General features: G+C 55.3%; 48 protein-coding genes (1 of these 48 running past the window's edge). 18 read left to right on the forward strand and 30 right to left on the reverse strand.

Annotation, left to right across the window (positions count from 1 at the left end):
- Positions 1–135: 135 nt before the first annotated feature.
- Positions 136–2,214 carry a GxGYxYP domain-containing protein gene (locus tag ACTHPM_RS20235; protein ID WP_440396974.1) on the reverse strand — a complete coding sequence of 693 codons (2,079 nt, stop codon included), beginning with the start codon at positions 2,212–2,214 and terminating at the stop codon, positions 136–138.
- Positions 2,215–2,743: 529 nt separating this feature from the next.
- Here ACTHPM_RS20235 and ACTHPM_RS20240 point away from each other — a divergent pair.
- Entirely contained in the window at positions 2,744–3,190 is a 447-nt protein-coding gene (locus tag ACTHPM_RS20240; protein ID WP_440396973.1) for a DinB family protein, read from the forward strand.
- A gap of 239 nt (positions 3,191–3,429) precedes the next feature.
- Positions 3,430–3,945, forward strand: a complete 516-nt coding sequence (locus ACTHPM_RS20245; protein WP_440396972.1) for an SRPBCC domain-containing protein — start codon at positions 3,430–3,432, stop codon at positions 3,943–3,945.
- A gap of 68 nt (positions 3,946–4,013) precedes the next feature.
- Here ACTHPM_RS20245 and ACTHPM_RS20250 read toward each other — a convergent pair whose 3' ends face one another.
- Entirely contained in the window at positions 4,014–4,925 is a 912-nt protein-coding gene (locus ACTHPM_RS20250) for a hypothetical protein (RefSeq protein ID WP_440396971.1), read from the reverse strand.
- A gap of 330 nt (positions 4,926–5,255) precedes the next feature.
- Here ACTHPM_RS20250 and ACTHPM_RS20255 point away from each other — a divergent pair, with 330 nt between their 5' ends.
- The 5 genes from ACTHPM_RS20255 to ACTHPM_RS20275 all read left to right on the forward strand — a co-directional run bounded on the left by ACTHPM_RS20255 (position 5,256) and on the right by ACTHPM_RS20275 (position 9,020).
- Positions 5,256–5,606, forward strand: a complete 351-nt coding sequence (locus ACTHPM_RS20255; protein WP_440396970.1) for a PadR family transcriptional regulator — start codon at positions 5,256–5,258, stop codon at positions 5,604–5,606.
- Positions 5,603–6,283, forward strand: coding sequence for a permease prefix domain 1-containing protein (locus tag ACTHPM_RS20260; protein WP_440396969.1), 681 nt, complete (start codon positions 5,603–5,605; stop codon positions 6,281–6,283). The genes ACTHPM_RS20255 and ACTHPM_RS20260 overlap by 4 nt, the downstream gene beginning before the upstream one ends.
- Complete coding sequence (locus ACTHPM_RS20265) at positions 6,273–6,842, forward strand: DUF4825 domain-containing protein (RefSeq protein WP_440396968.1); 570 nt, start codon at positions 6,273–6,275, stop codon at positions 6,840–6,842. Before ACTHPM_RS20260 ends, ACTHPM_RS20265 begins: the two co-directional genes overlap by 11 nt.
- A gap of 146 nt (positions 6,843–6,988) precedes the next feature.
- Positions 6,989–7,936 carry a phospho-N-acetylmuramoyl-pentapeptide-transferase gene (mraY, locus tag ACTHPM_RS20270; protein ID WP_440397288.1) on the forward strand — a complete coding sequence of 316 codons (948 nt, stop codon included), beginning with the start codon at positions 6,989–6,991 and terminating at the stop codon, positions 7,934–7,936.
- A gap of 145 nt (positions 7,937–8,081) precedes the next feature.
- Positions 8,082–9,020: an exosporium glycoprotein BclB-related protein gene (locus ACTHPM_RS20275; RefSeq protein WP_440421647.1), complete on the forward strand. Its 939-nt coding sequence runs from the start codon at positions 8,082–8,084 to the stop codon at positions 9,018–9,020.
- Positions 9,021–9,428: 408 nt separating this feature from the next.
- On the opposite strand, the gene ACTHPM_RS20280 is transcribed toward ACTHPM_RS20275, so the two are convergent.
- The 17 genes from ACTHPM_RS20280 to ACTHPM_RS20360 form a co-directional block, all read right to left on the reverse strand.
- A complete protein-coding gene (locus ACTHPM_RS20280; RefSeq protein ID WP_440396967.1) occupies positions 9,429–10,658 on the reverse strand; it encodes a glycosyl hydrolase family 8 in 1,230 nt (409 codons plus the stop codon).
- 500 nt (positions 10,659–11,158) lie between these two features.
- A complete protein-coding gene (locus ACTHPM_RS20285) occupies positions 11,159–11,395 on the reverse strand; it encodes a DUF6953 family protein (protein ID WP_440396966.1) in 237 nt (78 codons plus the stop codon).
- A gap of 206 nt (positions 11,396–11,601) precedes the next feature.
- Positions 11,602–13,428, reverse strand: a complete 1,827-nt coding sequence (locus ACTHPM_RS20290; RefSeq protein WP_440396965.1) for an alpha-L-fucosidase — start codon at positions 13,426–13,428, stop codon at positions 11,602–11,604.
- Between the two features lie 70 nt (positions 13,429–13,498).
- Positions 13,499–14,671, reverse strand: a complete 1,173-nt coding sequence (locus ACTHPM_RS20295) for a glycoside hydrolase family 88 protein (RefSeq protein WP_440396964.1) — start codon at positions 14,669–14,671, stop codon at positions 13,499–13,501.
- A 37-nt stretch (positions 14,672–14,708) separates the two neighbouring features.
- Complete coding sequence (locus ACTHPM_RS20300; protein ID WP_440396963.1) at positions 14,709–16,859, reverse strand: TIM-barrel domain-containing protein; 2,151 nt, start codon at positions 16,857–16,859, stop codon at positions 14,709–14,711.
- 3 nt (positions 16,860–16,862) lie between these two features.
- Positions 16,863–17,909, reverse strand: a complete 1,047-nt coding sequence (locus tag ACTHPM_RS20305; protein ID WP_440396962.1) for a glycoside hydrolase family protein — start codon at positions 17,907–17,909, stop codon at positions 16,863–16,865.
- Entirely contained in the window at positions 17,909–19,105 is a 1,197-nt protein-coding gene (locus ACTHPM_RS20310) for a glucuronate isomerase (protein WP_440396961.1), read from the reverse strand. Before ACTHPM_RS20310 ends, ACTHPM_RS20305 begins: the two co-directional genes overlap by 1 nt.
- 103 nt (positions 19,106–19,208) lie before the next feature.
- A complete protein-coding gene (locus ACTHPM_RS20315) occupies positions 19,209–21,620 on the reverse strand; it encodes a glycosyl hydrolase family 95 catalytic domain-containing protein (RefSeq protein ID WP_440396960.1) in 2,412 nt (803 codons plus the stop codon).
- A gap of 48 nt (positions 21,621–21,668) precedes the next feature.
- Complete coding sequence (locus ACTHPM_RS20320; protein ID WP_440396959.1) at positions 21,669–23,231, reverse strand: extracellular solute-binding protein; 1,563 nt, start codon at positions 23,229–23,231, stop codon at positions 21,669–21,671.
- Between the two features lie 215 nt (positions 23,232–23,446).
- Positions 23,447–25,351: a cache domain-containing sensor histidine kinase gene (locus ACTHPM_RS20325; RefSeq protein WP_440421649.1), complete on the reverse strand. Its 1,905-nt coding sequence runs from the start codon at positions 25,349–25,351 to the stop codon at positions 23,447–23,449.
- Positions 25,352–25,359: 8 nt separating this feature from the next.
- The gene (locus tag ACTHPM_RS20330; RefSeq protein WP_440396957.1) at positions 25,360–26,382 is read right to left on the reverse strand and encodes a response regulator transcription factor; all 1,023 of its coding nucleotides are present in this window, start codon (positions 26,380–26,382) and stop codon (positions 25,360–25,362) included.
- Positions 26,383–26,451: 69 nt separating this feature from the next.
- Complete coding sequence (locus ACTHPM_RS20335; RefSeq protein ID WP_440396956.1) at positions 26,452–28,032, reverse strand: extracellular solute-binding protein; 1,581 nt, start codon at positions 28,030–28,032, stop codon at positions 26,452–26,454.
- 147 nt (positions 28,033–28,179) lie between these two features.
- Complete coding sequence (locus ACTHPM_RS20340; protein ID WP_440396955.1) at positions 28,180–29,043, reverse strand: carbohydrate ABC transporter permease; 864 nt, start codon at positions 29,041–29,043, stop codon at positions 28,180–28,182.
- Between the two features lie 19 nt (positions 29,044–29,062).
- A complete protein-coding gene (locus ACTHPM_RS20345) occupies positions 29,063–29,986 on the reverse strand; it encodes an ABC transporter permease (RefSeq protein ID WP_440397286.1) in 924 nt (307 codons plus the stop codon).
- Between the two features lie 234 nt (positions 29,987–30,220).
- Positions 30,221–32,716, reverse strand: a complete 2,496-nt coding sequence (locus ACTHPM_RS20350) for a glycoside hydrolase family 95 protein (protein ID WP_440396954.1) — start codon at positions 32,714–32,716, stop codon at positions 30,221–30,223.
- A 50-nt stretch (positions 32,717–32,766) separates the two neighbouring features.
- A complete protein-coding gene (locus ACTHPM_RS20355; protein ID WP_440396953.1) occupies positions 32,767–34,056 on the reverse strand; it encodes a cupin domain-containing protein in 1,290 nt (429 codons plus the stop codon).
- A 207-nt stretch (positions 34,057–34,263) separates the two neighbouring features.
- A complete protein-coding gene (locus ACTHPM_RS20360; RefSeq protein WP_440396952.1) occupies positions 34,264–35,562 on the reverse strand; it encodes an alpha-glucosidase/alpha-galactosidase in 1,299 nt (432 codons plus the stop codon).
- A gap of 192 nt (positions 35,563–35,754) precedes the next feature.
- On the opposite strand from ACTHPM_RS20360, the gene ACTHPM_RS20365 reads away from it, so the two are divergent.
- Positions 35,755–36,591, forward strand: coding sequence for an AraC family transcriptional regulator (locus ACTHPM_RS20365; RefSeq protein ID WP_440396951.1), 837 nt, complete (start codon positions 35,755–35,757; stop codon positions 36,589–36,591).
- Between the two features lie 83 nt (positions 36,592–36,674).
- Positions 36,675–37,757 carry a helix-turn-helix transcriptional regulator gene (locus tag ACTHPM_RS20370; protein WP_440396950.1) on the forward strand — a complete coding sequence of 361 codons (1,083 nt, stop codon included), beginning with the start codon at positions 36,675–36,677 and terminating at the stop codon, positions 37,755–37,757.
- A gap of 27 nt (positions 37,758–37,784) precedes the next feature.
- On the opposite strand, the gene ACTHPM_RS20375 is transcribed toward ACTHPM_RS20370, so the two are convergent.
- The 3 genes from ACTHPM_RS20375 to ACTHPM_RS20385 form a co-directional block, all read right to left on the reverse strand.
- Positions 37,785–38,123 (reverse strand): hypothetical protein, encoded by a 339-nt coding sequence (locus ACTHPM_RS20375; protein WP_440396949.1) that lies wholly within the window; start codon positions 38,121–38,123, stop codon positions 37,785–37,787.
- Entirely contained in the window at positions 38,120–38,548 is a 429-nt protein-coding gene (locus tag ACTHPM_RS20380; protein ID WP_440396948.1) for a DUF4257 domain-containing protein, read from the reverse strand. Before ACTHPM_RS20380 ends, ACTHPM_RS20375 begins: the two co-directional genes overlap by 4 nt.
- A gap of 243 nt (positions 38,549–38,791) precedes the next feature.
- Complete coding sequence (locus ACTHPM_RS20385; RefSeq protein ID WP_440396947.1) at positions 38,792–39,247, reverse strand: SRPBCC family protein; 456 nt, start codon at positions 39,245–39,247, stop codon at positions 38,792–38,794.
- Positions 39,248–39,445: 198 nt separating this feature from the next.
- Between ACTHPM_RS20385 and ACTHPM_RS20390 the strand changes: the two genes are divergently transcribed.
- The gene (locus tag ACTHPM_RS20390; RefSeq protein ID WP_440396946.1) at positions 39,446–40,255 is read left to right on the forward strand and encodes a DUF6597 domain-containing transcriptional factor; all 810 of its coding nucleotides are present in this window, start codon (positions 39,446–39,448) and stop codon (positions 40,253–40,255) included.
- A 22-nt stretch (positions 40,256–40,277) separates the two neighbouring features.
- Here ACTHPM_RS20390 and ACTHPM_RS20395 read toward each other — a convergent pair whose 3' ends face one another.
- Positions 40,278–41,141, reverse strand: a complete 864-nt coding sequence (locus ACTHPM_RS20395) for a hypothetical protein (protein WP_440396945.1) — start codon at positions 41,139–41,141, stop codon at positions 40,278–40,280.
- 28 nt (positions 41,142–41,169) lie between these two features.
- Positions 41,170–41,469: a hypothetical protein gene (locus tag ACTHPM_RS20400; RefSeq protein ID WP_440396944.1), complete on the reverse strand. Its 300-nt coding sequence runs from the start codon at positions 41,467–41,469 to the stop codon at positions 41,170–41,172.
- Positions 41,470–41,640: 171 nt separating this feature from the next.
- Here ACTHPM_RS20400 and ACTHPM_RS20405 point away from each other — a divergent pair, with 171 nt between their 5' ends.
- The 5 genes from ACTHPM_RS20405 to ACTHPM_RS20425 all read left to right on the forward strand — a co-directional run bounded on the left by ACTHPM_RS20405 (position 41,641) and on the right by ACTHPM_RS20425 (position 46,436).
- Complete coding sequence (locus ACTHPM_RS20405) at positions 41,641–42,315, forward strand: response regulator transcription factor (protein ID WP_440396943.1); 675 nt, start codon at positions 41,641–41,643, stop codon at positions 42,313–42,315.
- Positions 42,303–43,532: a HAMP domain-containing sensor histidine kinase gene (locus ACTHPM_RS20410; protein WP_440396942.1), complete on the forward strand. Its 1,230-nt coding sequence runs from the start codon at positions 42,303–42,305 to the stop codon at positions 43,530–43,532. The genes ACTHPM_RS20405 and ACTHPM_RS20410 overlap by 13 nt, the downstream gene beginning before the upstream one ends.
- Positions 43,533–43,623: 91 nt before the next feature.
- Positions 43,624–44,517 (forward strand): ABC transporter ATP-binding protein, encoded by an 894-nt coding sequence (locus tag ACTHPM_RS20415; RefSeq protein WP_440396941.1) that lies wholly within the window; start codon positions 43,624–43,626, stop codon positions 44,515–44,517.
- Positions 44,495–45,865: an ABC transporter permease gene (locus tag ACTHPM_RS20420; protein WP_440396940.1), complete on the forward strand. Its 1,371-nt coding sequence runs from the start codon at positions 44,495–44,497 to the stop codon at positions 45,863–45,865. Before ACTHPM_RS20415 ends, ACTHPM_RS20420 begins: the two co-directional genes overlap by 23 nt.
- A gap of 7 nt (positions 45,866–45,872) precedes the next feature.
- A complete protein-coding gene (locus tag ACTHPM_RS20425; RefSeq protein WP_440421650.1) occupies positions 45,873–46,436 on the forward strand; it encodes a hypothetical protein in 564 nt (187 codons plus the stop codon).
- 73 nt (positions 46,437–46,509) lie between these two features.
- Here ACTHPM_RS20425 and ACTHPM_RS20430 read toward each other — a convergent pair whose 3' ends face one another.
- The gene (locus tag ACTHPM_RS20430) at positions 46,510–48,108 is read right to left on the reverse strand and encodes an ATP-binding protein (RefSeq protein WP_440396938.1); all 1,599 of its coding nucleotides are present in this window, start codon (positions 48,106–48,108) and stop codon (positions 46,510–46,512) included.
- A 235-nt stretch (positions 48,109–48,343) separates the two neighbouring features.
- Between ACTHPM_RS20430 and ACTHPM_RS20435 the strand changes: the two genes are divergently transcribed.
- Positions 48,344–48,643 (forward strand): MGMT family protein, encoded by a 300-nt coding sequence (locus tag ACTHPM_RS20435; protein ID WP_440396937.1) that lies wholly within the window; start codon positions 48,344–48,346, stop codon positions 48,641–48,643.
- Between the two features lie 81 nt (positions 48,644–48,724).
- Here the strand turns inward: ACTHPM_RS20435 and ACTHPM_RS20440 are convergent, their stop codons facing one another.
- From ACTHPM_RS20440 to ACTHPM_RS20450, 3 genes are all read right to left on the reverse strand, one after another.
- On the reverse strand, positions 48,725–52,804 hold the full coding sequence (locus tag ACTHPM_RS20440) for a glycosyl hydrolase family 18 protein (RefSeq protein ID WP_440421652.1): 4,080 nt from the start codon (positions 52,802–52,804) through the stop codon (positions 48,725–48,727).
- Positions 52,805–53,217: 413 nt separating this feature from the next.
- Positions 53,218–53,853 (reverse strand): peptide-methionine (S)-S-oxide reductase MsrA, encoded by a 636-nt coding sequence (locus ACTHPM_RS20445; protein ID WP_440396935.1) that lies wholly within the window; start codon positions 53,851–53,853, stop codon positions 53,218–53,220.
- 72 nt (positions 53,854–53,925) lie between these two features.
- Entirely contained in the window at positions 53,926–55,020 is a 1,095-nt protein-coding gene (locus tag ACTHPM_RS20450) for a threonine aldolase family protein (RefSeq protein WP_440396934.1), read from the reverse strand.
- A 180-nt stretch (positions 55,021–55,200) separates the two neighbouring features.
- Between ACTHPM_RS20450 and ACTHPM_RS20455 the strand changes: the two genes are divergently transcribed.
- Together ACTHPM_RS20455 and ACTHPM_RS20460 are read left to right on the forward strand one after the other, a co-directional pair.
- Complete coding sequence (locus tag ACTHPM_RS20455; protein ID WP_440396933.1) at positions 55,201–55,503, forward strand: hypothetical protein; 303 nt, start codon at positions 55,201–55,203, stop codon at positions 55,501–55,503.
- Between the two features lie 61 nt (positions 55,504–55,564).
- Complete coding sequence (locus tag ACTHPM_RS20460; RefSeq protein WP_440421654.1) at positions 55,565–55,855, forward strand: transporter; 291 nt, start codon at positions 55,565–55,567, stop codon at positions 55,853–55,855.
- 136 nt (positions 55,856–55,991) lie between these two features.
- On the opposite strand, the gene ACTHPM_RS20465 is transcribed toward ACTHPM_RS20460, so the two are convergent.
- On the reverse strand, positions 55,992–56,903 hold the full coding sequence (locus tag ACTHPM_RS20465) for a polysaccharide deacetylase family protein (RefSeq protein ID WP_440396931.1): 912 nt from the start codon (positions 56,901–56,903) through the stop codon (positions 55,992–55,994).
- Positions 56,875–57,671 carry the 3' portion of an MFS transporter gene (locus ACTHPM_RS20470; protein ID WP_440396930.1) on the reverse strand. It continues 526 nt past the right edge of the window, so only the last 797 of its 1,323 coding nucleotides appear in the window; its start codon lies beyond the right edge, outside the window — the gene reads right to left on this strand; it ends in the stop codon at positions 56,875–56,877. Before ACTHPM_RS20470 ends, ACTHPM_RS20465 begins: the two co-directional genes overlap by 29 nt.

Here is a 57,671-nt window from a genome sequence, read left to right on the forward strand (position 1 = left end):
ACAGACCGCATCAAGATGTTGTTTTTCTTGCGATATCAGGAAGATCTAGCTTCGAATCTTATACTTTCTGATATCTTGACTAAAAAACGGCCAACGCCTTTGGCATTGACCGCTCTTTGTTAACTTTTCATAATTTTACGGCTTGGCTGGCAGATGGTTTGCCTCCCGGATGAGGGAGAAATATTGGTCTGCCAACACAGGCTGGTATTCCGGCCCGAGCGAATCCGTCAGCTTCAGCACATCGGTCGGCGTCATATTCCAGGCGAGCAGCCCGAGGGATACGAACAGTGGGGATTTGCCGTCCCACTTCGCTTTGGCATCCGCCAGAATCTTTTGTCCGTCCGCTACGGTACTAATGCCCTGAATCGTCGATACCGGCAGGTTCCCATTCAGTATATCCACGCCGAAATGGTCTTCCCAGCTCAAGAACAGACCGTTCGGACGGTAGTTGTCCTCATACGCTTTGATGACCGAATCGCTGAGAGGTACGTTCTGGTTCGCGATGCGATTCAGTACGTAAGGTACGGTCATGCCAGTCTTTTTCAGGTACGAGGAGGTCTCCTTCAGAAATGCGGGAAGCGTCTTCTCCGGCCAAGCATTCGGATAGAAGTATCCGCCGCCGGAAGGTCCGGCGATCAGCTGGTCATTCGCGGTTACCGTGCTTCTGTAGTAGTTCAGCATCGCTGGCGCCCCATCGTACAGCATAGGACTCGACGTCCAGTTGATCGGGACGCTGCCTCGGTTCGGATCATCCCACAATTGCCGCATCCGGTGCTGGTTGTACTGGAAGTTGTCACCCTCGCTGAAGGTGTACGTTACATAAATTTTATTTTCGAGCTTCGGCGTCTTGACCTTATCCGACGGCAGCGGCCCCTGGCCCTTGTTCTCCGTACCGGAAAATACCGTCAGATTGCTGAACCAGTCAGCAGCAAGCACGTAGACGCTGTGGTTCGACAACAGCTCTACCCCGTTGAACTCGCCTTCCGTATCGTTGCTGAACCAGCCGAGGTATGGCGTGCCTGCAGGAACATCGGCCAGAATCTTATCAAACAGTGCTTTTTGCTCAGGCGTATTGGTGCCCAGCCAGAATACCATCGCCTTGTTGGCGACCGCATAATCACGGAGATAGCCGTACGGCTCTTTCTGTTCCGATGAAGGCGGAGCTTCATTGCCCGCAAACACCTTGAATTGGTTCCACATGTCCACCGAAGCGGTCAACGACTTCGTGCCGGCAGGTACTTTAAATTCGTAGACAAAGTACCGCCCGTTGTCTGCGAACCGGTGTCCGCCGCTGCCTTCCGAAAGCTGCGAGCTTTGAGCATCGTACAGGAAAGGCTTCTCGTCGTCGGTTCCGGGCACGAACCGGGCGATGGTCTGGCCATCAGCCTTTACGGTCACTTCGTGAACGGCCGCCCCCCATCCGTCCTGCTGGAACGCATCCTCAAAGCGGAGGTATACCGCCTCCGAACCCAGGAAAGACGTCAATTCCAGATCGTAGGTCTGGCGATTCTTCGCATCCCGCTCCTGCGTTTTCTCCTCGGCCACCACTTTGAACGACTGCGGAAGTCCCGGAGGCAGCTTCACCGACGTATCCGGGCTGAGCCCGATCAGCATCCGGTGCGTTGTCTGCTTCCACAAATGATCATACTGCCAGGTATAAGCATCCATCTTATCCTTAAACTTGCCCTGCAAATCATCGAGCACCTTCAGGTTGTATGGAGCCGATGCCAGCTTGGCGCTGAGCTCGGGACTTGCCACCACCGCATCCTTGATCCCGGCAAGGGTTGTCGCCACATTGATACTGTCCGGCACTTTCGGATCGTAAACGATGATTCCCTTCACTTCTTTCTTGAATTCGGTCACCAATTCCCAAGGATCGTTATGCACCGTATAAGGTACCTTGAGATCGTTCAACCAGGTCATCTTGCCTTCCTCCTGGTTTTCAAGCAGATAAATCCGGGGCTGGCTCCTGTTGGCGATACCCTGCAGGGTCGCAAGCATGAGCTTGACGTCGCCTGGGGCGTCATAAATGTCCGCTACCTCCAGACGCTTTACCTTCGCAAAGGCTGGAAGCGCCTGCGATTGCGGCCATTTGATGCCGCTCTTGCCGCTGGACGAGAATGACTGGCTAGGCGCGGGATCGGCGGATGCACCCATTGAAATGGACAGCATGCAGACGGCAGCAAGACAAACCGCGGTGAACTTACGAAGCATAAACGATACACCTCAACTTTACGATGATTTGGTTGGCAGATGAAAGAAGCGACGTTCCTTCCGGCCCGAACCTGAAATCTTCCGCATGCTGAACGCCGGATGAATCGAGGATCTCCTTCACAGCTAATATATATAATCTATATTTAATATATATAATATAATTTTACAATATCCTGGAAAATAAACCGTACTATAGGTTCATCCATTTAGGCCTTTGTTCCGAATGAACCGGCTTCATTTCGACAAATTATACCGTGTCCGTCCGGGGCCACAGACATGCCGTACGATGCCTCCGTATGCCGGTATGCTTTTTACCCTTCTTTTTTTATTGCCTATGTTAAATTCTAATGTTGATATTGAATCATAAGAAAACCGCCTCAGTTGAAAGGCGGTTCATTAAGCTGCACAATTACTGTGTTATTTTGTCTTTGAATTGACACCCATGAAAAAAAACCTTAGCGTAATAACCAATTATTGATCCACAACATTAGTGTGGGTACAATCTATAAAACAAATTGGAGGAAATAACATGGAAGCGATCTTACAACATCTTAATTTTAGGATTACGGATGTTCCATCCAGAATCCATACTTATTCTGAACTCGATTTTTCGATTCGGACCCGACCAAACGGTTGGTCAAAAAAGGAAATACTCGGGCATCTGTGTGACTCCGCACTTACTAATTTACAACGATTTGTGCGTTCTCAATATGAATCTGAGCCTTACTCAGTGTTAAAATACGCCCAGAATCATTGGGTGGAACTCATGAATTACCAAAACCTAAGCATTGATCATATTTTGGCTCTTTGGGTTATGTTGAATAAGCAAGTGGCTGAAGTCATTGCAAACATTCCCGAAGACAAGTTGCTGTATTTATGCGACATTGGTGAAGAAAAACTTGTTACGTTAGAGTGGCTTATAAAAGACTATGTTGATCACTTGGATCACCATCTCGAACAAATATTTAGTACATAACTGTCACTAGCTTAACAAGAATAAGCAGAAATCCGAAGCCTTTTTATTAAGGCCGCTTTTATATATTCCTTGACAGGAATATTCCGTATCGGGTATATTATTTTCAACAACAAGAGAATGGATTATCGGCTCCCCCCTCCCGGCCCAGTTTGTAAGAACACGGCAATCCGGGAGGCGACTCACAGGAATCGCAGTTCATGAAACGTGAATAGGATCATTCAAGTCGAGGAGGAATTATGATGTCAAGCAGCACAATGGTTTCTAGAGTTGAGAACGAGCGAGTGTTGATTTTGGAGCGCGTTTTCGAGGCACCGCGCGATCTCGTGTACAAGATGTTCAAGGAGCCTGAACATCTTAAGCATTGGTGGGGCCCTAGAGGCTGGGAACTCACGGTATGCAACGTGGATTTCCGGCCGGGCGGCGTTTGGCACTACTGCATGAAATGCATGGATCAGCGCCAGGGGGATTTTTATGGCATGGAATCTTGGGGCAAAGGCGTCTATAAGGAAATTGCTGAGCCAGAGTCGATCAGCTACACCGATTACTTCTCGAATGCTGAAGGCACCACGGACGAAAGCTTGCCGTCGACCGAGATCCGGCTGGAATTCATGGATCTGGGTGGCAAGACGAAGCTCGTCAACCGTGCTGAATATGTGTCCGCGGAAGCCCTCAAGACTGTGATGGACATGGGTATGATTCAGGGTATCACCGAAACCTGGGATCGCTTGGATGAGCGTCTGAATGAGGTCAAGTAAGGAAAATAGGGAACAGCCGCCTGACTCTCTTGGAGCCAGGCGGCTGTTTTTATTTCGGACGTGCTCGTTTACAGCACAGAGCTAAGCTTGGCGTACGAGAGCGTCTTTTTAATATAGCTCGCATTGCTGTAATACTTGGCACCCGACTCGAAGTTAATGTACAGATTGCCTTTGATGATAGCCAGGTCCTCGGACATGTTCGGAATCTTCATCGTTTTTTTCAGTTTCGGTGAGGCGGCCTTCGTATAGATGCGAAGGTACCCGGGATTATTCCGCCCGTAAGAAGTAGAGAAAATCAGATGGTTGCCCGTAACGGCGACGCCTTGAACTTGTGCCGGCGTTTTGTACGTCGTTTTTGGACTCGATGAAGGATTCTCGGAGCTGCTCAGATCATACCGGTACAAGGAAGAATTGTTCTTCTCGTTGAACTTGCCGACATATAAATCTCCATCCGCCACCGTGGCGTAGGAGGAAGCCTTCAGCTTGAAGCCCTTGTTCAACTTCAGATGGCTGTTGTTCTTGGCTGCAGCCACGTCGCTCAGCTTATAGCGCAGCATGTTGTACTTGGAATCCTTGGCGTTAGTGGAAGACGCGATCCAGAGGTAACTCCTGGACACGCCCATCCCGCCGACATGGCCGGTGTGGGATTTTTTCTCGTCCGACAGATACACGTTTTTGACGATCTTGCCGGTCCCTGCATTGACGACGGCGATCAAGCTGTCCTTCACGAGAGACTCGTTGCTTTTGTTATGGTAGTAGTAAGAGATCAGAATCCAGTTCTTGGACGGGATGTACGTCATGCCCTGCGGCACGTAATGCGTATCCAGATTGGGGATCTTCGGGCCCTTCTTGAACACCTTGTGATACGCGGCAAAAGGGTCCGAGGCGGCAGCGGCCTGGCCGGGCAATGTTCCCAGCAGGAAAGCAGCGGCGATGATGGCGACGGACAAAACGGTAACCAGCTTGCGAAGCAGCGTCATAGCTGCACCTCCTGTTTATGTTTGTGCTGCAGGATGATTTCATGCTGCAGTTGTGGGCATTCCCGGGGAGCATAAGGATGCATGCCGGGAATTCATCTCGTAACACTTATTAAACGAGAGCGACACCTTTATAATCTTAAACAGCAGCCATGCTCAGAAGAAGAGAACCGCTCCCTATTTTTCGGTGATGAAAGTCCCATTTTCGGGAACGGCAAAAAGGACCCATGGTCATACCATAGGGCCGTGATCTTATGCGTAGTGATTGGCAGCGTATATTACATTGCCACACATAGTATTATGTGATACATTATTTGCACGAGGTGAACGCGCGTGGGAGAAAGCAGCATCAGCAGTGACTTGATCCGCGGCCATATTGATACGATCATCCTCCGCATTTTGGATGAGGGCGACAATTATGGCTATGAAATTATGAAATCCATCTTCAAATACAGCCAAGGCCAGTACGAGCTTAAGGAGCCGTCGCTGTATACCAGCCTCAAGAGGCTCGAATCCCAAGGGTTTATCACGTCTTATTGGGGGAATGAAAGCCAGGGCGGCCGCCGAAAATATTACACAGTGACGCCCCTCGGGGCAGAAAACTACCATCGCAGCGTCGAGGCTTGGAAAATCGCCAAGAGGCTGATTGATCAGCTGATTGAATCCGGGGAGGGATCGAATTGAATTCATTACAGAAGCACGTGAATCATTTATTCGCGGGGTACGCGCCCACCCGGCAGGTCCGGGAGTTGAAGGCGGAAATCCTCAGCAATCTGGAAGCCAAAGTCGCGGATTTAACCGCAGAGGGCATGGATTACGGTCAAGCCGTGGAAGCCGCCAAGGCCAATATGACAAGCGTGGCGGGATTGCTTGAGGAACAGGCTTCTTATGACAGCTTTACATATCGGACGGCCATGCTGCAAACCGCTTTGCTTTACTGCCTGGTCGCCTGGATCGTCACGATCCCGATGCGGCTCTTCCGGATCGCGGAGAATCTCAGCCTGCTGCTGCCGCTGATCGCCCTTGTGCTGGGCGTCATCTACCTGATCCGCCGCAGCTCGGCTTCCCGCGCGGACGCTAAGACTGCAAGCTTCAACCAAGCGGCCGCCATACTCAGCCGTAATCTGGCCTGGATCATCTGGGGTATCTTCATTCTGGCGATGACGATGTCTAAGGCGGCGCTTCATATGGGCAGCAATATCTGGTTCGGCAGACAGCTGCATATTTCGGGGCCCTACCAATTCGGCGTACTCGCGGCAAATTATGCCTGGCCGTTCGTTACCATCATCATTCCGCTGCTCTTCAGCGCCTCCGTCCGCCTGAAAATAAAATACGAGGCAGGTAAAGGCCATGTGGACTAAAAATAAATCGATCCTGCTGCTCGCAGCCGTGGGTGTTCTGTTGTTCTCAGCGGTTCAAGGCATCGTACTGCCGCAGTGGGACCGGAATGAGCAGATCTATGCGGCCGAGCAGTTAAGCCCGCTGACGCATGATCTGGAGAGCATCATGAAGTATCAGAACAAATACATGGGCAATGCTTCGAACCTGTCGAACCTTATGCATACCCTACCTCTTAGCGAGGTCCGCAGCACGATGGAACTTCATCCGGACAGCCTGACCGCAGACATCATCTATCATTCAAGGGCCACCGATGTGGATCCGGAGAAGCTTGAACAAACGCTCATATATAATGCTACCGCCGCTTTTGCGTTGATCGACAACCTGAAGCGGATCCGCTTCAGATTCGATGACCGGCTGTATGAAACCGAGCGAGGCCGGCTTGAGGAGTGGTACGGTAAAAGGCTGTCCTCCTTGACCGACTCTCCAAAAATCTGGAAGCCGGATGTCCAGCATCCGCTCGCAGAACCCTCTTATGTGAAAAAGGGAATCTCCCGCCTGTTTACCGTGACGGACGCGTAAGCAGGCCTTTTTCATTGTCGTCATCCGAAAAAACCTCATCCAGCTTTCCATTTCCCCCACATGAAAGGAATGTTTGTCCAGTACTCCGAATTAAATAGAATATAGAAACCTATTTTTCCAGAAAAGGGTGTTATCGCATGTTTGAAATGATGGCCATATCCGGCTTGTCCTTTGTGCTGGTGGCAGTGCTCATGCCGATGCTGATCTGGACCCTGCGGAGACTCCGTCTGACGCAGCCGATCCGGTCGGAGCTGCCGGCGGATCATCAGGCCAAACGGGGAACCCCCCTCATGGCCGGGCTGATTCTGATCGTCGGCGTGGCGACCTCCCTGCCATCGCAGCCCGTTCCGCTCATGCTGCTGCTTTGCGCGACGTTCCTGCTGTTCAGCTCCATCGGCTTTCTGGACGACTTCAAAAAGGCTGCCTGGCAGGACCCCTCCGGCATCTCGGGGCGCATGAAGCTGGTGCTGCAGTTTACATTTACGGGCATGCTGCTGTACGCGCTGCTGCACTTCTTCGGGCTGACCACCGATATAGCGCTGTTTCACGGTTATCAGCTGCATCTGCCCCTGTATGCGTACGTAGCGATCATGATGCTATTCGTGGTCGGCTCCGCCAACGCCATCAATTTTACCGACGGGCTGGACGGACTGCTGATTAACGTGGCGATTCCGACGTATTTCTTCTTTTTCATGATATCGGACAAACCGGAGGTGCAGACCTTCTCGCTCGTGATGATCGGCTGCCTGCTCGGCCTTTTCCTGTACAACATTTATCCGGCTAGGGCCTTCATGGGCGACACCGGTTCGCTGGCAATCGGAGGCTCCCTGTCCATTCTCGCCGTGATTGAAAAGGTCGAAATCCTGATTCCAATCCTGTTCTTCATCTATCTGGCCGAACAACTGTCGGTCATTCTGCAGGTATGGTATTACAAGCGCACCAAGCTCCGTCTTTTCCGCATGACTCCGATCCATTTCCACTTCAGCCTGAAATACGGGTGGAGCGAGAACAAAATCGTGATGATTTTCGGCTTCATCTCCTGGTTGTCAGTGCTCATCTGCTGGCTAATCTGGAAGTATGTGATGATAGGATGAATGGAAAGGGTAACAAAGCCCGGAACCAGCAAGCCTATCTTCTGTTTTATATGGAGGGGAAATAAGCAGATGTCTACCATACACTAGTCCATACCTAGCTAGGGAAGAACACATAGACTAATGAGAAATCTATGGAGGTGTCTATGTGAAAAGAGTAATAGTTCGTACGAAATCTGTGAAAAGCTGTAATCCATCCATTAGAAAACGTAAATTAGTGAAAAAGGGCAGACCAAAATTCCAACAGAATCGCGCTGAAGTAAAGATTAAGATTAACAACCCGATTGCCCCAACAGGACCAGCAGGACCAGCAGGGCCAGCAGGAGCAACAGGAGCAACAGGAGCAACAGGGCCAACAGGAGCAGCGGGTGCAACAGGGGCAACAGGGGCACCAGGCACACCAGGAGCACCAGGCACACCAGGAGCAACAGGCGCGGCAGGAGCAACAGGCGCGGCAGGAGCAACAGGCGCAACAGGGCCAACTGGCGCAACAGGAGCAACAGGAGCAACAGGGCCAACTGGCGCAACGGGCGCAACGGGCGCAACGGGCGCACCCGGAGGGGCAGGGGCAGGCAGCATCATTCCATTTGCCTCGGGAGCGCCTGTAGGAGTAGGAACTACCACCGGTGGCGAATCAACTACTGTAAGTCTGATCGGTTTCGGAAGCACGTCAAACTTGGTTTTTCTTACTGGCGGCTCGGTCGATTTAACAGGAGAAGGAGGGATTACTAACTTTGCCTTTTCTGTTCCTCGGGCTGGGATCATTACTTCGATTGCTGCCTTTTATAGTAATTTTAGTCCGGTTACTTTGACGGATGTCACCGTTACAATCATAGCTCAATTGTATCAATCAACTGCACCGAATAATATTTTTACACCGATTCCCGGCGCTCTGGTTGCTCTCCCTGGTCTCACTGGAACTGTAGCTTTAGGGGAATTCGTGAATGGCATCACGACAGGCTTGAGTATTCCTGTGACACCTCAGACCCGTTTATTGATGGTTATATCCTCAACGGCGACAGGATCTGCCCCCACACTAGAAACTTCACTTATAGGCTATGCCAGCGCCGGAGTTAATATAGAATAAGCGGTTGGATGCTGACTGAATAGGCCTTCCATGTAAAGGGAATAAATGCGGGATAAGGTGGAGTGGGAACCAACTCTGAACCGGTATTTATTCCCTGAGGTTTTTGTTAAAGTACGCGAAGATCATGTATGTTATAGAAAGGAATTGTTAGAGATTCTTACATAAAGGTGTTTAGAAAATACAGAATGGCGAATTTGCAGCTATATTTCTGAACTTGTATGCATATCTGGCAGTACAGGGAATTCATACGCACAATTCTGTGGAAAAGCCAGCTACGTATTGACCTGATCTGTTCTGTAAAGGTAATCGTAATCCCAGAGGCAAAGGAGCCGATGAATAATGATATAAATAAAAAAACCAGGAGCCCTGGCTCCCGGTTTAACTGCCTATGCACAAGAAATTGAGTGATTAGTACGTCCACCAGTTGCCGGACATGACGATCATGGAGAACAGCTTGATGCTGTCTTCGTAGTAGCCCTCATTCGAGCTGCCGGCCGTCTTCGTCCAGACGGAGTTCAGCCAGCTTTGGTTGGACGAGGAGGTCATAGCGCTGACGCCGAACGGAGCATAGAATGCGCCGCTGCTGTAAGAACCGGTAACGGTGCCGTTCAGCTTGTAACCGTCCTTGATGCTGCTTGGGTTGCTGCTAACTTTCGTTTTGATCCAGCTGTTCATTTGATTAAGCTGGCTCAGTGCGCGGTTGTCGCCGCTGATCAGATAGTCGGTCGTGATCCGCCAAGGCGTACGGCAGGAATTGTAGTCGTAATACCCGTCGTTTGCACCTTCAAGGAAATCGGCGGATGCCGGCTTGTACGTGGAACCGGACAGAACGACGAAGTCAGGCAGCAGCCCCGTGGAAGAGCTGTAGCCGCTGTAGAGCGAATTGATGATCGTGTACGTCTTGTCGATCACGTTCGTCCACTTCGTATCGCCCGTCGCCGCTTGGAAAGCCTTCATATGGTTCAGCATGAAGTCCGAGGGGCGGGTAGCGTTTTTGTAGGTGCTGTCGGTTGCCCAGTCACCAAGGCGCAGCGTCCATTGGGTCTGGTTCACGTCGCTTTGCATAATGGCGTTAATCATGTCCTTGCCTGCTTGGAGATAATTTATCGTGCCGCTGCTGCCCCACTGCTTGTCCGCGAGCAGGAGCGAATAGGCGATATCCATGTCGCCATCGGTGGCCGAGTCGGCCCCCTCGATGTTCTGGAAGCTGCTGTTTTGTTTCCACGCCATCAGCTTGGAATTGTTGTCGCTCGGATGTGCTTTATAATATTGATAAAGTCCGTCAAAATAGGTCTGCGCGTTGCTGTCGTACCCGGCCATCAGGACGGTTGCCAGCATGCCGTAGCCATGGGCTTCGGACACGGTATCCCCGTTGGACTCGTATTTCACGTAATATTTGCCGGTGCCTGCCGGCTTCAGGTAAGCGGATTTCCAGCTGTTCCATTTGTTCTGAACGGCGGTGTCCATCGCGCTTTGCGTGACGTTGTTCGGTTTGATCGTGCCGCTGGTATATGTCGTGTGCTGCGGAAACGGCTTGTTCGGAGAGGCGAAAGCGAATCCTGTTGGAATCAGAAGAAAAGCGAGACAGCACATCGTAACAGCCTTGCTGCTAAACGAAAATTTCCTGGTTTTTCTCATTAACTTACGCTCCTTTTAGGTTCAAATGGTTTACAATCCATGACATAACCTTTAAGCCGGATGAAATGCAGCGTTCGAAACGACAATCGAAGCCTATGAACCGATTCGTGGCACTTCTCGCCAAGGTCACCTCCCCCAAAATTAAAGCGCTTTAACTTTAACGCTTATATATAGTTTAGTATGAATGTTAATTATTGTAAATAGGGCTTGGGAAGGCTGTATCCAAAGTCCCAAATCGACATGTTTCCCGCAATAAGTTGAGACCATACTACAAGGCAGACCATACGCTTTTAACGATGCGCGTTCATACGATTTTCATGTAAGATCATATGTACGACATAACTTAAAGAGCCCCCGGGCATGCGCCCCGGGAGCTGATATGAAGCTGATTGTTTCTATGCACGCTAGTAAAGGCAGTTCCTTGGCATGTTATGACTCCGAACTTCACATTGCGTTTCTATAGCATGACCCGCTGCTTCCGCACCAACGAGCTGCTTGTGTTACGTCCACGCCCACATAAAACCGTCCCGGTCCCAGGCAATCCGACCGCCGTGGAGCTTCCGGAAAGCCTTTTTCACTTCCTTTTCCAGCGAGGCATTGCCGTTTTCATTCACGAAAACAAACTCTTCTCCAAAATGCTCGCGTACGTAGGAAACAGCCTCGGTTTGATACAAAATGCCTTTGAACCTGATCTCCTGTACCATCCACTCGGCTACCTGCTGTGCCGTAAATGCCATCATTGCATCGATCCCTTCCGTTCTGATATAAAATGAACGAACATTTAACCTGCTTTCATTCATCCTATGCAAGTCCACCTATTATAACAGATCGGATATGAAAATCGATGATGCTGTGCCTGTGGGTGTACTCACGCTGATCATTAACCTGTGCATTGGCAGTGAATGTGCAGCAAATGAGCCAAATCCGTATGATGAGTAAACGTTCAGGCGTTCACCTGCTCCAGCAGCAGCTTGCGCGGGTGCATCAGGTATGCCCCGGCAATTCGGACCGCATGGAGTTCGATGCTGTATTCGCCGGCTTCCGGAAAATGCAGCTCGCCCAGCTCAAAGCGGCGGAAATCATACGGTCCTCCTGTCGATTGGACTTCGGCAGCCAGTGTCTGATTCGACGCTTGCAGCATGTAGCTGCCTCCGCCTTCTTCGCCGCAGCCGTACTCCAGGGAAACCGTAAAGGCGCAAGGCCCGGACGTGCGCACGCGCCAAGTCGTATAATCGCGCTCATCGGTCCAGTCCAGCAGGTTATCACGGTTCTTTTTGCCCGTATCGTAACGGAGGGCCGATCCAGTGATTTCGCTCTCAAAAACACCCAAATCATAGACATGAGCGGATCCCTCACCGTTCATCAGCAGCCGGACGGCGTTGCCGTTCACCGGACCGGAGCATTCCACAGCCAGCACGAAAGGCTTGCCATCCTCTGGACGCAGCCCTTCAGGCAGGCGTACGACAAGATCGCTGCTTCCCAGCCAATGGTATTCCAGGTCGTCTCCGCCTGCGAGCGGATAAACGCGGTTTACCTCGCTGAGCAATCCCGGAACCACCAAGCAGCCGCCTGCAGGCGGTTCGAATACATGCAGGTACAGCGTCTGCCCTTTTAATGTACAGTGGCCCCAGGACGGCCTCGCGGTAGGCGAGGCGCCCGCGCCATAGATGCCGTCTCCGTTGACATGAAGCCAGTCACCCACCTCGAGCAGAATCTGCTCGGAGACCGGGTCCCACTCTCCCGTCCCCGTCGGGCCGACGTTGATGACAAGATTGCCGTTTTTGCTGACCACGTCGACGATTTGGCGGATGATCGAGACCGGAGACTTCCAGTTGTTGTCCGATTTTTTATATCCCCAGGAATCGTTGAGCGTGATGATGTTCTCCCAATCCTGCCGGATCGCCCGCGTCTCGAGCTGATTATCCGAGGTATTGGCGTAATCGCCAAGCGGGCTTTTCCAGACACGGCTGTTCACCAGGCACTCCTGCTGGAGCGCGTGTACGGTGGTGAGAAACAGCTCTCCCTGCTCCCTCGTCAGCTTGCCGCCGCAGTCAAACCACATGAGTCCGACCTTGCCGTATTCGGTCATCAGCTCCCGAACCTGCGGCAATGACTTGCGGTGAAGGTAATGGTCAAAGCGCGTGCGCTTATCCTCGTCACGAATCCAGCTCTCCACGTCGTCATAGGCACCGATGTTTCCCGGATAATCCCATGTGTTCCCCTGCGAGTCGGGGTCATGCCAATCCATCGCATGCGAATAGTATATGCCAAGCACCAGCCCTTCCTCGCGGCAGGCATCCGCAAGCTCCCGGAGCGGATCACGTCCGAACGGCGTATGCCTGACGATGGAATAGTCCGAGACCTTCGAGTCGTACATGGCGAAGCCGTCATGATGCTTGGCGGTGAATATGATGTATTTCAGCCCCGCCTGCTTGGCTGTACGGACCCATCTGCCAGCGTCAAAGGCGGTCGGATTGAACTGTTCGGCCATTTCCTCGTATGCCTGCACCGGAATACGGGCCCGCAGCATGAGATGCTCGCTGTAAGAAGCCTGGACCTCTTCCCCGTTCCATTCGCCTGCCGGAAGCGAGTAGGGTCCCCAATGGATAAACAGACCGAGCCTGGCTTCCCTCCACCAAGCAATCCGCCGCTCGTGAGCCTCGTCTTGTCCGGAGACCGGTTCCTCCTTCAGAGCCTGCAGCGGATCGTCCAGAAGGTTCTCTTGCTGCTGAACGGAACCGGTTTTGTGCAAATCGGCCTGATGTCCCACGTGATCAATCCCCTTTCCATGTCTTTTTCTATATTCCGAACGAAGTGTCATTCTGCTATATCCGTTTCGATTACCAGAACCGCCGTTTCGAACCGCGAAGCTTGGAAACCGCCTCCACGAAGAAATAATCGCCATAAATGAGCGGCGTGTCGATGTGCACCCCGCCAGGCAGGTTCGAGGTTCCGGACAAAATCAGTCCTTCCTCGTCTTCCCGGTCCCAGGCCCCATACTGTTCATCCAATGCGCGGATCAACCGCGTTGCCGCCTCCAGGTACATTTGGCCTTCGCCTTCCGGCAGGCAGCCCGCCAGCTCGATCAATCCGCATGCGGCGCAAGCGGCAGCCGATGTATCCCGCGGCGTATCTGCATTTCTCGGCGCCCGGAAGTCCCAATGCGGCACGTAATCCTCAGGCAGATTCGCCAGGAAGAAATGGGCGGCACGCTTGGAGCCGATCAGGAATTCTTCATTCCCCGTGTATTGATACGACAGCAGCATGCCGTAAATCGTCCAGGCGCTGCCTCTCGCCCAGGCAGAATTCTCCGCATGCCCCTGTCCGGCATCGGCCCCCAGCAGCTCACCGGATTCGGGGTCGAACCGGAGAATATGATAGCTCGATCCGTCCGGACGCATGAAATGCTTCAGCACGGTTTCCGCATGCGCGGCGGCGATATGCCGGAAACGCGGATCATTCGTCGTTTCCGATGCCCAGTACAGCAGCGGCAGGTTCATCATCGTATCGATAATCGACCAGCCGGCGCGGTTCACTTCTTGCGTATCATGCCATGCACGGATGTAGCGGCCCTTCAGGTTGAAGCGGCTCGCGAGCTGGGAAGCAGCCATCAGGCCGCGCTCCTTCGAGCGTTCGCTGCCCGTGATGCGGTAATCGGCCACGGCAGAGAGCAGCCAGATAAAGCCCGAATCATGATGCACAGCCAGCGCGTTCAGCGGCTCATCCAGACGCTCCTCGCACTGCTCGGCGATGGCCTTCAGCTCGGCGTGCCCTCCGTCCGTTGCCAAATGCCAGAGAATGCCCGGCCAGAAGCCCGCCGTCCACCAGGATACCCTCATATCATCATACACGCCGTTTACGGAAGCATGCGGACAGCTGACGCCGATCCGGCGGCTGGTCCGCCCGACCTTATGCTCGATCCTGCTCCATACGCCATCGGCCCAGGACCGGACTGCCGGAGAAAGCTGTGCATGCCCGGATTTCTCTATCTCGTTTAACGTCTGTTCACTCATTGTGTAATTCCTCCTCTGTGTGTGCTTATGCCCGTCTCTATTCCAGCGGCAGGCGGGTCTGCGCGAAGCGCCATCCCGTAATGCGGTACCTGCACTGCGGACCGCCACTTGCGGCCGTTCCGGCAAATGCTCCGTCTTGCGCCCGGGTGACGCTGACCTTGCGCCAGCTGCCGCCGCTCTTTTCATAATCAAAGGTATCGCCGTCATCGTCATACAGCTGCCCTTCGGCGGGAGCGGAACCGAAGTGGATCATCTCGACCGGTATCTCCGCGCCATTCGCAGGCACATGATCCAGCGCCGGCATCATCGGGATGATGGCTCCTTCCCGCACGAACAGCGGCAGACGCTCCAGCGGACAATTGACATGGATGACCCGGCCGCCTTCATGCCGCACGCCGGTTTCGGCCTCATACCAGACGCCATCCGGCAGCAATACGTCGCGCCCTGTTTCGCCGGCAAACATCGGAGCGACCAACAGATCACGCCCGATGCAAAACTGGTCATCCCATTCGCGTCCGGCCTGCTTGCCGTAAGCTCCCTCCGCCGTATTGAATCCGCCATGGGATTCACCTTCAGCGGAAGCTGGGCTGCCTGCTCCCGCGGCATCGCCCTTCCTCGGCTTCGAGGCAGCCAGAACAAGCGGCATCGCTTGAAACGGCGGCGTTCCGGCCGCTTCATACTCCGCAAACACTGTATATAAATAAGGCAGCAGGCGCATTCGCAGGCGGATGTAATGCTTAACGACGGCTTCGGCTTCCGGATAGCTCCACGGCTTGACCCCGTCCCCCCACGCGTTCAGCATGGCAAGCGGCGAAAAGCATACCGTCTGCATCCGTCTCACCCAATCCTCCGCGCTATCAGCCCTGCGCACCTCCGGCGTCCACAGCAGCCCGCAAAAGGAAGCATTGCACAGCGCCCTGACGAATTGGCGATGGTCATACAAATCCGAGTAGAGCACATACGGCAGATTGGACGCCCCTGCATTCGAAGCGCGGACGAGCCCGTAGGTACGCCGGTTCTTTCCGCGGTAGAGACGGTCCGTCATGTCCTGCAGCAGCAGGCCGTACAGCTGACGCATCTGCTCCCCGTCATGTCCGGACGGGAACTCGGCATGCGCAGGGAACATCCAGGAATTGCGGGTCAGCTCGCTGCCGTCGCATTCATCCAGCTTGTAGCCCGATACGCCAAGGCTGACGTGCTCCCGGTCGTGCTGGTCCGAATACAGCTTGCGGGCTTCCTCCAGCGTATAATCGGGGGCGAGCCCGCCCCATACGGAATAACTGCCCGACAGCTTCCGCATGCCGGCATATAATGCCGACTCCGGCGATATGTACGGATGCTCCCATAGATTGACCTGAAAGCCCGCCTTCTTCATCCTGCCGACAAAGCCGGCCGGGTCGGGAAACCGGGAGGTATCCCATTCATACGTGACGGGATAGCTCGCCGAATGCCATCCGGGCTCCAGCCCGATGACGTCGCAGGGAATACCCCGCGCCCGGAATTCCATGGCCTCCGCTTCCACCTCGGCGTCCTTGTAGAGCGTGGGCACGCGGTGCCAAAAGCCCAGCCCCCAGCGGGGCGGCAGAGTACCTCCACCGCAGAACAGATTGTAGCGCCGCACCGCATCCTGCATGCCCGGTCCGGCGAATAGATACACGTCGGCGCCCTCCTGCGGCAGGCGGATTTCCAGTCGGTCCGAGACCGGCGTCGCCTTCCAGCGGCGATCCAGATTGCGGTCGCGGGCCTGCGCGGCGGCATCTTCCTGCTGCCGCAGGGCCGAGCCGCAATAAAAGGTAACGGCTCTGGCGCTGTCCACCAGAATGCCATATCCCCGGCCGCTGACCAGAAAGGGAACCGGCGCATGCGTTTCGCCGGTATCCTGCTTCGGATCGCTGTTCACCCGCAGGTACCGGGTCCGGCTGCGCTGGTTCATGCGCATGAACTGCAGGCCCATGCCGTACAGCTCCTCCCCGGGATCCAGAGGCAGCGAGAGCAGGCTGCCGCCCGCAGTCAGGGCCTTCAGCCCGATCTCATCCCCGCCGAAAGGCCGATCCTCCTCAGGCAGCTCCTTCATCGCTTCGGTTCTTGGCTTCCGGTTCAGGCAGGCCAGCGGTGTCAATCCGTCCGGGCTGCCCACCGTTATCTTCCATACGCCCGGCGCTGCTTGAATCCAGTTCACATCCTGCATGGATCAGCCCTCCTTGGCCTCATCATCTCCCTCCGATAGCGGGATGACCATATTCCAGGTGTTCTTCGCCTGGCGAAATCCTCCGGGTCCATCGGCAACGGCGGCAAACATATGCGTCGGCCTGCCTTCTTGAAACAGCAGAAACGGCCGTTCAAAGCTGCCCATCACCCGTTCCGCTCCGTCGTCCCACGCAACGGTTCTCGAATAAGCCTTTCGGCTGTCCGCAAGCTTCCAGTCCGTGCCGTTCTCTGACACCGCCAGGATGCCGCCATGCTTCTCGCCGCACAGATGCCCGTCCATATCCTTCGCAATCATGGCGTAGCCTTCTTCCGTCCGCCAAATAAACGGATCCTCCACATGCACCTCCGGCGGAAACAGCGGCTGTTCGCTGATCACGCGGTAAGGGCCTTCGGGAGTGTCCGCCCTTGCGGCGCCAAGCGTCATTTTCCCGTACGTATGCCCCTCGTATTTCCGCGCTTTGTAGATCAGGAGGACCGAACCGTCCTCCCGAATGCAGGGAGCGGGGTTCGATGTCAAATAGCTGTCGAATCTGCCCGGACGAACCGGTAAAATCGGCGCATCCATGCGCTTCCACGGTCCAAGGACGCTGTCTGCCACCGCCAGGCCAACCCGCTTGTTCGCCCGGGCAGCAATGACGCGGCAGTCATCCATTTCAACCGTATCTCCGGGCTCCGCCTCGGCGAACGGATGCGTGGACCCCATATAGTACAGCAGAAATTTGCCGTTATGCGCGATGATATGCGGATTATGGGTGCTGCGCCCGTCCCAATATTCCGCCCCCCTCGCCGGGAGCACGGTTTCCGCGTATTCGTACGGCCCTTCCGGCGTATCCGACACCGCCCGCACGATCTCGGAGCGGATCAGCCAGCCCGGATGCATCGGCAGCCATTTGGGCCACCGCGAAGCGAACATATGATAACGCCCGTCTTCGCCGCGGACGACCGAGCCGCACCATACCCACCAGTTCTCCATGCGGAAACCGCCGCCAACCGGCGCGGGCAGCATGCGTTCCTTCAGCGAAAGGGACATTATGCTCCCTCCCGGCCGCTTAAACCGTATCGCTTGGCGGCACTACCATACAGCCATTCCGAAGCGCAGTAGAGCGCTCCCTCCCGGTCGATCCAGCCTTTGGCCACCTGGACGTCCAGGAATTCAGCGAGCAATCTTTTCACGACATGGATCTTGCCGTACGTCCATTCGATGCAGCGGGCATCGGAGACGATCAGCGAGCTTTTCAAGGGCGCCAGCGCTTCCAATCGGTACTGCATGCTCTGGGTATACGTGCTTGCCCGGAAGTTGTACCACCACATGCCGCCGACATGCACATTCGGGAAGTTCCATGCCGCCTGCACCACATCCAGATTGCTGAGCTCCGCGGCGGTGACCAGCTCAAATGGGATGCTGTAGCGCTCGAACAGTCCGTAGAGCCGGACCACGCGCAGCGAATCGTTCACCGGGGCTGCAGCCGCGGTGCCCCATCTTCGTTCCACGCCCAAAAACAGCTGCAGGAACATACCCAGGCTTTCAAGCTCGGCGCATATTTCATGCAAAAGCACGAACAAGATTTCATCGGAGGCCGTTTCGCTGCCGATGGCATATTCCTCATGCGCAGCGGCTTCATATTGGGAGAGCGTCGTCATGATGCCCGGGCAGCCCGCCTCGTGATAGCCGCGAAGCTGCGTCTTGATATGCGTCTTGGCCTGTTCCAGAGCCTCTTCCCGTTGATCCGCCTGGGCCACCTCCTGCACCAGCTTCGGCAGCCAGCCGTCAATCCGCGGAAACAGCAGCGCGTGCTCCTTCATGCCTTCGAATGCGGCATGGTCAGGATGATTGACCGCAAAGCGGCGCACATGCAGCCGGTCCGCGACGCTTTGCGCCCAGCCTGGCTCCTGGCCGCGCGCTTTAATCCGTTCATCAGCTTCCAGGATCGATGCCTTATCGGTAAGCTCCACGCCGTATAAATCTTTAAGAATGGTCGAGAACGCAATGTTCATCAGCGTGTTGCGCGAGGCTTTGTATGCCCTCAGAAAGGCGTCCATCCGCTCTTCCTCCGGCAGCTTTTCCGCCTCGGCGGGATAGCCGGCGGTCTGGAGCTCGCGGTTCAGCCAGAAGTAATCCGCGATCTTCCAGAAATTCTCCGCGCACAGACGGTCTCCCACCAGGTGCGTATGCGTATCGATTACGTCCATCGTCATGATGTCATCCAGCAAGGATGCTTGCTTCATACGGAATCCTCTCCTTCGTTGCCTGCTCATGTATATTTCCGTCGATATCCTTTTTGCCATTTGATCCTGTTAGGGGGATATGCCCTTAGTTCAACCGTGCCAGCTACCCAAAATCCGCTTCGAACACGATCGGCTCCCCTGCCCGCAGCGACACCTGCAAGCGGACAGGATCCTCCCCGGACACTGTAACGCCGTTTATGCCCATGCTCTCCCGAGGCTGTCCCTTGCTGCCTGAGATTATGGCGCCTGCCGGCAGCTCAACGGTGATGCTCCGGTCGGAGGCTGCCCTAAGCTCGACGGCTAGACGCCCCTTCTCCCGGTCCCAGTCCACGTCCACCTCGATGTTCCCGCACGCCAGCAGGCCCTGCGACTGGCCCCGGGTCCACCGATCAGGCAGCGCCGGCAGGACCCGCATCAGGCCGGGTTCGGAGTACAGCAGCATTTCCTGCACGGCGGCCGTCCAGCCCATATTCGCGTCGATTTGGAACGGCGCCCAGTCCATCGACAGCCCGATGCCCATATTCCTCCAGTCGTTGTGAAGCGTGTAGAAATTGTTGATGACCGCCGAGCGGCTCAGCAGGTCCAGACATTCCAGCGCCAGATTGCCCTCGCCAAGTCGGGCGTACAAATTGGCCATATGGGCAAGCGACCAGCCGGTCTGCTCCTTCAGCCCAACGACAAGCCTTTTCTTCACGGCGGTCAGGAACCCGTCAAACAAAACCGGCTCCTTCCCTTTCGTGATTTCCTTGCCCGGGAACATCGGATACAGATGCGACTGATGCCGGTGATGGTACTCATCTGCGTAGGAGGGGTGCATCCATTCCCGGACGGCTCCGTCCTCATTGAGCTGGTAAGCCGGAATCCGGCCGAGCAGATCCTTCCATACCGAGACCTCCTCAAGATACAGGCTCTCCTCTTCGGCTCCGGCTACCAACCGGCTCAGCACCTCTTTGGCAATGGCAAAATCCATCGTCGCATTGACCGTCGTCCCTTTCGGGCCGCCGGCCCGGTTGCCCGGCCTGTTCTCAGGCGAGTTGGACGGGCAGCTTACCAGCTGTCCATCCTCCCCGGTCAGGAAGAAATCCTCGTAGAACAAGGCGACCTCCCTCAAAAAGGGTAAGGCCCGTTCCCTTAAAAATTCACGATCCTGCGTATACAGGTAGTAATCGTGATAATGCTGGGCAATCCAGCCTGCCGCCCCGGTCCAGTGGATGATATGCGGCGTAACCGTCTTGATCAGGCCCGAATCCGGCGCCGTCGGCGCCGGGATGAAGATCCCGCGGCAGCCGTAGATATGCCGTGCATTCAGCCGAAAGTCGTCCATCAGCCGCTCGACATAGTCGAAGACCGGCAGCAGCAGCTCCGGCATCCGGCCGCTCAGCGCCTGCCAATAGATCATCTGCAGGTTCTCGTTCGCCATGTTAAAGGCCCAGAAGCCGCGGTATTCCCCGCACCACAGGCCGTACAAATGGCATGGGCTGCCGCCTTCGCGGGAGCTTGAGACCAGCAGGTATCTGCCGTAAGCCCACATTTTCTCCTGCATAGCCAGCGGCGCCTCGCCTTGATAAGCCTCAAGCAGCAGTTCTTCGTTGGAACGCTCGCGCCCTTCAGCGCCAAGATCCAGTGACATCCGCCCGAATAATTCCCGGTGCTCGCGCACATGGGCTTCCAGAAGCTCGGCGTAGCCGCGTTCTTCCGCGGCCAGCTCCGCCTTCAGCCGCTTCCATTCCTGTTCCCGGCTGCCCTGAACGAACATGCGCAGCAGCACCCGTACCCCGTCCGCGCCGCGGATCACGGCCTCCGGTCCATCTGCCAACAGGCTGCCCTGTTCGGGGATGACCCGCGCCACCGCGCCGAAATCGCTGCCGTCATCGCTTCGTGCGGCGTACCATATATAAGCGCCGTCCGATCCCGTTTCCACGTCTGTGGGAAGCGGAGCTTCAGGCCGTCCCGGCGGCCGCTTCACATCGGCCGGATCATGCAGGCCGAGCGACAGCCGAGCCTGTACAGAGCCGCGGTTCTCGCCGCGAAGCTCCATCACGATCATGTCTTCCGGGCGGGATGCGAACAGGGCCCGCTCGAAAGCGGCCCCCCTGTCCTTCCAGCGAACGGTAACTTCGCCGGTCTGCATATCAAGCTCACGGGAATAGTGCTTGAAGCCCGCATCCACATCCATGACGATCGTGAGATCCCCCAGCGGCAGCGGAACAGCCATCACCGGATCATATCCTTTTCTGTGAAGCTCATCGACCAATAACGGCTCCGCCTGCGGTTCCTGTCCTTCCAGCATCAGCCGGCGCAGTTCAGGCAGCCTGCCGCTGACGTCGGGCAGCTCCGGCGTTCGGCTCTGCCACCACAGGTCGCCATGCGTCAGCATCACCGTCTCCCGGTGCACCGCTCCATACACGGCCGCGCCGATGGTGCCGCTTCCGGTCGGCAGCGCCTCCCGCCACTTGGCTCCCCACCAGGAGGAGGGGGTTCTTAGCTTCAGCTTCCATGGATGCTCCGTCTTCATGCCTCACACGCCTTTCTTCCCGTCTTCTCGATCAACCTGCGGTTCATCTTATTGGTTGCGGCTCGACTGGTTCAAGATACCGTCTTTGTTTTTGAAGCGTTCGGTGGCTTCCTTGACGATGTCATTGCCGCCTTTTTGCTTGTATTCTTCGATCACCTTCGGCCAATCCGTGATCGGCTCTTTGCCGTAGATCATTTTGACCATGTGGTCGATGATCAGCTTCGGTGCCTGATCGGGACGCTTGGACGCGAGGTCCGGGTTCTTGCTGAACGATTCCAGCTCAGGCACGAAGCCGATGCCGCCGATGCCTTCGTCAGCGAGCGTTTCGTCGAGCGCTTTCAGTACGTCCATTCCGCCAGGAAGCAGCTCGGTACGCTCACGGTTGATCGTGCCGTCGCCGACCCATCTCAGCAGGGAACGGAAGCCTTGCTCGTCATTGCCCGGCTTGTCAGTAGGGAACTTGTAGTCGATTTTGCCGTCTTTCTCGGTATAGTTCTCGCCTTCGATACCGAAGCTGAAGAATTTGGTCGCTTCCGGTGTCTGCATCCAATCAAACAGCTTGATGATGCGAATCGCTTTTTCCTTGCTTACTTTGCTGTTGATGTACAAAGAGGTGTTGACCGAGCTGTACAATCCGTAGCCCTTCAGGCCGTGATCGCCTTCCGGAGACGGGATGATGTCCACTTTGGCATCCGGTATGGAAGCCTGTACTTTCGTGCGGAAATCAAGCAAGCTTGCAGCGTTGGCCGTCCAGATTCCCGCATTTCCCGCCTCGATGTTCTCGGAATACTGCGGTGCCTGAATCGTGGCGAAGTCCTTCTGGATCAAACCTTCGTCATACATCGTTTTGTACACGGTGAGCGCTTTCTGCATATTCTCCGAGTTGAAGAATTTCGGCACGACCTCGCCGTCCTTCTCGACGAATTGATACCCGAGCGCATCGTAGGCCCCGAAGCCGATATCGGCATATTTGAAGTTCTCACGGGCTTGGTACGGCGCTGGGACGCCCAATTTCTTGAATGCGCGCATCACGTTCAGGTAATCATCCATCGTTTTCGGTACCGGAAGTCCCGTCTTTTCGAGCAGATCGGTACGAATGTATGTCGCACGGCGGGATGGATTGCTGATCCATGTCGGTACGCCGTAAATTTTTCCTTTATAGCTGACTTCCGCCCACGCTTCCTTCGGAACCGCTTTCATAATATTGGGCGCGTATTCGTTGAGCAGGTCATCGAGCGGCATGAACACACCGGCTTCAATGGAGCCTGACATCGATTTATCCGTTGCCCCGCCGACGTTTTGGACCACGTCAGGAATATCCCCGCCTGCGTACATAACGGCCATCTTCGAGTCAAAATCCTTCAGCGGAATCATGCGCATGTCGACGTCGATGTTGGCGCGTTTTTCGAATTCCTTCACCCATTTTTCGTTGTTTATGTCCTTGGAGCTTTCCGCGTAAGCGTTTCCACTTGTTGTCAGGGAGATGGAGAATTTAAGCGGTTTTGTTTCATCCGAGGCGTCGGCTGCTTCTTCCTTCGTTCCGCCTCCGCATCCTGCAAGTCCTGCTGTAAGAAGTGTTGATGCCAAAATCAGGCTGACCCATTTCTTCATTAGACCTTTCCCCTTTCCTTTATCGAAAGACACTCTTTCCTGTGCTTACCTCATGATAAAACGAAAAGTCGGGGAGCACCCATGGGGCGGATTATGCTGGTGGTGTGTTTTTTTAGGGTATGCCATGAAGATTAGAATTCAAGCGGCAATGCCACTTCACGCAAAAAAGCAGCAGGTCACCCTGCTGCCTTTCCACCTTCTGCATATCCACTTATCTATCCTGTCTGCCACGAGTTCCCTCCCGCGGCAAAGCCCGGCGGGAGGAGCTCCGGCATGGAGCAGGTATCTGCGGCCTGACCTGCGGAGCGCTTCGTCTCCGCCGCGGAACGCGGCATCCGCATCATCATCCGCGTCCCCTGCTCCAGGCTGCTTTCGACCGTCAGCCCGTACTCCTCGCCGAACACAAGCTGGATGCGGCGGTGAACGTTGGCAACGCCGATCCCGCCTTTCATCTGTCCCGCTTCACCATCATCGGCAAGCCGGTTCTTGCTCAGCTTGACGCGCAGCTCTTCCAATCGTTCCGGCGTCATGCCGCACCCGTTATCCTCTACGCTGACCCAGAAGCTGTCCCCTTCCTCGCCTGCATCGATGATGATCCTATGATGATCCTCGACTCCGGAGCGGAAGGCATGCTGGAACACGTTTTCCACCAGCGGCTGCAGCGTCAGGCGGACCATTTTGCGCAGCAGCAGATCGGGACTGACACGCATATCGATTTCGAAGTTCCGGCCGATCCGGTGGTTGATAATGACCATGAAATACATGACATGCTTCAGCTCGTTCGCTACCGTAATCTCCTCCAGGTTGGTGCGGACGGAGTAATGGAGCATGTAGGAAAGTGCTCCGACAATCTCGGATATTTCGTCCGAGTCCTGGATGACCGCATAACAGACGACTGTTTCCAGCGTGTTATACAGAAAATGCGGGTTGATCTGGAGCTGCAGCGACTGGAACTCGGCCTTCTGCCGTTCGGCCTGCATCTCCCTGTTCTTCAGCTCGGACTGATACACGATGTCCACCAGCTCCGACAGCCGGTTCACCATCAGATTGTACCTGACGATCAGCTCGGTAATTTCGTCATGCCGCTTCGGGAGGGGAATGAACTCCCAGTTCCCCTTTTCCGTCTGGCTCATCCCCTTCATCAGCGAACGGATCGGCTTCGTAATTGAGGTGCCGAAACGGTTGGCCAGCACCAGCGAGCATAAGAACGTCAGGGCGGCGACGATCCAGATGAGCATGCGCGTCGTCTCCAGCGGCTTGACCAGCTGGCTGTTCGGAATGGATACCACCAGGTTCCAGCCGGAGTAATCGGCCTTGCGGCTGATATACGCCCGCTTCGAGCCTTCCGCGGAGCTGCGGAACATGGACGTACCCGCCTCGGCCATTTCGCTGGCAAGCTTGCCGGATATCGGCTCCCCTACCTTGGACGGGTCATTGTGGTACTGGATGCGGCCTTTGTCGTCCACAATGAAAAAATAGCTGTCCTCGCCGATATCGATGCCCTTCCACAGTGTGGAGAGCTCCTCGGACTTCACTTCGATGCCGACGAAGCCCTTCATGTCCGGCGAGCTGAGACCGCGGATACGCCGAATCAGCGTCAGCATCGGCGCCGCATTCTTCCCTTGAATGGTCTGGTTGATGATCGTCAGGCGGCCCGATTCATCGGTATGCGACTTGAAATAGTCGATCTGCCCGGCTGTATCCTTGGGCGAAAAGGACGGCTCCGTCCCGCTGTTGAAATAATACAGAGCGTTGCCGTTATACCCGATGATGTAGAGCGCGCTGATCTCCGGATTGCGGATCCAGACCGGATCGACAATCGAGTCACGGATATCGGTCATGTAACGGTAATTTTCGTATTCCTCACGGTTCGAGGGCAGATCGATGTATTTTTTGACGCTCAGATTGGTGAGCAGGGCTACCATCGAGCGCTGATAGGAGGAAAGGTACAGATTGGTGTGATGCACGGCATTGTCTACGATCTGGGTCATCTGGTTCTCCGTGCTCTGCTCCAGCTGTCTGGCCGATATAGTGTAGAAAGCGATGCCCACCGCGGAAAGCGAGAGCAGAATGACCACCAGAAAGCTGGCCAGCAGTTTGACCCGCAGACGGATCTTCATCCTTTTCATTATTCAATGCCAAAAGACGCGCGGTATTCGGAGGGCGACATGCCCACGAAGTTTTTGAACGTCTTCGTAAAATGGGGATAATCCTCATAACCGACCTGCACCGCGATATCCGTGATGGTCAGGGCCGGAACGGCCAGCAGCTTGCGCGCCTCCTCGATCCGCTTCTTGATGCGGTAATGCACGAAGGTTTCACCCGTCATTTTCTTGAACAAGGCACTGAAATAGGTACGGGTAAGCCCCACCCTTTTCGCGACCTCCTCCAGCGTAACTTCTTCGGACAGATGCAAATCAATAAACGCCTTCGCCTCCTCGATGGGGTCCTTGAACTTGCCCTTGCGGGTCTGCTGAAGCTGCGAGTACATGTCGTCCAGCACGGCTCCGAAGGCCTCGAGCGCTTCCCTTTTGCTGATATCGGTACCCTTCTTATCCATGCTGATCTGCGGCTGCCACCCCCGCTGCGCGAGCCTTCCCACGATCATATTCAGGCAGTCCTCGAGCACCGATTTCATGCCGAGCACATGCAGCCCGCCAAACAGGCAGCTTTCCCTGCTCTCTTCAAGCAGCCGGTGCATTTCGCCTTTTTGCAGCATCCAGATGCTCTGCTCCAGCTTCTCCGACCACTCCACGTATTTTTGCAGGGACACGATGTTCTCGCTCATTCCCGCAATGATCTCGCGCAGCGCGTTATGGATGTCCTGCTGGGTGACCGGCTTCAGCAGATAACGCTTTACGCCGTAAGCGATGGCCCGCTGGGCATATTGAAAATCGTTATAACCCGAAATCACGGCCACCTGCACATGGCTGAATTCGCGATGGATCCGCTCGCACAGCTCCAGGCCGTCCATCCGCTTCATCCGCAGGTCTGTCAGCACCAGATGCGGCTCCTCGCTGCGGATCATTTCCAGGGCGGATTCCCCGTCATCTGCCGTATAAATGGCCGAGAATGACGCGGGATACCGCTGCACCATTTTCACCAATCCCTTTTGAATGACAGGTTCATCTTCCACAATCAGCACTCGCATGGATCATAACCCCTTTTCTCGCCCGATTTTGATGAAGCAAGCGGCAGCAGGCTGCGTTTTGCCAACCTTTTAGCGGTCCGGAAGCACCATGACACCCTCGTTTGCGTGATAGCGCTGCGTTGCCTCCCGAATAATGTCGTCCCCTCCGCGGCTTCGGTATTCCTGAATCACCTTCGGCCAGTTCGAAATCGGCTCCTTGCCGTACATCATCCGCACGATGTGGTCCACGATAAAGGGAGGCGGCTGATTCGGATGATTCGGGGCCAAATCCGGATAGATGTTGAAGGCTTCGAGATCCGGAATGAAAACGATACTGCCGCGCCCTTCCCCGGAAAGCGTCGAGTCGATCGCTTCGAGCACATCCTCGCCGCCCGGAAGAAGCTTCGTTCTTTCGCGGTTGATCGTCAAATCGTGGCTCAGCCACAGCAGTTCCCGAAACCCTTGCTCATCCTGCTCCTCTTTCGTTTGCGGGAACCGGTAGTTGATGGCTCCGCCGCTCACGGTATAGGTATCGCCGGGAATCCCGAAGGAAAAGAAGCGCTCGGCTTCATCGCTGAGCATCCAGTCGAAAAACCGGATGATGCCGATCGCCTTTTCCTTGGGCACCTGCTTATTAATGTAGTTGGAACTGATCACCGAGCTGTACAGCCCGTAGCCCCTCTTGCCGTCCGGACCCGCCGGCGAAGGAATGATATCGACCTTCGCTTCCGGAACCGAATCGTTCACTTGGGCGCGAAAGTCCAGCAGTCCGGCTGCGTTCGCCGTCCAGATGCCCGCCTTGCCGCCGTAAATGCTATTCGCATATTTGCTCGAGCTCACCGTTGCGAAATCCTTCGCGATCAGGCCCTCGTCGAGCATCGTTTTATATACGGAGATGGCCTCCATCATGCGCTTCTCATCAAAAAATTTCGGAACGACCTCGCCGTTCTTGAGTTCAAACTGATATCCCAGCACGTCATAAGCGCCAAAAATGACATCGGCGTATTTGAAGTTCTCGCGCATTTGGTACGGATTCTCCACGCCCAGTTTCTTGAAGGCCCGCAGCACATCCAGAAATTCACCCACCGTTCCCGGAATCGGCAGGCCCGTCCGTTCCAGAAGATCCGTTCGGATATACGTGCCGCGCCGTGAAGGATTGTCCAGCCAAGCCGGAATGCCGTATATTTTCCCGTGATAGCTCGTTTCTTCCCAGGCTTCCTTCGGGATCCGCTCCAGCAGACGCGGCGCATAGGCACGGATCAGGTCGTCCAGGGGCATGAACAAGCCTGCTTCGACCGTTCCCGACATTGCCGCCGAGCTTGCTCCTCCCACGGTCTGGATCACATCCGGAAAATGGTCTCCGGTCAGAAGCACCGGCAGCCGTTTGTCGACATCCTTGAGCGGAATCATCGTGATTTGCATATCCGTGTTTGTCAGCGCTTCCAATTGTTTGACCCACTTATCCTCCTCGAGGTCCGGCACCTTGGCCGCGTAGGGATTGGCGGTGGTGGATAATACGATGGAAAAAGACAAAGCCCCCGGGGAAGAGCCGCTGCCGGCTTTTGGTCCAGGGGAATGCTCAGAGGTGCCCGGAGAACCCGTGATTCCCGGAAAGGAACAGCCCGCGAGAGTCATCAGCGTGGCCAGCATCAGATAGAACCACTTCTTCATTGTCTCCCCCCTCTTTCTCGTCCCTGCCTGTAGCTTATCGGACGTGATGGGCGCTATTCGATTTGGAACACCTCTATATTAACATATTTCGTCCATATGAAAACGAATTCAAACGGGGTTCAAAAGACTTAATCTTGACGCCGCCTTCTAGGTCTTGATCGAGCCTACCAGCATCCCTTTGATAAAATACTTCTGCAGGAACGGGTACACGATGATGATCGGCAGGACCGAGACGATAATGACGGCCATCTGCACGCCAGCCGGCGATACTTCATTCATCCCGTCCAGCAGGCTTTCCGCCTGGCCGAGGTCGTTGCTGAGCACGATCTCCCGCAGCCGCAACTGGAGCGGATACAAGGCGCGGTTGTTGATAAAGTACAGCGCCGTGGAGTACGAGTTCCAGTGGGATACGGCGTAAAAGAGTCCCATCGTCGCCATGACCGGCTTGGACAGCGGCAGGATGACGCTCCACATCGTGCGCATTTCGCTGGCGCCGTCTATTCTGGCACTGTCGACCAGCTCGGAAGGAAGCCCGACGAAGAACGATCGCATGATGAACAGATTATATGCGCTTATCGCGGACGGAATAATGAGTGCCCATAACGTATTCAACAAGTGAAGGTTTTTGATCACCAGATAATTCGGGATCAGCGGCGCCTGGAAAATCATCGTAATGAGGATGAAGATCAGGACAACCTTACGCATCGAATATTCCGGACGGGAGAGCGGGTAGGCCAGCGATGCCGTCATGATCAGATTGATCGCCGTGCCCCCGACGGTAATGATGACGCTGACCAGAAACGCCCGCCAGATCGAGGTATCCGACAAGATGACTTTATAGTTCACGAGGGTCCAGTCCACCGGGATCACTTTGACGAGACCGGCGTTGATCGCTTTGCTGCTGCTGAACGATTTGGCAAGCACATGGAGCAGCGGAAATACCATGATGCAGCCGACGAGCGTTAGAAAAATCGTATTGCACCAATCAAACCAGCGTTCTTTGATGTTCATTTCGCCCTTGCTCCTTTCTCTAGTAAAGTCCCTCTCCGCTTGCCTTCTTGCTCAGGGTGTTGCCAATCATGATCAGCATCAGGCCTACGAGCGATTTAAAGAGGCCGATGGCGGTCGTGTAGCTGTACTGCCGGTCGATGAGGCCGACCCGGTAAATATACGTATCGAGGATGTCGCCTTTATGCTCGTTCAGTGAATTGACGAAGACGAATACCCGTTCGAAGCCGAAGTCCAGGAAGTTGCCGATATGCAGCAGGAACATGATCGTAATCGTCGGCAAAATGGCCGGAATGGTAATGGATAATGTCTGTCTCCATCGGTTGGCGCCGTCCATGCGTGCCGCTTCGTATAGCTCCGGATTGACGCTCGCCAGCGCTGCCAGATAGACGATGGTACCCCAGCCGCTGTCTTTCCAGATGCCGGTACCGACCAGAATGCTCCGGATATAGGAATCTTCACCGAGAAAATAAATGGACTTCAGGCCGAACGCGTTCAGCACCTGGTTCACGATCCCTGTCGTCGGGGACAGGATACCGATCATGATGCCGCCGATGATGACCCAGGAAAGGAAATGGGGCAGATACACGATCGTTTGCAGAATCCGTTTGTAAAGCACCTTCCTCAGCTCATTGAGGAGCAGCGCCAGAATAATTGGCACCGGGAAGGCAAATAGGATATCGTACAGGCCGATCAGTACGGTATTTTCAAGAATCCTCAGAAATTCCGTGTACGTGAACATCCGTTTGAACTGATCGAATCCGACGAACGGGCTGCCGGTAAAGCCTTTGAAAATGTTGTATTCCTGAAAGGCCATGACCGAGCCCATGAGGGGAAGATATTTGAAAACAATGAAATACAAAATGCCTGGGATCGTAATGAAGTAGAGCGCTTTATACTTGCGAAAATTACTCCTTTGCCTGCCGAGGGGCTTGCGGGCTTTCATTCTTTTCTGGCTGACTGCGGGCGCCTGTCCTGACATCGTCATCGCTCCTTCTGCTTGATGAACCGGGATGCGTCTTACACGGCTGCGGCCGGTTCAGGTTCTCGTTTATGGAAAAAGAAAGCGTTATCTTAATTGTTCGAGTGCTGCTCCTTAAGACGCTGCGCCTTCGTACTTATCTTACCGCTGCCGGATAAGCCGCCGAAATGGGGATTTGTCGACTCAACCTGTGTTTTATTACGATCGGTTCATCGCGCCGCCATTTCGGAAAGCCTCGCTGTGGATTGTCATGCTGCTACCTTGAATGACCGAAACCTCGTAACGGTACCCGTGCAACGAAGGCTGGGCGCCCGCCCCGGTTTCATGGTCTGGCAATCCCTTGAGGCCTTTGGCATCCAGCGGCACCGGCGACCAAATCCGGCAGCTTCCGGTTTGCCGCGGATGGATCGTCACCTTGGACAGCGCACCTTCATGCCAGCTTATATCTACCGTATATCCGCCCCTGGCGCGAAGTCCGCGCACTTCACCCGTTCTCCACTGCGGCGGAAGCGCCGGCAGCAGCCGCAGCTCGCCGGTATGCGACTGCAGCAGCATCTCGGCCACGCCCGCCGCACCGCCGAAGTTGCCGTCGATCTGGAAAGGCGGATGACAATCCAGCATATTCGGATAGGTAGACTGCGTCAGCAGCTTCGTCAGGTGGCTATGCGCTTCCTCGCCCATCAGCAGCCGGGTATAGAAATTGATGATCCAGGCGCGGCTCCAGCCGGTGTGCCCGCCACCGGAAGCAAGCCTGCGGGCGAGCGTCGCTCTCGCGGCTTCGGCCAGCTCCGGGGTGTCGAAGGCATCGATGAGCCGGCCTGGATGCAGGGCGAACAGCTGCGATATATGCCGGTGTCCGGGATCGGCTTCCTCATGATCATGCTGCCACTCCATGATCTGTCCATGGCGCCCGATCTGCGGCTTCGGAATGCGCTTCACGGCTTCCTCGAGCTCGGCGATAAAGCCGGCTTCGGTCTCCGTGCCCATGGCCTTCGTGGCTTCCAGGCAGGCATCGAACAGGGTCAGTGCGATCTGCGCATCCATAGAAGGCCCCATGCACAGGCTGCCGCTGCTGCCGCCTTTCAGCACGAACTTGTTCTCCGGCGACACGGACGGGCCGGTCACAAGCGTCCCGTCCGCATCCTGTGTCATATAGTCGAGAAGGAAGATGGCGGCTTCCTTCATCACCGGATAGGCACGCCGCTTCAGAAATTCCATATCGAGGCCGTAGCGGTAATGCTCCCACAGATGCAGGCTGAGCCATGCGGCACCCATCGGCCACACCGTGCAGGTCATGAGAATGCCCTCCGGGCGGGTCTCCGCCCACAGGTTCGTATTGTGATGGGCCACGAAGCCCCGGCAGCCGTACATTTCCTGCGCAGTGGCTCGGCCGTTTGGCACCATCCGCTCGATCAGATCGAAGAGCGGCTCATGGCACTCCTCAAGGCCGAGCAGTTCCGCCGGCCAATAATTCATCTGCGTATTAATGTTGATCGTATATTTGGATTCCCACGGCGGCGTGAAGCTGTGGTTCCATATCCCCTGCAGATTGGCCGCCAGCGTGCCCGGCCGGGAGCAGGAGAGCAGCAGGTAGCGGCCATACTGGACGTAGAGGGCCATCAAACCGGGGTCGCCGGGCATGTCTTGTCCCGCCAAATCCGGGTCCCGCAGCGTTTCCTTCAACCGGTTCAGCCGCTGGTCGGTCGGCAGCTCCCCGAAGGGGTCCCCGTCCGGGGTCAGCGTCAGCTCAAAACGGTCGAACCTCTGCCGATATTCCTTCACATGACGCTTGAACAGCTCGTCATAAGGGATCGAAGCGGCCCGCTCCAGCTGAATCCGGCAGGCCTCCTCCGGATTCTTCTCCCGGAACGATGTCTGCGCCGCGAGCAAAACCGTCACCGCATCTGCTCCTTCCACAGACAGAAAATCCCCGATGATCCGCACGGTGCCGCCCTCCGGGACCGCCCGGAAGGCTGCGCTGAAGCGGATGCCGTCCACGCCGCATTCGCCGCCCATGATGACGGTATTGCCGGGACCCGGCCAGCAGCCGCAGTCGAAGGGACGGCGCATGAGATTGGCCGCGAAGGTCAGGGCGCCGGGACGGTCCGCCGTCAGCCGCACGACCAGGACGCCGTCCGGCTCGCTGACGAAGTACTGCCTGCGGTAATTCACGCCCTGCGCATGATACGTCACGTTCACGACGGCACGCTCCAGATCGAGCTCCCGCTCGTAGTCCTCCACCGGGGAGGCATCCGCAAGCGGCTTCAGCATCAGGTCGCCGAGCGGCTGATAGGGCTGCTCGTATTTGGGCGATGCCGTGAGCGCCATCCGGGCCAGATGCTCCGCTTCGGCCTGCCTGCCTTCGCGCAGCAGGCCCCGGATCTCATCCAGGTAAGGACCCGCCTCCGGATTCGACGCCCGGGAAGGGCCCCCGTACCAGAGCGAGTCCTCGTTCAGCCGGATCGTCTCGAGTCCGGTGGAGCCATAGACCATCGCTCCAAGCCGGCCGTTGCCGATCGGCAGCGCCTCCTCCCATGCTGCCGCCGGGGTGGTGTACCACAGCCGCAGCGGGCGGCCGTGACCGCTGCTGCGGCGCATCGTTGAACCGCCACCGCCATCGTCCAGGTAATCCCCCTTCTGATTCCAGGTCGGAAACTCCCCCTGACTCGGCCCACTGCTGTCATTGTGCTTCATCCTGCCCATCTCCCCTTTCCTTCCATCCCTGCTGTACGCTCATGCCTCGTTCAAATCTTATCCACTTCAAATACGATGGCCTTGATCGGCTCGCTGCCGTCATTCACGAGACCATGCTTCCACCAAGGCTTGTTGACGATCACATCGCCGGGCCCTACCCGCGTTTCCTGTCCGTTGATCGTCATGAGGCCAGTGCCCTCCAGGATGATGTACACCTCTTCGTCTTCCCGATGCCCGTGGTAGCCGATCGAAGTGCCCGGAGGCAGCACCGAGTAATACAAAAACTTGAGCGGTGTCTCGAAATCCGCATTGCTGTACAGCCGCACGCTGTCAACCAGGCCCCGGCCCCCATGGCTTGAGGAAGGCTTCAGCTCGGCCCGCAGGAAATTGCGGATATCCGCCGGTCCATAGCCCCAAGCGGCGGAGGTGTCCACCTGCTGCCCCTGCTTCAGCGACATGCGCGTATAGTGGGCAAGCGCCTGATTCTTAAGATATTCCTTGGCGTCCGTCTCGCCGCGCCGCTTCTCTTCCAGGGAGTTCATGAACTCCTGCACCGGCGTCCGGACCGTGACGTCGCTGAAATCGCTCCAGCGCTGGACGCCGGCCGGCGTCGTCAGCTCGATCTCCCCGTCCTTAAAGGTCAGGCTGCCTTGGTCCCCTTCGATCCGCCAGTTGCCAGGCCACTGCGTTTCATGTCCCACGCTGTGGAGCGAGCAGCGAAAGGAAGCCTGGATGCCTGCCTGCAGCTCCATCACGATATGGAACACATGGCGTTTGACGGCAAACAGCTTGCCGACCTCGCGTCCCGACAGATGGCGCAGCAGGTCAAAATGGTGAATGATCACTTCCTCAAGCTCATCATTCGGCTCCAGCGTCACCCGCTGACGTTTGCGGAAAAATTCGCATTCCAGCGTCTGCAGCGTGCCGACCGAGCCTTCGTCGATCAGCTGTTTCAGCTTGCGCAGCGGCGCGAATGTGCGGTAATTTTCCGCGATCATGAACGGAATCCGCTCCTCTTCCGCCCTTTTCACGATCTCTTGGGACTTCTCGTAATTCTCCGCAATCGGCTTCTCGCACAGCACCGGCAGCTTGTAATCGAAGGCCAAGTGATTGATATTCGTATGCGCATGGCGCGGCGTTACGTTGATCACGAAGTCGGGCGCTTCCCGCTCGATCGCTTCCCTTGCGTCCGTGTAAAAGGGAACGCCGTCCTCCCGGATCTGCTCTCCCCGGCTCGCATCGGTATCCGAAACGGCAAGCTCCAGATCCCCGTTCAGGCTGCGCAGTCTGCGATACCAGCCGCTTCCGGCTTCTCCCAATCCGACTAAAAGCGCTTTCATATCCAAAAACCTCCTGTCCCATTCCGTAATTTAAGCTTTCTTCCATGCTACTACCGCGGGAGCGGCACCTCCATTGCATAGGTTGCGCTCGCTTGTGTTTTTTTACGATGCGGCATGAATAGCCGCAAGCAAACGCCAAAAGGCCCGGCCCTTTGTTATCGCAAAGGGCCGGGCCTGACGTATCAGGCGGCAATCTTGTATTCCTTCTTATTTAAATTCGGGCAGCCAGCTGCCGTGTGCTTCGATCAGATCGTCGCACAGCGCCACGATGTCGTCCAGGGACAGCTCGGCAGCCGTATGCGGATCCAGCATGGCGGCGTGGTAGATATGCTCCTTTTTGCCGGTAATGGCCGCTTCGATGGTCAGCAGCTGAGTATTGATGTTCGTGCGGTTCAGCGCGGCCAGCTGCGGCGGCAGATCGCCTACGAAGGTCGGCGAAATGCCGGAGCGGTCCACGAGGCACGGCACCTCGACGCAGGCTTCCTTCGGCAGGTTGGTGATCAGTCCGGTGTTCATGACGTTGCCGCCGATCTTGAACGGCACGTTCGTCTCCATCGCCTCCATAATATAGGAAGCGTACTCCTTGGAACGCTTGTGCTCGATATGCTCGCTCGCGAAAATTTTCTCGCGCATTTCCTTCCAGCCGTTGATCTGGTTCACGCAGCGGCGCGGGTATTCGTCGAGCGGAATGTTGTATTGTTCGATCAGCTCCGGATAGCTCTTCTTGATGAAGTACGGATGGTACTCGGCATTGTGCTCAGACGATTCCGTCACATAGTAGCCGAATTTCAGCATCAGCTCGAAGCGGACCATGTCATGGTGCTTCTCCTTCTGCTTCTCGGCGGCGCGGCACTTGATTTCCGGATAGAGGTCGACGCCGTCCTTCTTCACTTCCAGCAGCCAGGCCATATGGTTAATGCCCGCAATTTTGGATTCCACGCCCGTCTGATCCATCTCCAGCGCCTTGAACAGCTCGGATACGCAGTGCTGCACGCTGTGGCAGAGGCCGACAGTCCGGATGCCGCCCACCGTGTTCATCACGTTCGTCAGCACCGCCATCGGGTTCGTGTAATTCAGGAACTGGGCATCCGGACACACCTCCTGCATGTCTCGCGCGAAATCGAGCATGACTGGAATCGTGCGCAGGTTGCGGAAAATGCCGCCGATTCCGAGCGTGTCGGCAATCGTCTGGCGCAGGCCGTACTTCTTCGGAATTTCAAAATCGGTGATGGTACATGGATCGTATCCGCCTACCTGAATGGCGTTAATGACATATTTGGCACCCTTCAGCGCGGCTTTACGGTCGCTGTAGGCTTTGATGACGCAGGTGCTGCCCAGCGTGCCTTTAATGCTGTTCAGGAGGCGCTCGGAATCCTGCAGGCGCTCCGGATCGATATCAAACAAGGCAAGCTCAAAGCCCTGCAGCGCTGGCGTCGACATGACGTCGCCGAGCACGTTTTTAACAAAAACGGTGCTTCCCGCACCAATGAATGTAATTTTGGACATAAAGGATACCCTCCCATTCGGTTGCTTTCATTTGCTTCTAACTATACCTTCCGGGCAGGTGGCGGAACATGGAGCAACCCCAGCAATACATGTCATAATCCCATATCCGTATCCGCTTTCAAGCGGAAATTATGCCCTTTCACCTGTTATAATATGAAGCAAATATAAGCTGCTAAAAAGGAGTTGTCCCGTATGGCGCAAATGAACGTTGACTATGCCATGCCCGCTTTGCAGGGCCAAATGGACTTGAACCCGCTTTTCTATGGCCTGGAGGAATGCCTGCCGGGCCATACCTGGGGACCGGGTCTGCGCGATGCCTATATTCTGCACTACATTCATCGCGGGCGCGGCGTATTCCGTACCGGTGAAACGGTTTATGAGCTTGGGCCCGGGCAGGGCTTCGTCATTATGCCGGACGCGCTTGTCCATTACAGCGCCGACGAGTCCGACCCTTGGACGTATTCCTGGATCGGCTTCAAAGGGATGAATGCCAAGCCGCTGCTGCAGCGCGCGCATATTACTGTGGGACATCCCGTATACACGGGTAACGCCGGAAGCTGCTTCGGACGATTCTATGAAGAGTTGAACTCGGCCCGCGACGCCCGCGGCAGCGACGTGCTCAGCCAGAGCATATTGTACCGCATCCTTGCCGACCTGATCTCCTGCTCCCCGGAACCGGGCGGAAGCTACCAGAGACCGCAGCCTTCCCGGGAAGGCTACATCCGCAGATCGATCGAACACATTGAAAGCAGCTACAGCCAGCGGCTCTCCGTCCTGGATATCGCCCGTTCGGTCGGTCTGGACCGCACGTACTTGTCCGGTCTTTTCAAGGACAAATTCGGCGTTTCGCTGCAAACCTTCCTGCTCGAATACCGGATGAACCGCGCCGCCGATCTGCTGGGCAATCCGGAGCTGTCCGTCAGCGACATTTCGCGTTCCGTAGGTTATAACGATCCCTTTTTATTTTCGAAAATGTTCAAAAAGGTCATGGGCTCGTCCCCGAGGCAATACAGGGAAGCGCGGATGTAACATCGGATTGATGTTGACAAAACACAAGAAATATCAAAAGAAAGCATCGGATCTCACTTATCATGGGATGGGGGGTGTGACGGATGGATGAGCATATTCAGCGAATGATCGATTGGATCGAAGACCATTTGCGAAACGAATTTTCTTTAGACGAGCTGTCGAGCGAAATGGGATACTCCCCCTATTATTGTTCTTTCAAGTTTCACCAAGCCACAGGCATAAGCATCAGGCGCTATATCCTTCTTAGAAGGCTGTATTTATCGACGGAGGATTTGGCAAAAGGCAGGAAGATCATCGACGTTGCCTTCGACTACGATTATTCATCACAAGAAGCATACAGCAGAGCCTTTAAAACGGTTTTCGGTATCAGTCCGGGAGAATTTCAGCTTCGCAGCATGCCTGTACAATCATTTGTCAAAATCACGATCCACAAGGACGAGGAGTGGTGCAGAATGAATATATCCAATGAGGCGCAGGTTCGGCGGCTGCAAAATGAAAAGTCGGAGCTGTTTGATGGGAATGTCCTCCATATTTTAAACGGCCAGTCCCTGTACGATGAATTTAAGAACAATAAACTGATGGGAGACTCGGACTACGCGCCGTTCAATGAAGCGATGTGTGTACACGCGGCTGCGGAACGGATTTTTGATGGAGAGTTTATCCGTGCACGTGCAGCGGGACATCATGTTTCAGAAGAAAGTTATATCCAAAAGGTTATAGACCCCTTAGCCCCTCTGTTCCATAAAAAACATGAATGCATCGTTCTATGGTTTGGCGAGGACATGTTTTGCCAAATGAATCTGCTTACGTTACTTGCCTATCTTGAGCAGTCCGGATACAAGGGCAAAGTGTTCTTAAACAGCTTCAGGGAGGATGAATTCAAGGTAAGCGAAACCGAGCTTCAATTAGGCAGCTACGACGCGGTATACAAGGATGTGCTGGTCCATCACCAGAAACCTTCCACGGAGCTGTTTCCGGTCCTGTATCAGGCCATCGGCATTTACTTGGATATGCTGAAGGATGATAATGCAGTCGTCAAATATATTTCCAGGCATAAAGATGTATCCACGCCGGAATTGGTCCAAAGGCTATTCGCTCTCTTCCCGGCCATAGGATATGGCGATACACAGTATATGGAGCTTATAAGTAAAACCAGAGGATATTGAACGAAGTATTGCGGCAAAAAAAGGCCCCTATCTGCCCGAATTGGATTTGGCCAATTTGGTCAAGATGGGGGAACGTTTGACATGCTGAGGAAGCGCATGGCTGCCATGGCTTGCGGCTGTATAGGCGGACAGCTTCACTTTCTTGTCGCCCGGCTTGCTTTTCGGCTGCTGCAGACCCTTCACCTGCGGCCCGTTGTTCTTTTCCAATTTGCTGATGTAACGCAGCCGGCCCTTTTCAAGAATATCCTCCGCCCGTTTCGTGTACAGCGAAATTTCCATTCTGGTTCTAGCTTCTCTGATCTTCTCCTTCAGCTTGTTGTACTCATGGATTTCGTCATTCGTCAGCGTGATCTTCCCAAGCGTCATGTCCGTTTCTCTCCTTTGTTGTCTGAAATCGCAAGCTCAAACGTCACTTCATCCGAAGCATCCGTGTCCGGAACGCTCGCCGCCACGATCGTCGGCAGCTTATCCTGTGAGGATACTTTCTCTTCCGCGGTCAGCTTGGCTTGTTTCGCAATAAAGCTGCCGCCGCCGAACCCCGCAATGATCGCCACATAGATGTACTTCGGAAACTCAAGCCCAATGGGAAGAACCGCAATCAGGCCGGCGCCGGCCCCGAGGATCATATCCGACAGGAAACCGATATGATAGTTTTTTCTCCTTGATCCGTCGCTGAACTCCAGCTCAATGACTTTCGGAAGGATCAGGGAGCCGTCATGCATGTACAAGCTCGACAGGAGACCGCCAAAAGAACCCGACGCGATGATCACCAGGAAATCAGTCCAGTGCATGATTGGATTCCCCCATATACTATCTAATATGTAAGGCAAACCGAATAAGTGATTTCCGCTTGTGAAGATATGGTGGCATTTTTGTAAGGCATCGTTTTGCTATTTTATGCAAGGGTTCGGCGCAACTTGCGGACTTTTTTTGGCAGCCTTCGTCCATTTCGTTAGGAATGCATAGCACAAAAAGAGAGGCTGCGGATGCAGTCTCTCTTGTGCGGGGCTCTCTTATTGAAGTGAAGGCTTTTTTTACCAGCCAAAATCCAGCGTATTTCCCGTTTCCGCTACCGTCTTGATGTTGCTCAGGATCATCCACCAGTGCCCTTCGGCATTTTGGAATGAGGGATGGTTATCCGACCACTGATCGTTTACAAGCGTGAGCTTTGTGCATTGGCCTACTGTATCGAGCGTGAACGTTACCCGGGAAGTCAGCTCTTGGTGATTGGCATGATAGGACGGGCCCGGATGCTCAAGATAGCTCAGCAGCTTGCCCGGCTCATACGCGAGCATGTCTCCGTAAACATGCACCGTCTCATCGCCGTCATTACCCGGTCCTACGTAAGCAAAAGGTTCCCCGGCTTTGAAGCTCGACTGCAGCACACAGTTGAAAAAGGTCTGCTTCGTTCCCTCCGGTGCCACCAGCAAATCCCAAACCTTATCCGGTGTTGCCCCGATATAAAACTCGTATTTCAAATTCTGACTCATAGGTTTGCACGCTCCTTTGATTTTCTTTATTTGCTCGCCATGGGTTTGCCTGTATCGGCTTGTCCTTCAACAGGAAACATATGCTAAATTCATGATATCCCGAATGGAAACCGGTGTATTGTAAAAACGCGACAGGAACGTAAGTTCTGTTATAATATAATTAAGAGTAAATTTTCCAATGCGAGGGAGCGTGATTCTATGCCGGCCGGATTGCCGAGGCCCAGCATGGGCGTACTGAATTTGCAGGGCGGGGAGAAGAAATTCAGGCTTACCCGCCTGGCGGCCGCGGAAGCTTTGAGCTTCTTCGTCAAGCATTACTGGATTGTCAGCTGGGACCGTACGGATACGGAGCCTTATCTCCAGCACGTCGTGCCCAACCCCTGCGTCAATCTAATCGTGGAGCCTCAAAAAACCTTGATTTATGGTCCGTCCACCCAAAAATTCTCTTATCCGATCCACGGCAAAGGCCTGGTATTCGGCGTCAAATTCAAGCCCGGCGGCTTCTATCCGTTCCTGAACCGGCCGGTCTCTGCCCTTGTCGGGCATCCGCTCGGGATCGCGGAAATGCTCGACCTTGAGGGCCCGGAGCTTGAGGATATGATCCTCTCCCTGGATACGGACCGGGAAATGGCGGACGCCATGGACCGGCTGCTGCTGGCCAAGCTGCCGCCGCAGGATGAACAGGTCGTCTTCATCAACCGTATCATCGACCATATCGCTGGCGAGCGCGAATTGTCCAAGGTAGACCAGGTCTGCGAGCATTTCGGTATACATATCCGCAAGCTTCAGCGCCTGTTTGACCAGTATGTCGGCATCAGCCCGAAATGGGTGATCCGCCTGTACCGCCTGCAAAATGCCGCCGAAACGATGGACCTTCGCCTCCCCGTCGATCTCTCCCGCCTGTCCCTGGAGCTCGGCTACCATGACCAGCCGCATTTCATCAAGGACTTCAAGGCGGTCGTCGGCTGTACGCCGGAGGAATACCGGAGGTCGGTGGAGAGGGGGTAGGCCGGAGCCCGCAACCGTTATGTTATTCCATAGAAAGCCGCAGACGCTCTGCTTCGTCGTATAGACCGATGCGTTCCAGCGCTGGCAGCAGCAAGTCCTGCAAGTCCGTCATTCCGGACAGGGCATGCATCTGAATATCCCGCACCAGAGCCTGGATCGCCGGTGCATCCGCATGCTCCAGAAAGCGGCCGACTGCGCCTGTATCGATGATGCCGTCCTCCCTGATTGGAAACAACTCGCCTGTATATGGAGCTTCATCCTGCCCTGGCGGCCGAAGCACATGGAGAAGGGCTCGTGTTCGAATCCAGGCTTGCCGGTCCCGTTTGGCCTGCTGCTCCTGCACGTACCTGTAGGGGAGCCCGATGTGCGGCAGCTTGATCCGCTCTCTCACCTGCTGCTGAATCGCCTCCCGGCGACGTTCATCCTCTTCGTTCGGACGGTAAGGCAGCCCATCATATCCTATGATCTCACGGTGAACAAATTCGTCGTACTCACCTTCGGTCCGGAAATGGTTATAAAAAAGCGCGGAATCATTCATATTGACGGACAGAAAATGCTCAAGATTCTCTGCAATGATCCTCACCGGGCAGTCAAAATCCATAGGAGTTACGCATACGACAGGCGCCTCGTCCAGAGTGTGGACCATGCCGAAGTCCGTCAGCAAACCGTAATGGATGCCATCCGCACCGATATTGCCGAACACCACTACATCGCATGGGGTATTAAAGTACCGGTATTCCTCTTCATGCACGAGATAAAAGAAAAGCCCATCATCCAGATTGCGCCCCTCTTCCTTCAAACGCTGATCGATAACGGACAATTCCTGCAGCGCTTTGGGAACCGAATATTTGCCGAAATTGCTTTTGAAACCTTTTTCATTATACAAAGGCCTTTTCCTCCAACCCTCTCGATATTTATCCGATCACTCCAAACGCCACACCCAGCACCCACAGCACCACCAGCAGCCAAAACAGCGGCAGAGACAGGGACAAAGCCAGCGCGATCCGCAGCACCCCTGTCTTAGCCGGTCTGCGGATCAGCCCGGATAACGCAACGGAAAAGGAGGCGACGGTCAGCAGCACAAGCACGAAGTCGCTATAAGGAAATCGCTCTCCCTGAATTTGAAACGGAATAATGAAAACGAATAGACAGCAGAGCATTCCCATGAACAAAGCGAGCCCGCTGAGCGGGTCAATGTGATGTTTCGTTCGCATGTCCATCCCCTTTCTCCTGTACATCTAACATTTACTTCCATTTTAACCTATTGAACGTCCGGATTGTTGATAAAAAGTTGATAAGCTTCTGCTATCCTCATGTAAACTTGTGGAATACTGGAGTTGACGGGACATTGTACACTGCCAGCCCAAAGAAAAGGAATGCTGACCATGAACGAAACACTGCTGATCGTGGACGACGAACCGGGGATCGTCACGCTGCTGAAGGATTATTTCGAGCTGAACGGATACCGGGTGCTGACCGCAACAAACGGAGAGGAAGCGCTGAAGCAGGCCTCAGGGAATCCGGATCTCATCCTGCTCGACATTCAAATGCCGGACGTGGACGGACTGGAAGTATGCGCCGCCATCCGCAGTCACGTGTCCTGCCCGATCGTATTTCTGACCGCGCGCGTAGAAGAAGCGGACAAGCTGAGCGGATTTCGCGTCGGCGGCGATGATTATATCGTCAAGCCCTTCAGTATCGAGGAGCTCGGCGCGCGTGTGGCGGCGCATTTGAGGCGCGAGCAGCGCAGCAGCCGCAGGACGAACGCCAAATTCTCGGGCGAGCTCGTCATTGACTACGGAGAACGCTGTCTATATTGCAAGGAAGAGCCCATCCCCCTCGCCAAAAAAGAATTCGAGATCGTCGAGCTGCTATCGAAGCATGCCGGGCAAATCTTCGACAGGGAACGCATCTACGAAAAGCTGTGGGGCTATGACAGCGAAGGCGACAGCAGCGTTGTCACCGAGCATGTCCGGCGCATCCGCGCCAAGCTCGCGCGCTGCTCCGGTCATACCTTCATCGAGACGGTCTGGGGGGTGGGATACAAATGGGTAAAGTAAACGTCAGACCCATCCCTGGCCTCTTCAAAAATATGTCGCTCCAAAAATCTTTTATCCTGCTAACCATCCTTTCCCTGCTGGTTGCCCTTATGCTGAGCTTCATATCGATCCAGATTCTGGAGAAAATTCAGAATCCGATATACGAACAAATGGTTACCAATGCGCAGCTGCAGGGTTACATCCAGCCGCCTGCGGACGCGCCGGACGGGACGCTTCCCATCATCGCCATCGGATATATGCAGCCGGGGAATTCGGAGGAAGCCGCCACGCTGAAGATCATCTCGGTACTCAACCTGCTGCTGCCGCTCCTCTTCTTTGTCGGGTCGGTGACGGCGGCGGCCGCGATTTTCTATAAGCTGAAGCTGAAGAAGCCGATCGGGCTGCTGAACGACGGGGCGAACCAGATTTCTGCGAACAATCTCGATTTCTCCATTCATTACGATAAGAAAGACGAGATGGGAAGGCTCGTGGATTCCTTCGAGCAAATGCGGTCTGAGCTTCAGAGCAGTCAGCAGGCCATGTGGCGGATGATGGAGGAGCGGAAACGGCTGAATGCCGCCTTCGCCCATGATTTGCGCACGCCGGTGACGGTGCTGAAGGGATACACGGACCTGCTCTCCAAATACGTTCCCGAAGGCCGGATCGAGCCGGACAAGCTGGTATCCACGCTGCGCTTTATGTCCGATCATGTTCAGCGGCTCGAAACCTACGTCGACTCGATGAATACGCTGCAGCAGCTCGAGGATACGGAGGTTTGTGCGGAGCCCCGGAACACCGATGCATTTGCGGGCCAACTGGCTGCGCAGACCGACATGCTGGCCAAGGAGGCCGGTAAAACATATACGCTGCACAACCGGATAGAAGCGCGCTCCCTCTCTTTTGATGATACGATCGTATTCCGCGCGGCCGAGAATCTGCTTGCGAATGCCTTCCGTTACGCTCAAAGCCACGTGACCGTCACCTGCGGCCAGATGCACAATGAGCTGGTCCTGACCGTGTCCGACGACGGCCCCGGCTTCAGCCAAGAAGCGCTTGCGCTTGCAACACGTCCCTTCTATACCCAATCCCGGCCCGGCGGCGATGTCCATTTCGGTCTCGGCCTGAATATCGCCAAAACGCTGTGCGAGCGCCACGGTGGCGCTCTTCGGATATCCAACGGGGAGAACGGAGGCGCAAGGGTAAGCGCAAGCTTTAACGCCAAAGTTGATAAACCGTAGATATTTATCCCCTACACTCTTCTTGTACAGCAATAAGGCCAAGCATCCTGCTGTTTCTATGGATGAAGCCATCTGACAAGGAGAGTGTTTTATGATGAACCCGGAAATCCATATTCGCCATCTTTATAAAAGCTATGGAAAAAAGCAGGCGCTTAACGATATCAATTTCGACATCGGAACCGGCATGTTCGGCCTGCTGGGCCGCAACGGCGCCGGCAAGACGACGCTGATGAAGACGCTCGCGACCCTGCACATGAAAAACAGCGGTAATGTTACCGTCTGCGGCATCCCCATCGAACAAGCCAAGGAGATCCGGAGGTGCGTCGGCTACCTTCCGCAGGATTTTGCCGTGTACCCGAACATGACCGTCTACAGTGCCATGGACTATCTCGGCACCTTATCCGGCCTGCCTGCCAGCATCCGCCGCGAGCGGATACCGCAGCTGCTCCGGCAGGTCAATCTGGAGGATCGGCACAAGATGAAATTCAAGGCGCTGTCCGGCGGCATGAAGCGGAGGCTCGGCATCGCCCAGGCGATTCTGCATGATCCGCAGGTGCTCATCGTTGACGAGCCGACAGCCGGACTCGACCCCGAGGAACGCATCCGGTTCCGCAATCTGCTCAGCGAGCTGGCGGAGGACCGGATCGTCATTCTGTCGACGCACATCGTCGGCGACATCGAGGCGACCTGCGAACGGATCGCCGTGCTCGACCAGGGCCGGCTGAAATACGCCGGGACGGCGCAGGAGCTTACGGCTCAGGCTGCCGGCAAAGTATACACCGTGGGCGTCACCAAGCAGGAGCTGGAGCGGGTCAAAGCGGCCTATACCGTGACCGGCATGCTGACGCTTGGCAGCGAGGTGACGGTGAGGCTGCTCGCGGACCGCCAGCCGTATCCCGGCGCTGCATTGGCCGAGCCTACGATTGAGGACGCGTACATGCTCATGATGGGAGGAGCAAGCGATGTTCGTTCAATTATGGCTTAAGGAATGCCGGCTGCTGCTCAAAAGCGTCACTTACCTGCTCTTCGTCTTGATCCTCGTTCTGTTCTATGCCACCCAGATGGGAAGCCAGGTTCCGGATGATATCCGAAACGCGAATCCCGGGAATAAACCAGCGGCCCAGCAGCCCGTGGATGCCATGAACGGCATTTCCTCCCCTCCCCCGGCGAGCCCTTTTACCAAACCGCTTCCGGGCCAAAGCAGCTATGGGGAGAAAACGGCGGAGAACCCCGCCACGATTATGCCCGGGGCCGTGCAGTCGCTGTATTTGGAATATACAGACAACCGTTATGCGAGCTATCCGCTCGGCTTCTTCAAAGCCGTGAAGCTGGATCCGTCAGGGCAGGCCAAGGTTGCTGACGCACTCACGGAGATCACGGGCTCCACGATGGAGCAGCTGCAGCAAAGCTTCAGCGACGCTGCCAAGAAGGCCGCAGCGAACGGCATGCCTTTGCAGCTGGGCCGTCCCGGCAGCTTCTCCTTTCCCGTGAAGGTGACTTACGAAAGGTTCAAAGAAATCATGGAAGGGGTGGAGAAGCTGACCGGCAACAGCGCGAACTACAGCCTGGAGCATATGATCGATTCTTATGGGCGTTCGCCGGTCACCTACGAGGAGAAGCTTGCGGAGTATAACGATTTCATCATTGAGGACCGGATCACCGGCGCTTACGCACGCCTTTTCTCCGATTACATGGGCATCATGCTGGCCTTTTTGCCCGTCTTCGTCACGGTATTCTTCATGATGAGGGACCGCCGTGCCGGAATACAGGAGCTCATCTATACCCGCAGGATTTCATCCTTTGCCCTGGTTGGCGCACGCTACTTGGCGCTGATTGTTATGATGATCATACCGGTGCTTCTTCTCTCCCTGCATCCGCTAATCCAGCTCATGGGATACGCGGGGGATCACGGCATGGCCATCGACCACTTCGCTTTTGTTAAGTATATTGCAGCCTGGCTGCTGCCGACGCTCATGGTGTCTACCGCGGTCGGCATGTTCCTGACCGAGCTGACCGATACGCCGATTGCGATTGTCGTTCAGGGCTTGTGGTGGTTCATCAGCCTGAACTCGGCACGCTTCATCATGGACGGCGGCTACGGCGCGCAGCTCATTCTCCGTCATAATACCGTCGGCAATGTGCAGGTGTATCTGGAGCACTGGAATACGCTGCTTGTGAACCGTCTGGGGTATACGGCGCTCGCTCTCGCCTTGGTCCTGATGACCGTCTGCGTGGTGATGCTGAAAAGAAGGGGGAAGCTGAATGCCTGGCGCAAGCTTGCACAAATATTTGCATTTACTAAAATTCAACCTAAAACTCGCGTGGCTGAATAATGCGCTCATGGCCGCGGTCTGGATCGGCATCATTCCGCTCTTCGCCGGCATTCGTCATTTGGACGCCCCCGCTTCCGCGGTGGTGCTGGAGAAGTTCGCCGCATTGACGGGGATCATCCTGATGACCCCATTGTTCATGCCCGAGCAGAACCGGGACATCCGCGATCTGATGCATTCCAAAACGACGCCCCAAACCGGCGTCCAGCTGATCCGGCTGCTGCTCGCTTTGGTGACTGTGCTGGTTCTGATATGGGGCATGGCCGCATGGATGCAGATGATGGACAGCCATTTTCCCGCCGCCCGGTACATTGGGGGGACCTTCGCAACCGCCTTTTTCCTGGGAAGCCTCGGCTATGCCGCCTACGGCCTAAGCGACCAGCTCACGATCGGGTATATGCTGCCCTTGGCCTACTACCTGGCCAACATGTTCACAGGCAGCAAATACGTAGGGCATTTCTACCTGTTCTCGCTTGGGAACGGCAGCTTTAACGAGAAATACTGGCTTCTGGCCGGCGGTATCGTGCTTCTGCTGCTTACCCTTGGAGTTAAAGAGCTTCAGCGGCGGCGATAAAAGCTGCATTCGATCCATAAAAAAGGGCATCCGGAGGTCGCTTAGACCTTCCCGGATGCCCTTTTGCTGCGCATCAGGCTTGCCCGATCGGCAGGTAAATATCCACCGTCGTCCCCTGGTTCGGCTCGCTGGCGATGACCAGCCGTCCTTTATGCGCTTCGATAATTTTCTTGACGATCATCATGCCGAGGCCGTGGCCTTCGGCTTTGGTCGTATGAAACGGCTCTCCGATCCGCTGCAGCACGTCGTCCGTCATCCCTACTCCGGTATCCGTGAACCGGATTAACTGGTAGGCGCCCTCCGTATCGAGCAGGATATGTACGCAGCCGCCAAAAGGCATAGCTTCCACCGCATTTTTCAAAATATTCATGAATACCTGCTTAATCTGATTGCGGTCGCAGCGAATCACATGATCACCGTCATTCCTGCAATCCAGCGTAATGCAGCTTAATGCCGCCTGAATCTCGAACAGATGCAGCACCTCCTCGAGGATCGGCAGACAGCGTTCCTGGCGGAAGTGAACGGCCTGAGGCTTGCCCAGTATCAGAAACTCGCTTACGATCAGGTTCATCCGCTCAAGCTCCGACATGATGAGGTCATAATGCCGCAAACAGGCCTCTTTCCCCGATAATTGGAGCATCCCTTTCACCGTTGTCAGCGGGTTGCGAATTTCATGGGCGATTCCCACCGCAATTTGTCCGGCGAACACCAGCTTTTCGGTATTGCGCAGCATTTCTTCTGTCTTCTTCATTTCCGTGATGTCGCGAAGGCTTCCCACCGCACGGACAATGGAACGGGAGGCGTCAAAGACCGGCAGCACATCGAGCATGTAATAATGCTCTCCGTCCTTCAGCTCCACGCACAGCTCCACGCCCATGCATTCTTCGAGCCGTTTGATCGCCCGCTGGAAGTAGGCCCCGATCAGGCCGATTTCGTATACGGAGGTCTGCTCATACACCGTATGGGCATCCAGCTCCAGCATGAATCGGCAGCGTTCGTTCATCTCCAGAATGCTGCCTGTGCCGTCGGTAATGACCACTCCGTAAAAGTTCGTATCCAGCAGGAACTGGTTCAGGATTTGCAATTGCGTGTTTTGTCTGCGAAGCAGCAGTTCCCGTTCCACGGAATCAGCCATCGTGCATAGGAGAGCAAGCAGATGCGGGTGGGCAAAGCGAATGTCTGTCATGAGGGAGAGCGTGCCGAGCACCTCCCCTCCATCGTTGTGGAATCCAGCCGTATAGCAGGCAAGACCGTGGTGGATCACATGGTAGTGATCTTCCCCGATCAACTGAAAAGGACGGCCATGCCTCAGGCATAAATCAATGGAGTTGGTGCCCGCATCGCGGTTGAACTGGACGCCTTCCTCAATCCCCAATTGTCTGACGGTCTCGATAATGGTCGGGTCCCCTGCAAATTCGAGGACATATCCCGAGTCATCGGTCATGGCAACCGTAATCGGGCTTCCCGAGATCGAGGAGAGGAATTGAGTGATAAACAAATGGATCACTTCTATGTATTCCTTATACTTGAGCCGCTTCTCCGCCAGCTCAGAATGGTCATATCGCCGGATGAACATGGGAAGCTCGTCCGGCCTCATTCCCGCTTGCCTGCAATACTGATTGGACACCGCGATCGCTTCTGCAGTATCCACTTGATATAATGGCCCTTCCATACTGCATACCTCATTTTTCTATACTATATTCATTCACAGCTTTGTATCGAAAGCGGGCTAAAACTGCAAGCATTTATATGATGTAGGGTCTCCCCTATCATAACATCCAATGAATAATCATTCACTATAACATTTTATACCATCCGCATACGTCTGTATGCGGTTCTATGCTACACTGGGATTATTCAAAAAAGGGACGCGCCCCAAACCGGTTGGTCCCGGAACAGGAGTCGCCATGCAGCCATTTACGAAGTCCGTCATCGAACAAATCCAAGCCATTCCTGCGGGCAAAGTGATGACTTACGGAGGTGTTGCGGCTGCCGCCGGAAGTCCCCGCGCTGCAAGGCAGGTCGTCCGAATTCTCCACTCCATGAGCGCTAAATACCAGCTTCCCTGGCATCGGGTGGTGAATGCGAAAGGCGAAATCGCCCTTACCGACGATGAATCGCGTTTTTTGCAGCGGTCCCTCCTCGAGGACGAGGGTGTGGAATTTATCCGCGACGGCCGGATCGACCTATCGGTATATGGAATATAGTTCAGTACAAAGGCATCGATCCGCAGTATTCATAGAAACAGAAGGAGACGTGCAGATACTCATCGTATCTGCACGTCTGCTTTACATGATGCCGTGATTGGTACTGGTAAGACTGGTGTCTAACAGAGTTCCCTCTGGCGGTACGGTTTCCTCATCAGGTGAGGACGCTTCACCCGGCGCGGAAGCCGGTTCGTCGGATAGCTCCGGCGGATTCGCCATTTGCGCCGCTTCCTTGATCGTAAAACGCACCGTTGTGACGGCCGTTTCGTGACTCTTGGCATGAATCGCCGTGATCACAAGCGTATATGCGCCCGGCGCCGTGATCGGCGATCCCTTCACGTATTCCGCTCCGTTTAATTGAGCACTGCTCACCGTACCGGCTGCATCTTCCCAGCCCGGCACAAGGCCCGGAGCGTACTCGTCCCCGTCCTTCACGCCGCTGAGTACCGGCGCATCCGGCACGATTGCTTGCGGTCTTGCCGATTCGGGGGCGACAAAGGCCATGCCCTTCAAACCGTTCGCCAGCGCCGCAAGCAAAGCACCCGACGCATCCTGGCTGTATTCCCAGAACATGGCGCCTCCCAGCTTCTGATCCAGCACGTATTTCGCCTTTTCTGATACGGATTGCTCGTCGTCATAGGAAATAAAGACGCTGCCATCGAACAGATACGGGGCTTTCGCGGTGTCATCCCAATACCGGGTAAAGCCTTGGGCGGCGCCGTAATTCGCCATGATATCATTATAGGTCGGCGTTTCCGGTGTGCCCGTCGCCGCCTGGCCGAACCCGCCGTTGCCGGCTGCCTTCACATCCGTCCATTTATGGCCGTAAAAGGCCGCCCCGATCACGATCTGATCGGCTGGAACGTTATTCTTCAAATACAGCTGCACCGAGGAATCGACGCTGATGCTTCCGCCATATAGATTCGTATGATGCTCCGTATTAGGGCTCCATCCTCCGGCAAAATCGTAAGTCATCAAATTGATGTTATCGACGTACTTGATTACTTCTTCGATTTCGACCCCGTTCAAATACGTCTGCGTCGCGCCGGCGGCAATCGTCAGCTCGTAGTAGCGGTGCTGTTCGGCGCCCAGCAGATCCAGCTTCTCGCGGATCAGCTTCAAGAGCAGCGAAAAATTCTCTTTGTCCTCGGGTCTCGCTACCATGACGCCGTCCGCGCTTTGGGAAGGGTACTCCCAATCCAAGTCGATGCCGTCCAAATCATGCTTCTTCACGTAATCGATGATGCTGTTCGCGAACGTCTCGCGGCTTTCCTCCGAGAATGCGGCATCGGAGAAGCCGTCCGCTCCCCAGCCGCCTACCGAGTTCAAAATTTTCAGATCCGGATTCTTCGATCTGAGGCTTTGCAGATAGGCATAATTTGCATCATCATTCTGGTCCATCGGAAGGATTTGATTGTCTTTGACATGAGTGAACGCATAATTGATATGGGTCAGCTTGGAGGCATCAATCGGTTTGGCGTCCGACCAATCGACCCAGCCCGGTACGTAGGCGATGGCCTTCGGCCCTACAATGGCAAAAGGAATATGCGCCGTTGCCGTTTTCAGGCTTTTCCCGTGAACCGTGGTTACTGTAAGGACATATTTGCCCGGTCCCTTGATTGCCGTTCCCTTGACATATGGCCTGCCGTTCAGCTGGGCCGTGCTGGCCGTTCCCGGGGCATCGCTCCACTCCGGTGCAAAGCCGGCTTCATATTCGCCGCCGTCCTGCACCGAAATCCGAGGCATGGCAGGAACTGCGTCCAATTCTTCGTCATATGGCAAGCCTTTGAGCCCGTCCGCGAGAGCGGTCAGCAGGCTTCCCGATGCGTCCTGGCTATACTCCCAGAACATTGCCCCGCCTAAGTTTTGATCCAGTACGTATTTCGCCTTCTCTGCCATAGACTGCGGATCGTCATAGGACAGGAACGTGCTGCCATCGAACAGGTAAGGCGCCTTTGCATCCTCGTCCCAATGACGGACAAAGGCCGAATCCGCATTATAGTTGGCAAGAATGTCTGTGTATGTCGGTGTGTCACCGCTTCCCCTGGCTTCCCTTCCTACGACCGGCCCGTCGCCTGCCTTCACATCCGTCCACTTATGGCTGTAGAAGGCGGCACCAATGACGATTTTGTGCGCGGGAACTTTGCTTTGCAGCAGGACCTGCACGCTTAAATCGGTGCTGATGTTCTTGCCGTACAAATGGGTGTGATGCGCCGTATTCGGCACCCATCCGCCCGCGAAATCATAGGTCATCACGTTGATGTTATCGAGCAGAGGGGTGATTTTGTCAATCTCCACGCCTTCCAGATAGCCCCATCCGGCTCCGGCCGCAATCGTAAGCTCGTAATATTTGTTGTTTTCCAGGCCCAGCGCGTTCAGCTTTTCGCGGATCAGCTTGAGCAGCTTCGTGAAATTTTCCTTATCTTCCTTTCTTCCTGTGGTATCTCCCGCGGTTTGAGTTGGGTATTCCCAATCCAGGTCGATGCCGTCGAGATTGTATTTCTTCACGTAGTCGATAATGCTCTCGGCAAATACCTGGCGGGATTGGTCCGTCAGTGCCGCATCCGAAAATCCGTTCGCCGCCCAGCCGCCGACCGAGTTCAGAATTTTCAGGTTCGGATTCTGGGATTTCAATCCGCGGAGATAAGCATAGTTGGCATCATCATTCTGCCCTGCAATCGGAATGATTTGGTCGTCCTTGATATGTGTAAAGGCATAATTGATATGAGTCAGCTTGGAAGCATCCACCGGATGGGCATCCGACCAATTGCTCCAGCCCGCCACATAGCCGATCAGCTTCTTGTGCGGCTCCATCGTGAAGTTGACAGTGGTGCTCGCTTTCTTGCCGCTCGACTTCTGGACGGCCGTAACGATCAGCGTATAGCTCCCCGCCTCGATAATGCCGCTTCCCTTCACATAGGCTGCATTATTCAGCGTTGCGCTCGTTGTCGTACCTGGCGCATCCGTCCAATTCGGAAGCACGCCGGTATGGTACAGCCTGCCGTTCGACACGCCTGTTACGACGGGAGCCTGCGGTACGGTTGTGTCGACGCCTCCGCCGTTCTCACCGCCGGAGCCCGATCCGCCTCCAGAGCTGCTTCCGCCGGCGCTTCCACCCGTCCCTCCGCTGCTGCCCGGACTCGAACCGCCCGTGCTGATCGAGCCGGCCTGCGGTCCTTCCTTGCTCACCGGCGCCGTCTCGAAGGAGGAACCCTTTGCCCCTTCATTAACGGTAGCTTTTTGGATGATGCCCTTGCCCTTCATTTGGGCCTTCGCGTTCAACACAAGGCTGGATATGCCGGCATCGGCGCCAAGCTGCAGTATGTTACCCGCTCCATCGATGACGACGGTGCCGAGCGAGCCGCCGCTGATGTCCAGCACCACGCCGGATGCCTTGATGATGAGCGAACCTTCTACCTTTACGTTTTTGAGCGTGATGGTACCGGAGGTGACGCCTTTATCCAGAAGCAGATTTCCATGGAACATTATATTTTGCAGCGTTACACCGGATGCCGTGATAGCCGCATCGCCTTCGATCATATCCATGCCGAGCGCCGGGCCATAGGTGCCCGCCTTATCGTAGGAAACCTTTGCCTGTGCAACAGGCAGACGACTGATCAGCGCGGCGCCTTCCGCCCGCGTAAGCGGAGATTTCGGTCTCAGGCTGCCATCCTCATAACCGCCGAGCTTGCCCTGCTCCAGCAGATAAGCAAGCGCCTGCCTGCTCCAGGCGGCGATGCTTCCGGCATCCTTGAAGTTGCTGAGTCCGGTGTCATTAACCGTTCCAGCCTTCAGAACCTTGGCCAGCATGACGGCCGCCTCTTCCCGGGTTACGATCTGGTCCGGATGGATGCTGCCGTCCGAATAGCCGGAGATATACCCTGCTTCCAGTGCTCTGGCCGCTTCCGCATGCTGCCACTGTCCAGGCTTTACATCGGGAAACGTGATGTTCTTCGAACCGGTAAAATGAAAGTACCGGTTAATGAATGCCATCAGCTCTGCTCGTGTCAGGGCCCGATCCGGCTTCAGGGAGCCGTCAGGGTAACCCTTCAGCAGACCTTGATCCTGCCAGTCGGACAGCAGCTGCTCCGCCCAGTGTCCCCGGATATCGGAGGCGCTGGCTGATGCCTGTCCGGCAAACGCGTATGAAGAAAACATCATGGCTGCGCACACGAAATACATACAGCACTTCCATAGCAAACTCTTCTGAAGCGCTTTCATAACACACCCCAATCTATCAGATTTGCCGCTATACGCCCTTTATACATAGGAATGCAGCCCTTCACCTCCCCTTGTCTGATGAATTTGGCGTATGCATTGCTATTAAACCCGGCCATAAAGCAGCCGGACTTAATGATTCCTCGAATTTTCCTACAGCATAGCATCCCTTACCGTTCAGGAAAATCGGTTTCAGGATAAGTATCTTATTTCATTGATTTGTATCTTTTTAGGCATGGCGCAGGAACGAAAAAACAGCCTCCGGCCCAATAGGCCGGAGGCTGTCTTTATTCTTCGTTATGGCAGCGTCGCAAGGAACGGCTTGACCGTATTCGCGAAATTGTAGTTGCTCGTAACTACCACCGGATCGCCTTTACCAGCGTCATGATGCGTTCACGTTCGGCTTGCGGCAGCGGCCATTCCATCACTTCTTCGATGACCGCCGACCGGTTCGCATAGCCTTTGGCCAGTCCGTTCAGCCGTGCAGCCAGCATGGATTCGTCCATGTCCGCCCGGGAAGGATACAGCGTCAGCAGCTTTGCCACCGCATCGGGATGACGCTTCAGGTAGTACTTCTGATGCTTCTCTTCCGCCGGATGAAATGTCGTCAAAGGATGAACCTCTGTCGCCGGCTCCCCCCTCCCCGATTCGCGCCGCTCCTCCAGCACCCGGTCAATGGCCTCTTTCTGCTCGGAGCTTCGGTACAGCAGCAGCGACTGATACTGCCGTCCCTTATAACCATTGATGTTCACCGGGTTGTGATGATCCCAGAACACCCGCAAAATCTGTTCATAAGGCAATATTTCCGGCTCGTATACCAATTCCACGGACTCCGAATGATCGCCCATACGGCGGTAAGTCGGATTCACGAGCGTCCCCCCGGCATATCCCGTTCTTGTACGCAGCACGCCCGGCATGGAGCCAAACAACGCCTCCGGACTCCAAAAGCAGCCCATGGCGAGCACGGCCGTCGCTTCATCTGCTCTGCTCATCCATCTACCTCCTGACTGTACAGCGCCTATGGTTAGGTAAGCATATACTCGCGGCCCCTAACTTCGTTCGATTTATTTGACCGCTTCCTTCATCTTCTCCCCAAGCAGGCGAAAGGCTTCCCGTACCTTGTCCTTCGGCACGTCCGCATACCGGTCGCCGATGCTGATCTCGAAAGAGCTGGTTCCTTCGCCTGCATCGCGCAGCCATGCGGTTAATCCGACTTGCGATGCCTCAATCACCGAGGCGAGGATCGGAACCATGATCTCCTGCGGGAGCTTGAAGTAAACATGGAACATGTTCGAGACAGGCACTTCGGGTTTGGTGAATATTCCCTCGCATGCATTGTACAAAGCCGCAAGCTCCTTGGCTTCCTCATAATACTGCGACATTTTGCCGACTCTCATGTCAAAGTAGTAATCCGAGCTGACGATATACGGATACAGGCTGATCAAATCGCCGCCATGACGTCTTTTCCATACCTTGGACTGCTCTGTAAAGTCCTTGTCCCCCGCCAGGATTGCTCCTGCAATCCCTCCGATTCCCTTGTAAAAGGATACATAGACGCTATCGAACAGCGCGCAAATTTCCGCAGCCGTCTTCTGATAATAAGGCGTAATCTCGAACAGTCTCGCCCCGTCCAAATGAAGCTTGATGCCTTTGTCCCGGCAGTACGCCGCAATGGCCTCAAGCTCTTCGAAAGCCGGCAGCTGGCCGCCGATTTCGCGCTGTGGAAGCTCCAGAAGCAGGCAGGATATGTCCTCACCCATCCCCTGCACATCCGCAAGCGTGATCAGCCGGTCCTTGTCCGCAAGCAGAATCGGCTCGATGTGATGCAGCTCCTTCATGCCGTCCTGCTCGTGGATTTCCAGATGGCAGAGCGGGTGATAAGCGACACGCTTCAATCCCTTCTCATCGCACCAAATTCGCAGCGCAATCTGCTGCGCCATCGTGCCGCTTGGGAAGAACACCGCTGATTCCTTGCCGAGATACGACGCCATTTTTTGCTGGAATGCCTCAATTACTTCGCCGCTGCCGTACATATCGCTGTTCATGCTGCCTCCCACCTGCTCGAAGGCCTCCTTCAAAACCTGAATATCCCGCGGACCACTGCCACCCAGCGGGTATGCTGCCTGCTCAAATGCTTCGATTAATGTTTTGCCGCTCATGACTGGTTGTCCCCTCTCGGTAAGCTCTATCTTTTCTAGCATACTAAATCCGGATCACGAAGAAAAATCATATTTATGCCAGCACCGGCCAGCCATAAGATCCATCTTCCAAGAAAGACACCACCGTATAGGCATCCGCATAGGATGTATCAAGCTATAACCCAAACGGAGGTCTTACTTATGAGTCTGCAATATCCCGGCTACCAGCAGCAAACCCTGTATCAGGCGGACCCGCAGATGAGCCAATCCCTCAAGTCGGTCCGTGACCAATTCACTCACATGTGCCAAAAGCATGTCAATCAGCTTGTCCGAATCGAGACGCTGGACGGCGATGTTTTTGAAGGCATGATCGTCAACTGCAATAAAGGTATTCTGTACATTCAAATGCCGATGGCGCAGCATCACGGCCAGCGCAGCTTCAGCGGTGCCATCCTGCCCCTCGTTCTGTATGAACTGCTCGTCATTACCTTGCTGGCTACCTAAGCGCATCACCCGAAACAGAACCATTCGAAATTCCGATTTCAAATAAGGAGTGTTACGAAAAATGGCCTTTATGCCCCCTTTCGGTCCGCAAGGACAGCAGCAGGCGCCCACTGCCCCGCCGCCTCAATTCACCCCGCAGCAGCCTGCCGCAACGACATTCGCCGTGGATCCCGGCGCGATTTCCGGCTGCTTGTTCCGCAATACCTATGTTTGGTTGTCAGGCGGCCGCGGCTTCTGGTTCTATCCGGTTTTCGTCGGACGAACCTCCGTCGCCGGCTTCCGCTGGAACGGCTTCTTCTGGATGTATACCGGCATCGATTTGAGACAAATCCAGTCGTTCACCTGCTTCTGATCTGGCATTGTCCCTTTAAAACCAAAATGCCTGCTCTGCTGTGCTCTCGAATACTTGGGCAGTCATTTCAAAAGAAAGAGACCCATGCCGGGTCTCTTTTGCTTTCATCTGCCATGAGCTATCACCTCAAGCGGCTTTATCCCTGCAGCTGCCCTACAAGCTTCAGCGCCGAGCGCAGGCGCGGCCGTTTCAAGTGCTCCTGCACATAGCGGTAATCAGTCAGTTCCACCTCGGCATCGCGAAGGGCATAGTCGAAATCGTCGTCGAACGGCAGCTGGTATTCCCATACGCGCTTGGCGTAATTCGGTATGTTCGCGAGCATCCAATCGTCCTCAACGCCGGGGTGAATATACGTCTCGCAGACGCCGTCCGGCAAATGGTACAGCTTCGCGATCATGGACTTCTTGAAGCTATCGTAGGTCTCTCCCTCTTCGATTCCGAAGGGATGCGACAGCAGATAGTCGGGAATCGGCACGCCAAGCGCATCGGCCAAGGCGACCACGCGGGCAACGGGGCGTTCGATGCCGCTCAGCGAGCCGAGCAGCGGATCTTCCTTGTAGATGTGCCGAAAAAAGCGCATCGGCAGCTTCCAGCGCGATACCCTCCAGAGCGTCTGCGGCAGCAGGCTGCGCCCGGTTTCCATCCCGTACAGGCTTCCCATGTGATTATCGACATGGCTGATCGTGATGCCTGCTTTCCGTGCCCGTTCATACTGGGCATCGATCTCTTTGGCGGCCGCTTTCGTGTTCGCTCCCTGCTCAAATTCCCTCACGGTGCGGTACTGGTATCCGCTCTCGTCGTGCAGCGACGGATCGCCCGTCAGGCTGCGCCAGCGCAGCGCCTCGAATTCGCTCGTCATCGTCAGATGCAGTCCGACGTTCGGCTGCTTCCGGCGGGCCGTCCAGGCTGCCGCCTCCTCGAATCCAGGGGCAACGGTCATAATCGTCGCCGAGGATACCTTCTTCTCTTCGAGCAGAGCCATGATCGCCCGGTTCAGGGCCGGACTTTGCCCGAAATCATCACAGTTGATGATGAGTTTCTTCCCCATGTGCCAGATCCCCCCTCCGCGTCGTCGTAAATTCAAATTTCGTCAGCAGTGAGATGATGATGGATACCAACAACAAACAGAACGGCACGATGCTGATCAGCACCCGGAACGTCATCTCCGGATTCGGACCCGGCTTGTCACCGCTTTCGTAGCCGAAGATCAGGCCGACGATCAGAAAGGCGAGAGCGGATATGAGGCCGCTCGAACGGGTGATGAACCCGGCCACCGCAGTATAGATGCCTTCCCTGCGCAGGCCCGTCTTCTCGGCATCCTCATCAATGATACGGCCGCTCACCATGGCTGGCGTCACAAGGAAGCCCGCCAGGCCAAAGCCGACGGCAATCCCTGCGAGCACACCGCTCACCAGGTTGAAGCCGAACCAGAGCGGCAGCACGGACACGGCGTAGACGGCCAGCGACAGGCGCCACACCTTCACCCCGTCCAGACGGCGGCAGATCCAGTACCAGACGAAGACGAGCGGAATGACCGATACGAAGACGGCCGCCATGAGCATTGTAACCTGGGTACCGTCGATCTTCAGCACGTACTTCGCATAGAAAGGAATGATCGAGCTGACCAGACCGTTCACGGTCTGCGCGAAGGAGTTCGAAATATTAAACAGCCAAAATTTCCTGTTCTTCAGCGTTTCCTTGAATGCCGCGCCCAGCTTTAACGGCTCGCCCGCGCTATGTTCCTTGCGTTCGCGGACGCCCAGCATGCATAACAGCATGCTGATGCCGAAGACGAAGGCGTAAATGATCGACATGT

The organism is Paenibacillus sp. SAFN-054, assembly GCF_051966755.1.
Lineage (GTDB): Bacteria > Bacillota > Bacilli > Paenibacillales > Paenibacillaceae > Paenibacillus_AQ.

Excerpts from the sequence above, each read along its gene's own strand:
- ACTHPM_RS20235 (WP_440396974.1), bottom strand. The coding sequence starts at position 2,214 with ATGCTTCGTAAGTTCACCGCGGTTTGTCTTGCTGCCGTCTGCATGCTG.
- ACTHPM_RS20240 (WP_440396973.1), top strand. The coding sequence starts at position 2,744 with ATGGAAGCGATCTTACAACATCTTAATTTTAGGATTACGGATGTTCCA.
- ACTHPM_RS20245 (WP_440396972.1), top strand. The coding sequence starts at position 3,430 with ATGTCAAGCAGCACAATGGTTTCTAGAGTTGAGAACGAGCGAGTGTTG.
- ACTHPM_RS20250 (WP_440396971.1), bottom strand. The coding sequence starts at position 4,925 with ATGACGCTGCTTCGCAAGCTGGTTACCGTTTTGTCCGTCGCCATCATC.
- ACTHPM_RS20265 (WP_440396968.1), top strand. The coding sequence starts at position 6,273 with ATGTGGACTAAAAATAAATCGATCCTGCTGCTCGCAGCCGTGGGTGTT.
- mraY (WP_440397288.1), top strand. The coding sequence starts at position 6,989 with ATGATGGCCATATCCGGCTTGTCCTTTGTGCTGGTGGCAGTGCTCATG.
- ACTHPM_RS20280 (WP_440396967.1), bottom strand. The coding sequence starts at position 10,658 with ATGAGAAAAACCAGGAAATTTTCGTTTAGCAGCAAGGCTGTTACGATG.
- ACTHPM_RS20285 (WP_440396966.1), bottom strand. The coding sequence starts at position 11,395 with ATGGCATTTACGGCACAGCAGGTAGCCGAGTGGATGGTACAGGAGATC.
- ACTHPM_RS20295 (WP_440396964.1), bottom strand. The coding sequence starts at position 14,671 with ATGAGTGAACAGACGTTAAACGAGATAGAGAAATCCGGGCATGCACAG.
- ACTHPM_RS20300 (WP_440396963.1), bottom strand. The coding sequence starts at position 16,859 with ATGCAGGATGTGAACTGGATTCAAGCAGCGCCGGGCGTATGGAAGATA.
- ACTHPM_RS20305 (WP_440396962.1), bottom strand. The coding sequence starts at position 17,909 with ATGTCCCTTTCGCTGAAGGAACGCATGCTGCCCGCGCCGGTTGGCGGC.
- ACTHPM_RS20310 (WP_440396961.1), bottom strand. The coding sequence starts at position 19,105 with ATGAAGCAAGCATCCTTGCTGGATGACATCATGACGATGGACGTAATC.
- ACTHPM_RS20315 (WP_440396960.1), bottom strand. The coding sequence starts at position 21,620 with ATGAAGACGGAGCATCCATGGAAGCTGAAGCTAAGAACCCCCTCCTCC.
- ACTHPM_RS20320 (WP_440396959.1), bottom strand. The coding sequence starts at position 23,231 with ATGAAGAAATGGGTCAGCCTGATTTTGGCATCAACACTTCTTACAGCA.
- ACTHPM_RS20325 (WP_440421649.1), bottom strand. The coding sequence starts at position 25,351 with ATGAAGATCCGTCTGCGGGTCAAACTGCTGGCCAGCTTTCTGGTGGTC.
- ACTHPM_RS20330 (WP_440396957.1), bottom strand. The coding sequence starts at position 26,382 with ATGCGAGTGCTGATTGTGGAAGATGAACCTGTCATTCAAAAGGGATTG.
- ACTHPM_RS20335 (WP_440396956.1), bottom strand. The coding sequence starts at position 28,032 with ATGAAGAAGTGGTTCTATCTGATGCTGGCCACGCTGATGACTCTCGCG.
- ACTHPM_RS20340 (WP_440396955.1), bottom strand. The coding sequence starts at position 29,043 with ATGAACATCAAAGAACGCTGGTTTGATTGGTGCAATACGATTTTTCTA.
- ACTHPM_RS20345 (WP_440397286.1), bottom strand. The coding sequence starts at position 29,986 with ATGAAAGCCCGCAAGCCCCTCGGCAGGCAAAGGAGTAATTTTCGCAAG.
- ACTHPM_RS20350 (WP_440396954.1), bottom strand. The coding sequence starts at position 32,716 with ATGAAGCACAATGACAGCAGTGGGCCGAGTCAGGGGGAGTTTCCGACC.
- ACTHPM_RS20355 (WP_440396953.1), bottom strand. The coding sequence starts at position 34,056 with ATGAAAGCGCTTTTAGTCGGATTGGGAGAAGCCGGAAGCGGCTGGTAT.
- ACTHPM_RS20360 (WP_440396952.1), bottom strand. The coding sequence starts at position 35,562 with ATGTCCAAAATTACATTCATTGGTGCGGGAAGCACCGTTTTTGTTAAA.
- ACTHPM_RS20365 (WP_440396951.1), top strand. The coding sequence starts at position 35,755 with ATGGCGCAAATGAACGTTGACTATGCCATGCCCGCTTTGCAGGGCCAA.
- ACTHPM_RS20370 (WP_440396950.1), top strand. The coding sequence starts at position 36,675 with ATGGATGAGCATATTCAGCGAATGATCGATTGGATCGAAGACCATTTG.
- ACTHPM_RS20375 (WP_440396949.1), bottom strand. The coding sequence starts at position 38,123 with ATGACGCTTGGGAAGATCACGCTGACGAATGACGAAATCCATGAGTAC.
- ACTHPM_RS20380 (WP_440396948.1), bottom strand. The coding sequence starts at position 38,548 with ATGCACTGGACTGATTTCCTGGTGATCATCGCGTCGGGTTCTTTTGGC.
- ACTHPM_RS20385 (WP_440396947.1), bottom strand. The coding sequence starts at position 39,247 with ATGAGTCAGAATTTGAAATACGAGTTTTATATCGGGGCAACACCGGAT.
- ACTHPM_RS20390 (WP_440396946.1), top strand. The coding sequence starts at position 39,446 with ATGCCGGCCGGATTGCCGAGGCCCAGCATGGGCGTACTGAATTTGCAG.
- ACTHPM_RS20400 (WP_440396944.1), bottom strand. The coding sequence starts at position 41,469 with ATGCGAACGAAACATCACATTGACCCGCTCAGCGGGCTCGCTTTGTTC.
- ACTHPM_RS20405 (WP_440396943.1), top strand. The coding sequence starts at position 41,641 with ATGAACGAAACACTGCTGATCGTGGACGACGAACCGGGGATCGTCACG.
- ACTHPM_RS20410 (WP_440396942.1), top strand. The coding sequence starts at position 42,303 with ATGGGTAAAGTAAACGTCAGACCCATCCCTGGCCTCTTCAAAAATATG.
- ACTHPM_RS20415 (WP_440396941.1), top strand. The coding sequence starts at position 43,624 with ATGATGAACCCGGAAATCCATATTCGCCATCTTTATAAAAGCTATGGA.
- ACTHPM_RS20420 (WP_440396940.1), top strand. The coding sequence starts at position 44,495 with ATGTTCGTTCAATTATGGCTTAAGGAATGCCGGCTGCTGCTCAAAAGC.
- ACTHPM_RS20425 (WP_440421650.1), top strand. The coding sequence starts at position 45,873 with ATGGCCGCGGTCTGGATCGGCATCATTCCGCTCTTCGCCGGCATTCGT.
- ACTHPM_RS20430 (WP_440396938.1), bottom strand. The coding sequence starts at position 48,108 with ATGGAAGGGCCATTATATCAAGTGGATACTGCAGAAGCGATCGCGGTG.
- ACTHPM_RS20435 (WP_440396937.1), top strand. The coding sequence starts at position 48,344 with ATGCAGCCATTTACGAAGTCCGTCATCGAACAAATCCAAGCCATTCCT.
- ACTHPM_RS20440 (WP_440421652.1), bottom strand. The coding sequence starts at position 52,804 with ATGATGTTTTCTTCATACGCGTTTGCCGGACAGGCATCAGCCAGCGCC.
- ACTHPM_RS20445 (WP_440396935.1), bottom strand. The coding sequence starts at position 53,853 with ATGAGCAGAGCAGATGAAGCGACGGCCGTGCTCGCCATGGGCTGCTTT.
- ACTHPM_RS20450 (WP_440396934.1), bottom strand. The coding sequence starts at position 55,020 with ATGAGCGGCAAAACATTAATCGAAGCATTTGAGCAGGCAGCATACCCG.
- ACTHPM_RS20455 (WP_440396933.1), top strand. The coding sequence starts at position 55,201 with ATGAGTCTGCAATATCCCGGCTACCAGCAGCAAACCCTGTATCAGGCG.
- ACTHPM_RS20460 (WP_440421654.1), top strand. The coding sequence starts at position 55,565 with ATGGCCTTTATGCCCCCTTTCGGTCCGCAAGGACAGCAGCAGGCGCCC.
- ACTHPM_RS20465 (WP_440396931.1), bottom strand. The coding sequence starts at position 56,903 with ATGGGGAAGAAACTCATCATCAACTGTGATGATTTCGGGCAAAGTCCG.